Source organism: Georgenia sp. TF02-10 (assembly GCF_022759505.1).
GTDB lineage: Bacteria > Actinomycetota > Actinomycetes > Actinomycetales > Actinomycetaceae > TF02-10.
Genome location: NZ_CP094289.1, coordinates 1,200,424 through 1,257,083 on the forward strand (window position 1 = coordinate 1,200,424; position 56,660 = coordinate 1,257,083).

General features: G+C 74.8%; 51 protein-coding genes and 1 pseudogene (2 of these 52 only partly in view). 29 read left to right on the forward strand and 23 right to left on the reverse strand.

The features are described from left to right. Window positions 1–833, forward strand: partial view of a glycoside hydrolase family 36 protein gene (locus tag MF406_RS05435; protein WP_242896954.1) — the 3' portion only. Its footprint begins 463 nt before the window's first position; the window shows 833 of its 1,296 coding nt (coding positions 464–1,296); its start codon lies off the left edge, out of view; its stop codon occupies window positions 831–833. A gap of 157 nt (window positions 834–990) precedes the next feature. Then, a complete protein-coding gene (locus MF406_RS05440) occupies window positions 991–1,917 on the forward strand; it encodes a hypothetical protein (RefSeq protein WP_242896955.1) in 927 nt (308 codons plus the stop codon). A 64-nt stretch (window positions 1,918–1,981) separates the two neighbouring features. Here the strand turns inward: MF406_RS05440 and MF406_RS05445 are convergent, their stop codons facing one another. From MF406_RS05445 to MF406_RS05455, 3 genes are all read right to left on the reverse strand, one after another. Beyond that, window positions 1,982–2,698 carry a class I SAM-dependent methyltransferase gene (locus MF406_RS05445; protein WP_242896956.1) on the reverse strand — a complete coding sequence of 239 codons (717 nt, stop codon included), beginning with the start codon at window positions 2,696–2,698 and terminating at the stop codon, window positions 1,982–1,984. 245 nt (window positions 2,699–2,943) lie between these two features. Further along, entirely contained in the window at window positions 2,944–3,579 is a 636-nt protein-coding gene (locus tag MF406_RS05450) for a M23 family metallopeptidase (RefSeq protein ID WP_242896957.1), read from the reverse strand. A 135-nt stretch (window positions 3,580–3,714) separates the two neighbouring features. Further along, entirely contained in the window at window positions 3,715–4,272 is a 558-nt protein-coding gene (locus MF406_RS05455) for an ABATE domain-containing protein (RefSeq protein ID WP_242896958.1), read from the reverse strand. 138 nt (window positions 4,273–4,410) lie between these two features. Here MF406_RS05455 and MF406_RS05460 point away from each other — a divergent pair, with 138 nt between their 5' ends. The 3 genes from MF406_RS05460 to MF406_RS05470 all read left to right on the forward strand — a co-directional run bounded on the left by MF406_RS05460 (window position 4,411) and on the right by MF406_RS05470 (window position 7,312). Beyond that, on the forward strand, window positions 4,411–5,724 hold the full coding sequence (locus MF406_RS05460) for a multidrug effflux MFS transporter (protein ID WP_242896959.1): 1,314 nt from the start codon (window positions 4,411–4,413) through the stop codon (window positions 5,722–5,724). Window positions 5,725–5,976: 252 nt separating this feature from the next. After that, a complete protein-coding gene (locus MF406_RS05465) occupies window positions 5,977–6,585 on the forward strand; it encodes a CueP family metal-binding protein (RefSeq protein WP_242896960.1) in 609 nt (202 codons plus the stop codon). Between the two features lie 88 nt (window positions 6,586–6,673). After that, the gene (locus MF406_RS05470; protein ID WP_242896961.1) at window positions 6,674–7,312 is read left to right on the forward strand and encodes a DUF305 domain-containing protein; all 639 of its coding nucleotides are present in this window, start codon (window positions 6,674–6,676) and stop codon (window positions 7,310–7,312) included. Window positions 7,313–7,351: 39 nt separating this feature from the next. Here MF406_RS05470 and MF406_RS05475 read toward each other — a convergent pair whose 3' ends face one another. Both MF406_RS05475 and MF406_RS05480 read right to left on the reverse strand, forming a co-directional pair. Continuing rightward, a complete protein-coding gene (locus MF406_RS05475; protein ID WP_242896962.1) occupies window positions 7,352–7,840 on the reverse strand; it encodes an acyl-CoA carboxylase subunit epsilon in 489 nt (162 codons plus the stop codon). Next, window positions 7,837–9,447, reverse strand: coding sequence for an acyl-CoA carboxylase subunit beta (locus tag MF406_RS05480; protein ID WP_242896963.1), 1,611 nt, complete (start codon window positions 9,445–9,447; stop codon window positions 7,837–7,839). Before MF406_RS05480 ends, MF406_RS05475 begins: the two co-directional genes overlap by 4 nt. A 276-nt stretch (window positions 9,448–9,723) precedes the next feature. On the opposite strand from MF406_RS05480, the gene MF406_RS05485 reads away from it, so the two are divergent. The 8 genes from MF406_RS05485 (at window position 9,724) to MF406_RS05520 (ending at window position 17,611) form a co-directional block, all read left to right on the forward strand. Beyond that, on the forward strand, window positions 9,724–9,969 hold the full coding sequence (locus MF406_RS05485; protein ID WP_242896964.1) for a type II toxin-antitoxin system Phd/YefM family antitoxin: 246 nt from the start codon (window positions 9,724–9,726) through the stop codon (window positions 9,967–9,969). 99 nt (window positions 9,970–10,068) lie between these two features. Then, window positions 10,069–10,923, forward strand: coding sequence for a biotin--[acetyl-CoA-carboxylase] ligase (locus MF406_RS05490; protein ID WP_242896965.1), 855 nt, complete (start codon window positions 10,069–10,071; stop codon window positions 10,921–10,923). A gap of 84 nt (window positions 10,924–11,007) precedes the next feature. After that, on the forward strand, window positions 11,008–12,105 hold the full coding sequence (locus MF406_RS05495; RefSeq protein ID WP_242896966.1) for an adenylate/guanylate cyclase domain-containing protein: 1,098 nt from the start codon (window positions 11,008–11,010) through the stop codon (window positions 12,103–12,105). A 160-nt stretch (window positions 12,106–12,265) separates the two neighbouring features. Beyond that, the gene (locus tag MF406_RS05500; RefSeq protein WP_242896967.1) at window positions 12,266–12,952 is read left to right on the forward strand and encodes a response regulator transcription factor; all 687 of its coding nucleotides are present in this window, start codon (window positions 12,266–12,268) and stop codon (window positions 12,950–12,952) included. Window positions 12,953–12,958: 6 nt separating this feature from the next. Next, window positions 12,959–14,287, forward strand: a complete 1,329-nt coding sequence (locus MF406_RS05505; protein ID WP_242896968.1) for an ATP-binding protein — start codon at window positions 12,959–12,961, stop codon at window positions 14,285–14,287. Between the two features lie 177 nt (window positions 14,288–14,464). Next, window positions 14,465–15,727: a sensor histidine kinase gene (locus MF406_RS05510; RefSeq protein WP_242896969.1), complete on the forward strand. Its 1,263-nt coding sequence runs from the start codon at window positions 14,465–14,467 to the stop codon at window positions 15,725–15,727. Then, window positions 15,724–16,383: a response regulator transcription factor gene (locus MF406_RS05515; protein WP_242896970.1), complete on the forward strand. Its 660-nt coding sequence runs from the start codon at window positions 15,724–15,726 to the stop codon at window positions 16,381–16,383. Before MF406_RS05510 ends, MF406_RS05515 begins: the two co-directional genes overlap by 4 nt. 91 nt (window positions 16,384–16,474) lie before the next feature. Continuing rightward, window positions 16,475–17,611: a hypothetical protein gene (locus MF406_RS05520; RefSeq protein ID WP_242896971.1), complete on the forward strand. Its 1,137-nt coding sequence runs from the start codon at window positions 16,475–16,477 to the stop codon at window positions 17,609–17,611. Here MF406_RS05520 and MF406_RS19030 read toward each other — a convergent pair. After that, window positions 17,539–18,318 carry a GtrA family protein gene (locus MF406_RS19030; protein WP_371744609.1) on the reverse strand — a complete coding sequence of 260 codons (780 nt, stop codon included), beginning with the start codon at window positions 18,316–18,318 and terminating at the stop codon, window positions 17,539–17,541. The two genes, MF406_RS05520 and MF406_RS19030, sit on opposite strands and share 73 nt — an antisense overlap. A gap of 34 nt (window positions 18,319–18,352) precedes the next feature. Between MF406_RS19030 and MF406_RS05530 the strand changes: the two genes are divergently transcribed. Beyond that, window positions 18,353–19,570 carry a 5-(carboxyamino)imidazole ribonucleotide synthase gene (locus MF406_RS05530; protein WP_242896972.1) on the forward strand — a complete coding sequence of 406 codons (1,218 nt, stop codon included), beginning with the start codon at window positions 18,353–18,355 and terminating at the stop codon, window positions 19,568–19,570. 567 nt (window positions 19,571–20,137) lie between these two features. Here the strand turns inward: MF406_RS05530 and ltrA are convergent. Together ltrA and MF406_RS05540 are read right to left on the reverse strand one after the other, a co-directional pair. Further along, window positions 20,138–21,499, reverse strand: a complete 1,362-nt coding sequence (ltrA, locus tag MF406_RS05535) for a group II intron reverse transcriptase/maturase (protein ID WP_242896342.1) — start codon at window positions 21,497–21,499, stop codon at window positions 20,138–20,140. A 676-nt stretch (window positions 21,500–22,175) separates the two neighbouring features. Beyond that, the gene (locus tag MF406_RS05540) at window positions 22,176–23,639 is read right to left on the reverse strand and encodes a DUF222 domain-containing protein (protein ID WP_242896973.1); all 1,464 of its coding nucleotides are present in this window, start codon (window positions 23,637–23,639) and stop codon (window positions 22,176–22,178) included. A gap of 247 nt (window positions 23,640–23,886) precedes the next feature. On the opposite strand from MF406_RS05540, the gene MF406_RS05545 reads away from it, so the two are divergent. Beyond that, entirely contained in the window at window positions 23,887–25,098 is a 1,212-nt protein-coding gene (locus MF406_RS05545) for an IS110 family transposase (RefSeq protein ID WP_371744502.1), read from the forward strand. 439 nt (window positions 25,099–25,537) lie between these two features. Beyond that, entirely contained in the window at window positions 25,538–26,113 is a 576-nt protein-coding gene (purE, locus tag MF406_RS05550) for a 5-(carboxyamino)imidazole ribonucleotide mutase (protein ID WP_242896974.1), read from the forward strand. A gap of 120 nt (window positions 26,114–26,233) precedes the next feature. On the opposite strand, the gene MF406_RS05555 is transcribed toward purE, so the two are convergent. The 4 genes from MF406_RS05555 to MF406_RS05570 all read right to left on the reverse strand — a co-directional run bounded on the left by MF406_RS05555 (window position 26,234) and on the right by MF406_RS05570 (window position 28,161). Further along, entirely contained in the window at window positions 26,234–26,695 is a 462-nt protein-coding gene (locus tag MF406_RS05555; RefSeq protein WP_242896975.1) for a PTS glucose transporter subunit IIA, read from the reverse strand. Continuing rightward, window positions 26,692–26,988: a glucose PTS transporter subunit EIIB gene (locus tag MF406_RS05560; RefSeq protein WP_256463954.1), complete on the reverse strand. Its 297-nt coding sequence runs from the start codon at window positions 26,986–26,988 to the stop codon at window positions 26,692–26,694. Before MF406_RS05560 ends, MF406_RS05555 begins: the two co-directional genes overlap by 4 nt. A 154-nt stretch (window positions 26,989–27,142) precedes the next feature. Further along, window positions 27,143–27,391 (reverse strand): PTS transporter subunit EIIB, encoded by a 249-nt coding sequence (locus MF406_RS05565; protein WP_242896977.1) that lies wholly within the window; start codon window positions 27,389–27,391, stop codon window positions 27,143–27,145. Next, window positions 27,388–28,161 carry a GntR family transcriptional regulator gene (locus MF406_RS05570; RefSeq protein ID WP_305852989.1) on the reverse strand — a complete coding sequence of 258 codons (774 nt, stop codon included), beginning with the start codon at window positions 28,159–28,161 and terminating at the stop codon, window positions 27,388–27,390. The genes MF406_RS05565 and MF406_RS05570 overlap by 4 nt, the downstream gene beginning before the upstream one ends. Window positions 28,162–28,461: 300 nt before the next feature. Here MF406_RS05570 and MF406_RS05580 point away from each other — a divergent pair, with 300 nt between their 5' ends. Beyond that, window positions 28,462–29,928, forward strand: a complete 1,467-nt coding sequence (locus MF406_RS05580; protein WP_242896978.1) for a PTS transporter subunit EIIC — start codon at window positions 28,462–28,464, stop codon at window positions 29,926–29,928. 164 nt (window positions 29,929–30,092) lie between these two features. After that, complete coding sequence (gene galE / locus MF406_RS05585; RefSeq protein WP_242896979.1) at window positions 30,093–31,076, forward strand: UDP-glucose 4-epimerase GalE; 984 nt, start codon at window positions 30,093–30,095, stop codon at window positions 31,074–31,076. Between the two features lie 7 nt (window positions 31,077–31,083). Here galE and MF406_RS05590 read toward each other — a convergent pair whose 3' ends face one another. The 4 genes from MF406_RS05590 to MF406_RS05605 form a co-directional block, all read right to left on the reverse strand. Continuing rightward, window positions 31,084–32,022 (reverse strand): NAD(P)-dependent oxidoreductase, encoded by a 939-nt coding sequence (locus MF406_RS05590; RefSeq protein WP_242896980.1) that lies wholly within the window; start codon window positions 32,020–32,022, stop codon window positions 31,084–31,086. Window positions 32,023–32,102: 80 nt separating this feature from the next. Then, window positions 32,103–32,504: an NUDIX domain-containing protein gene (locus MF406_RS05595; RefSeq protein ID WP_242896981.1), complete on the reverse strand. Its 402-nt coding sequence runs from the start codon at window positions 32,502–32,504 to the stop codon at window positions 32,103–32,105. Window positions 32,505–32,518: 14 nt separating this feature from the next. After that, entirely contained in the window at window positions 32,519–34,504 is a 1,986-nt protein-coding gene (locus MF406_RS05600; protein ID WP_242896982.1) for a glycoside hydrolase family 2 protein, read from the reverse strand. Between the two features lie 43 nt (window positions 34,505–34,547). Next, window positions 34,548–35,573, reverse strand: a complete 1,026-nt coding sequence (locus MF406_RS05605; RefSeq protein WP_242896983.1) for a LacI family DNA-binding transcriptional regulator — start codon at window positions 35,571–35,573, stop codon at window positions 34,548–34,550. Between the two features lie 188 nt (window positions 35,574–35,761). On the opposite strand from MF406_RS05605, the gene MF406_RS05610 reads away from it, so the two are divergent. The 6 genes from MF406_RS05610 (at window position 35,762) to MF406_RS05640 (ending at window position 43,797) form a co-directional block, all read left to right on the forward strand. Then, the gene (locus tag MF406_RS05610; RefSeq protein ID WP_242896984.1) at window positions 35,762–37,132 is read left to right on the forward strand and encodes an ABC transporter substrate-binding protein; all 1,371 of its coding nucleotides are present in this window, start codon (window positions 35,762–35,764) and stop codon (window positions 37,130–37,132) included. A gap of 14 nt (window positions 37,133–37,146) precedes the next feature. Then, window positions 37,147–38,091, forward strand: a complete 945-nt coding sequence (locus tag MF406_RS05615) for a carbohydrate ABC transporter permease (RefSeq protein ID WP_242896985.1) — start codon at window positions 37,147–37,149, stop codon at window positions 38,089–38,091. Next, entirely contained in the window at window positions 38,088–38,984 is an 897-nt protein-coding gene (locus MF406_RS05620; protein ID WP_242896986.1) for a carbohydrate ABC transporter permease, read from the forward strand. Before MF406_RS05615 ends, MF406_RS05620 begins: the two co-directional genes overlap by 4 nt. 27 nt (window positions 38,985–39,011) lie before the next feature. After that, window positions 39,012–40,016: a glycoside hydrolase family 43 protein gene (locus MF406_RS05625; protein WP_242896987.1), complete on the forward strand. Its 1,005-nt coding sequence runs from the start codon at window positions 39,012–39,014 to the stop codon at window positions 40,014–40,016. Between the two features lie 48 nt (window positions 40,017–40,064). Continuing rightward, window positions 40,065–42,437, forward strand: a complete 2,373-nt coding sequence (locus MF406_RS18700) for a family 43 glycosylhydrolase (protein WP_256463939.1) — start codon at window positions 40,065–40,067, stop codon at window positions 42,435–42,437. Between the two features lie 187 nt (window positions 42,438–42,624). Continuing rightward, window positions 42,625–43,797 (forward strand): acyltransferase, encoded by a 1,173-nt coding sequence (locus MF406_RS05640; RefSeq protein WP_242896988.1) that lies wholly within the window; start codon window positions 42,625–42,627, stop codon window positions 43,795–43,797. Between the two features lie 364 nt (window positions 43,798–44,161). On the opposite strand, the gene MF406_RS05645 is transcribed toward MF406_RS05640, so the two are convergent. The 6 genes from MF406_RS05645 to MF406_RS05670 all read right to left on the reverse strand — a co-directional run bounded on the left by MF406_RS05645 (window position 44,162) and on the right by MF406_RS05670 (window position 49,203). Then, window positions 44,162–44,428: a type II toxin-antitoxin system Phd/YefM family antitoxin gene (locus tag MF406_RS05645; protein WP_242896989.1), complete on the reverse strand. Its 267-nt coding sequence runs from the start codon at window positions 44,426–44,428 to the stop codon at window positions 44,162–44,164. A 70-nt stretch (window positions 44,429–44,498) separates the two neighbouring features. Beyond that, window positions 44,499–44,918: a CoA-binding protein gene (locus tag MF406_RS05650; RefSeq protein WP_242896990.1), complete on the reverse strand. Its 420-nt coding sequence runs from the start codon at window positions 44,916–44,918 to the stop codon at window positions 44,499–44,501. 91 nt (window positions 44,919–45,009) lie between these two features. Continuing rightward, window positions 45,010–46,365: an LCP family protein gene (locus tag MF406_RS05655; RefSeq protein ID WP_242896991.1), complete on the reverse strand. Its 1,356-nt coding sequence runs from the start codon at window positions 46,363–46,365 to the stop codon at window positions 45,010–45,012. A 90-nt stretch (window positions 46,366–46,455) separates the two neighbouring features. After that, entirely contained in the window at window positions 46,456–47,736 is a 1,281-nt protein-coding gene (locus MF406_RS18860; protein WP_305852990.1) for an LCP family protein, read from the reverse strand. 194 nt (window positions 47,737–47,930) lie between these two features. Then, window positions 47,931–48,518, reverse strand: coding sequence for a DUF2304 domain-containing protein (locus tag MF406_RS05665; RefSeq protein WP_242896992.1), 588 nt, complete (start codon window positions 48,516–48,518; stop codon window positions 47,931–47,933). 1 nt (window position 48,519) lies between these two features. Continuing rightward, window positions 48,520–49,203 (reverse strand): glycosyltransferase family 2 protein, encoded by a 684-nt coding sequence (locus MF406_RS05670; protein ID WP_242896993.1) that lies wholly within the window; start codon window positions 49,201–49,203, stop codon window positions 48,520–48,522. Window positions 49,204–49,359: 156 nt separating this feature from the next. On the opposite strand from MF406_RS05670, the gene MF406_RS05675 reads away from it, so the two are divergent. The 3 genes from MF406_RS05675 (at window position 49,360) to MF406_RS05685 (ending at window position 52,139) form a co-directional block, all read left to right on the forward strand. Next, window positions 49,360–49,956, forward strand: coding sequence for an acyltransferase (locus MF406_RS05675; RefSeq protein WP_242896994.1), 597 nt, complete (start codon window positions 49,360–49,362; stop codon window positions 49,954–49,956). Further along, window positions 49,956–51,065, forward strand: a complete 1,110-nt coding sequence (locus MF406_RS05680) for a DegT/DnrJ/EryC1/StrS aminotransferase family protein (RefSeq protein WP_242897699.1) — start codon at window positions 49,956–49,958, stop codon at window positions 51,063–51,065. Before MF406_RS05675 ends, MF406_RS05680 begins: the two co-directional genes overlap by 1 nt. 123 nt (window positions 51,066–51,188) lie before the next feature. Continuing rightward, the gene (locus MF406_RS05685; RefSeq protein WP_242897700.1) at window positions 51,189–52,139 is read left to right on the forward strand and encodes a Gfo/Idh/MocA family protein; all 951 of its coding nucleotides are present in this window, start codon (window positions 51,189–51,191) and stop codon (window positions 52,137–52,139) included. A gap of 183 nt (window positions 52,140–52,322) precedes the next feature. On the opposite strand, the gene MF406_RS05690 is transcribed toward MF406_RS05685, so the two are convergent. Continuing rightward, window positions 52,323–53,513: an acyltransferase gene (locus tag MF406_RS05690; protein WP_242896995.1), complete on the reverse strand. Its 1,191-nt coding sequence runs from the start codon at window positions 53,511–53,513 to the stop codon at window positions 52,323–52,325. Window positions 53,514–53,693: 180 nt separating this feature from the next. On the opposite strand from MF406_RS05690, the pseudogene MF406_RS19035 reads away from it, so the two are divergent. Together MF406_RS19035 and MF406_RS05700 are read left to right on the forward strand one after the other, a co-directional pair. Further along, window positions 53,694–54,818, forward strand: a pseudogene (locus tag MF406_RS19035) (glycosyltransferase family 4 protein); the annotation flags it as partial. 280 nt (window positions 54,819–55,098) lie between these two features. After that, window positions 55,099–56,660, forward strand: the 5' portion of a protein-coding gene (locus MF406_RS05700) for a glycosyltransferase (RefSeq protein ID WP_242896996.1). It continues 46 nt past the right edge of the window; only the first 1,562 of its 1,608 coding nucleotides appear in the window; the start codon lies at window positions 55,099–55,101; the stop codon falls past the right edge of the window.

Genomic DNA, 56,660 nt, shown 5'->3' on the forward strand with positions numbered 1-56,660 from the left:
TCACCGAGGCGGACATCATGGAGAACGTCCGCGCCGTCGTCGAGCAGGAGCTGCCGGTCGACGTGATCCAGGTCGACGACGGCTGGCAGGCCGGGATCGGGGACTGGACCACCCTGTCCGGGCGGTTCGCCTCCCTCGACGGGCTGGCGGCCCGGATCCGTGACGCCGGCCTGCGTGCCGGGATCTGGCTCGCGCCCTTCACCGTCGGGTCCGCCAGCCGCCTCGCCCGGGACCATCCGGACTGGCTGGTCGGCGACGGCGGGACCAACTGGGGGCAGCAGCTGGCCGGGCTGGACCTGACCCACCCGGGCGCCCGCGCCTACCTGACGGAGGTGTTCACCACCCTCCGGGAGGCCGGCTTCAGCTACTACAAGCTCGACTTCCTCTACGCCGGCGCCGTGCCCGGCGACCGCCACGCCCCGGTCAGCCCGGTGGAGGCTTACCGCTCCGGCCTGGAGCTCGTCCGGGGCGCCGTCGGCCCGGACGCCTACCTCGTCGGCTGCGGCGCACCGATCCTGCCCAGCGTGGGTCTGGTCGACGCCATGCGCGTCTCGCCGGACACCTTCCACCCCGAGGGCCAGGACGGCTCGCGCGGCCTGCGCGGCGCGCCGGGCGCACGGGCCCGCGCCTGGCAGCACGGCCGGCTGTGGGTCAACGACCCCGACTGCCTGGTGGCCCGTCCGTCCTTCGCGCCGCGGGCGGAGTGGGCGGCGGTGGTCGAGCGCTACGGCGGCCTGCGCTCGTGCTCGGACCGGATCGCCGAGCTCGACGACTGGGGGCTGTCCGCCACCCGGCGGCTGCTCGCCTCCGCCCCGCCGCCGCGTCCGTTCTGACTGTCCGGGTCCTGACTGCCCGGTTCCGACGGGCGGACGGCCGGATCCTGATTTACCCCGGCCCGTCCCACGTCGCCCCGATGCGCACGCCGGCCGTTCTGGTAGCCCGGGGGGCGGTTGACCGTTGTCGAGAGGCCCTGGCAGGCTCCCGCGCACGATGACAGAACCGGTCGGCTGGCGACGCGTGATCGGGCACGACGGCGTGTTCCGGGCCGTCCTGGACCTGTGGCCGCCGGAGCGTGCCGGCAAGACGCGGCCGCTGCAGGCCGGCTACCACGCCGGATGGTGCCTGGACCGGGACGCAGGCACGCCGGAGATCGAGAGCGGCCCGATCGACCTCGTCGGCACCCGCAGCGTCCTGCCGGGTCAGCGCGCGGAGATCCTCATCCACCCGATGGCGCCGGAGGCCTGGGCGAGCGTCTCTGCCGGCACGACGGTCGTGCTGATGGCCAGGGCACGGCAGCGTCGCGCGCTCGGTGAGGCAGTCATCACCGAGCGGGTCGGCGTACCCGCGCACGCCCCGCTGCGGCTAGAACCGCTGGATCTCTCCCGACAGCGGCCCGGGTCGGCGGCGCTCCTGGTGTCCGACACAGGTGCGCCACCCGCCGAACCACCAACCGTCTCCGCCGGCGGGCAGCAGCTCCCACTGCTCGGGTCGGTCTGGAGCACCGCGCAGGGCGAGCAGGTGGTCGATGCGCCGGCCACCGCCGCGGCCGAGCAGCGCTTGGCCGAGCGGCTCCCGGTGCTGCGCCTGCCCCGAGACAAGCCCATAGCCATGAGGATCAGCGGCGCTACCGTCCCCACCGCGACGATCATCGCCTACCACTCCGACGTCGACGAGCAGGGCATCCCGGTCGGCACCCCCACGGAGACCAAGTGGGGCGTCTCGGAGTTTCTGGAGAGCTCCCGAAGCGGCAAGGGTGGTTGGACCGTGTCGCTGCCCGCGCCAGGGAGGGCCGTCGTCGTGGTGGTGATGCTCTTCTACCCGGCGCCGGTCGCGCGGGGTGAGCCGCTGACTTCCAGCACCGCGTCGTGGGGATTCCGGATCGCCGCCCCGGAGGGCAGGAAGCGAGTTCGTCATTGAACTGACACATGCTGCTCGGGGGTGCCCCGGCAGCAAGGGTCGGCACGGTGGTCGCTGCGCCGAGCTATTCGGTCGGTCCGATCGTCGACGGCGGCACCTCGACGACGAAGAACAAGAAGGTTGGCCGGGTCGAGAGGTCATCGAAGCCGTCGGGGAACAGGTTGCGTGCGGCCGGGTCGGGCTGTGGCTCGCTGATGACCGAGAGGCGGAAACCGGCGGCGGTGAATTCAGCGAGCATCGCGTGCAATGACCTGCGCCAGAACTTCATCGGGACGGTCTGCCCATCGAGCTCCCAGTCGAAGCTGTAGCCGGTGGTCGCGAAGTAGTCTGGCCGAGGGCCCTGGATCGTGTAGGCCACGAAGGGGTGGTCCACCGACGCGATCAGTCGACCGCCAGGCCGGAGCACCCGCCGCAGCTCGGCCAGGGGTGGCCCCCAGTCCTCCAGGTAGTGCAGGACGAGCGACGCGGTCACGTCATCGAACGCACCGTCGTCGAACGGCAGCGGGTCGCGCAGGTCGACGACGTGCAGGTCCACGTCCTCGCCGAGCCGCCGCCTGGCCAGGGCCAGCATCCCGGTGCTCCTGTCGATCCCGGTGACGACGGCGCCGCGGTCGCGTAGCGCCGCCATCAGCGGCCCAGAGCCGCAGCCGGCGTCCAGGATGCGGTGGCCGGTGACGTCGCCGGCCAGGGCCAGCACCGGAGGCCGTTCGTAGTGCGCATTCACGAGGCTGTTCTCGCTCTCCGCCGAATACGCTTCGGCTAACTTGTCGTAGTCGTTCACCTCGCTACGGTCTGCCGAGTCCCGAGACTCTTCTCTGGCTGACATACGGCCACGCTACCGAATGAACTGAGCAGGGCACGAGAATCTGGCCGCAGGGCCCAGCGCTAGGCATGAACCGGCCGCCTCAAACCCGAGCGCGCGGTCGCCGCCGTTGCGGCGACCGGAGCCCGCAGCGCGTCCCTGACCCGCTACTATGCAGTGGCAGGGACCCGTAGGGGAGCAGAGGTGCCCCCATCTGCGCGGGTTCAGCCCACTTCGCCTCGCCGGTCAGTCACGGTGACAACCTCGCCGTTGCGCGGCAGTGATCCGCAGAACGTGACGGGTACGGCCCTGGCGTGGTCGACGCTGCTGTCGTCGATTGCCTGGACGTGGAGGTGGGGTTCGGTGCTGTTGCCGGAGTTTCCGCAGCGGCCGAGCGCGTCGCCGGCCTGCACGTATTGCCCGGCCCGGACCTCGACGCTGGCGTGCTGGAGGTGGCAGAGGGCGACCACGACACCGGCGTGCTCGATGAGCACATGATTACCGGCGAGAGCGACCCACCCGGCGGCGGCTCGCCGGTGCTGGGTCACGGCATAGCTGATCGAGGGCAACCCGCGATACGCCGGATGGTCGGCCTCGGCGTCGTGCACAGCAACGACGATTCCCGCGACGGGTGTCAGGATCGGGCGGCCGAAGCCGGTGAACTTCTCGGGTGGTTCCGGGGGTACGAGCGAGCCGAATGTGATCGGCGCCGCGCGGCCGGTGTCGCCGACGGGCACGAAGTCGATCGCGTAGGACGTGGCGAACAGGGTCGTGCCGTGGCTGGGCACCCGGTCGGCAGGGCTGTTCTGGACGAGCCAGCGGCCACCGAACGGGTACGCCAGGTCGACGGGAGTCGCCATTCGGTTCCTCCAACCCAATGCAAGCCCGTGAACGGGAACGAGTGCGTGTTCCCGCGCTCTCATTCTTCCATCACCCTCGATCGGCCCTCGACGATAACGGACGACGAATGCCTGTGGCCTACCTTGCCGTCGGGGCTACCCGGCAGCGCGACGCCGTCGGGCGGCCGCCACGCGCTGCATCTTGACGTAGTTGCCGCACCCGGCCATCGAGCACCAGCGGCGCGCCTGGTTCCGGGACCCGTCGTAGAAGGCCCAGCGGCAGGTGTCTCGCGCGCACACCTTGAGGCGGGGCCAGCTGCCGTCCTCGGCGGCCGCCAGCACGGCGTCGGCGACCGCCGCCACGGCCAGGTCGAGCACCCGGGGCCGTGTCGGACGGAGCCGGGCGGAGCCGTCCGCCAGGGAGAGCCGGAGCGGGACGGCGGCCAGCCGGCGGTCGAGATCGGCGAGCGCCTGGGGGTCGGCGTCGTGCCCGGCGTGCACGAGCAGCGCCTGGCGCAGCCCCTCCCGCACCGCGAGCGCGTCCGCGAGGTCCCGATCGTCGACGGGCGCGTCGGGGTCGGCCAGGCCGCGTGCCGCGAACCAGTCGCGCAGCGCCTCGGGCGTCGTCAGCTCCTCGCCACCGGTCTGCGGCTCGCGGGTGTTCACGAAGTCGCGCACGAGCAGCGCGCCGGGCGGCACCGCGGGCTCGGTCATCGCCGATCACCTTCCCTCGCCACGGAGAGGTCGCCGTCGTCCTCACACCAGCGTAACACCTTGACTGGTGTGCGGACGGGTGCCACGGTGGGCGAAGTAACACCACCAAAGGTGTTTTGCCGGTGTGAGGAGTCGACGATGATCCCCCGAGTCCCCGCCGCCGGACCGTCCGCCCGGCAGCTCCTGGTCCTGGGACTGCTGACGGCGCTCGGCCCGGTGTCAATCGACCTGTACGTGCCCGCCCTGCCCGCGCTGCAGCGCGACCTCGGGGTGGGCGCCGGGGCGGCGCAGGGCACGCTCGCGGGCATGACGCTCGGGCTGGCGCTCGGCGAGCTGTGCCTCGGGGCGTGGAGCGACCGGGTCGGGCGTCGGCTCCCCCTGCTGCTGGCGTGCGCGCTGCACGTCGCGGCCACGCTCGGGTGCGCGTTCGCGCCGTCGGTCGCTGCCCTGACGGCGCTGCGGGTCGCGCAGGGGGTGGGGGCCGCCGGCGGGTCCGTCCTGGTGCTCGCGATCGTCCGCGACGTCTCCGACGGCGACCGCCTGACCCAGCTCGTCGCCCGCGTCACCGTGGTGACCACGGTGGCCCCGTTGCTCGCGCCGGTGGCCGGTGCCGAGCTCCTCCCGCGGGTGGGCTGGCGCGGCATCTTCACGGTGCTGGCGGCGGCGTCGGTCCTGCTGCTGGTGGCGACCTGGCGCTCGGTGCCCGAGACGAACGGCCGTCGGCCCCGCGAGCACCGGTCCCGTGACGGCCTCCGGGCGCGGCTGCGCGGGGTCCTGGGCGAGCCGGAGTTCCGGCGGGCCGCGGTGGCCGGCGCTGCCGTCTCCGCCGGGGTGTACGCCTACGTCGCGGCCTCTCCCATCCTGCTGCAGGGCGTGCACGGGCTGTCCCCGCGGGAGTACGGGCTCGTGTTCCTCACCAACTCGCTCGGGCTGGTCGTGGGCGTCCAGCTCAGCGGCTGGCTGACCCGGCGGCGCCGCGTGCCCGTGGTGCTCGCCGGCTTCGCCGCCGCCGCGCTGCTGGCCGCGCTCGCGCTGCGCCCGCTCGAGGCGGTGGCCGGGCTGCCCGGCCTGCTCGTCGGGCTCTGGCTGTTCGTGGCCGCGTGCGGCGGCTGCTTCCCGTGCGCCGGCGCGATGGCGGTGGGCGAGCACGGCGACCGCTCGGGCACCGCCTCGTCCCTGTACGGGTTCGCGGTCTTCACCGCCTCGGGACTGGTCTCGCCGGTCGCCGGGACGATCGGGATCCACGACGCCACCACCGTGGCCGGCATGCTGACGACGACGGCCGCGGTGACCGTGGCCGCAGCGCTGGCCACTCTCCGCGGCGCCCGTCGAGGTGGCGCCCGCGGCATCCACCGCGGCCCGGGCTCCCACGACGTGCCGCCGTCAGCCACTCCACCGATGAGCGGCGCAACGAGCGGAGGGAGCCCGACCTCGGGCACCAGTGAGCCGTGATCTAGGTGGCCTTGGCCGCGGACATCCGCTACCCACGTGCCCTGCTCCCGGCACAGGCTCAGCGTCATGACCGGCGCGGGCGTCCCTGCCGTCGGCCGCGCTGGGTCGAAGGGCCCAGCGCGCGGCGGCACCGCCGCGTCAGGGTTGTGGTGCCGAGACGGGAACCCGGAGGGAACAACCCGAGGGAGCCCGGCGGCGGACGTCCCTCCGCGGGGCGGGTGGCTAGGACGGACCCAACGACCGGAGACGAACGTGAGACGACTGCCTACCGCCGCTGCCGCTGCAGCCCTGACGATGATCCTGGCCGGCTGCTCGTCGGCGGAGCCGGGCGCGGGTCAGGCGCCGGCCGGGCCCGGCGCGGAACCTCCTGCTGCCGAGGCGGACGCGGAGCTCCTCGCCGAGCACGACCTCGCCGGCATGGAAGCCCCGGAGATCATCGAGCGGCTGGACCGGCTCGCCGTCGACGAGCGGCCGAGCGACCTCATGGCCTCGGTCCGCCCGGACGAGCTGCTGCTCTCCGACGGCGAGCAGGACCTGGCGCTGGAGATCCCCGGCGACCGTCACTACCTCTCGATCGCGCCCTACGTGAACCAGACGCACGAGTGCTTCTACCACAGCCTGACCACCTGCACTGGTGAGCTCTCCGGCGAGGAGGTCCAGGTGCGGATTGTCGACGATGCGACCGGGGAGGTGCTCGTCGAGGAACAGGCGACGACCTTCGACAACGGCTTCGTCGGCCTCTGGCTGCCTCGCGAGGTCGAAGGCACCATCGAGGTCAGCCACGACGGGCTCACCGGGGTGACGGACTTCTCGACGACCGACGAGGGCGCGACCTGCGTCACCACCCTCCAGCTCGCCTGACCATCGGAGGTCGTCCCAGACTTGATCGCTCGAGGTCTCCCGGAGGAGATCACTCGAGGTCGCCCCAGACCCCACCAAGGAGGACTGCATGAAGATCGCCGCCCGCCTCACCGCCCTGGCCGGTGCCGGCCTCCTCGTCATCACCCTGGCCGCCTGCGGCAGCGGCTCCGACGAGACCACCCCCGAGCCGGAGACGACCACCACCGCAGAGACGGCCACGCCCACCCCCGGCTCGTCGGCTGCTGAGGTCGACGAGGCGCACAACGACGACGACACGATGTTCGCGCAGATGATGATCGTCCATCACCAGGGCGCCATCGAGATGGCCGACCTGGCCGTGGAGCGGGCAACCGCCGAGGAGGTGCGCACCCTCGCCTCCGACATCTCCGCCGCGCAAGGCCCCGAGATCGAGGAGATGACGTCCTGGCTCGAGGTGTGGGGCGAGGACACGTCGGCGGACCCCACCGGGCACATGGACCACGGCGGGATGGACATGGACGGCATGAGCCAGGCCGAGGCGATGGAGGAGCTGGAATCGCTGTCTGGCACCGATTTCGACCGGCGGTTCCTCGAGCTGATGACCGCTCACCACGAGGGGGCGGTCAGCATGGCCGAGACGGAGCTCGACCAGGGCGAGAACCCCCAGGCACTCGAGCTCGCCCAGCAGATCATCGACGACCAGACCGCCGAGATCGCCGAGATGGAAGAGATCCGCCAGGGCCTCTAGGACGCCGGCCCCGTCGGCGTCACGGCCTCGCAGCTCGCCTCAGCGCCGCGCGCTCCACAGCCATGCGGCGGGCCCGGGCGCCGGGATGGCTCCGAGCTGACGGGCGCGGTCGCCCCACGCGCTGGTCGGCTGGCGACCGGCGTCGGCGGATCGCCCGTTAGCGGCCCGGTGGGCCACGATCCCGGCCACCAGGGCGGCGAGCTCGACCTCGTCGGGGGCGCCGCGGACCACCTGCACGGCCGGCACGCCGTCGGCCGTGGAGCCGCCGACGGCGGTCAGCAGCGCACGGACCACCGCGTCGTCGCCGTCGGCCGGGTCCGCGCCGTCGTCCGAGCCGGCCGGGCCCACGCCGCCGTCCCCTGGAGCGTCCACGCCCTCGTCCCCGGGGGTCGTGTCCAGGTCGTCGTCCCCGCCGGCCAGGTCCACGACGCCGTCGCCACCACCGGCCGGACCGACGGTGCGGCGCCCCCGGCCCGCCGGTTCCCCACCGGCCGACCGGCTCGTCTCGTCGATCGGGGCGGCGCTCACAGCGGGATGTTCCCGTGCTTCTTGGCCGGCCCGGCCGCCCGCTTGGTCCGCAGCGCGCGCAGCGCCCGCACGATCTGGGAGCGGGTCTGCGCCGGCTCGATGACGGCGTCGACGAACCCCCGCTCGGCCGCCTCCCACGGGTTGACGAGGGCCTCCTCGTACTCGGCCACCAGCCGGGCCCGCTCGGCCTCGACGTCCCCGCCGTCGTCGGCCACCTGCTGCAGCCGGCGCCGCTGGAGGATGTTGACGGCCCCGGCGGCGCCCATCACCGCCACCTGCGCGGTGGGCCAGGCCAGGTTGACGTCGGCGCCGAGCTGCTTGGAGCCCATCACGATGTAGGCGCCGCCGTAGGCCTTGCGGGTGATCAGCGTGACGAGCGGGACGGTGGCCTCGGCGTAGGCGTAGATGAGCTTGGCACCGCGGCGGATGATGCCGTTCCACTCCTGGTCGGTGCCCGGCAGGAATCCCGGGACGTCGACGAAGGTGAGGACCGGGACGTTGAACGCGTCGCAGGTGCGCACGAACCGGGCCGCCTTCTCGGCGGCGTTGATGTCGAGGGTGCCGGCCATCTGCCGCGGCTGGTTGGCCACCACCCCCACCGGCCGGCCCTCCACGTGCCCGAAGGCGGTGATGATGTTGGGGGCGTAGCCGGCCTGGACCTCCAGCATCTCGCCGTCGTCCAGGACGTGCTCGACGACGGCGGCCATGTCGTAGGGCTGGTTGTCCGAGTCCGGGACCAGCGTGTCGAGCTCCCGGTCGGCGTCGGTCACGGCCAGGGCCGCGGTCTCGTCCTGCCCCACCGGCCAGGCCGGCGGCTCGGAGAGGTTGTTCGAGGGCAGGTAGGACAGCAGGGCGCGGACGTAGTCCAGCGCGTCGTCCTCGTCGGCGGCCTGGTAGTGCGCGACGCCCGAGCGCTGGTTGTGCGTGGCGGCGCCGCCGAGCTCCTCGAAGCCGACGTCCTCCCCGGTGACGGCCTTGATGACGTCCGGGCCGGTGATGAACATGTTCGAGGTGCCCTCGACCATGACGACGAAGTCGGTCAGCGCGGGGGAGTAGACCGCCCCGCCGGCGGACGGGCCGAGGATGAGGGAGATCTGCGGGATCACCCCGGACGCGGCGACGTTGCGGCGGAAGATCTCGGCGAACTGGGTCAGGGCGGCCACGCCCTCCTGGATCCGGGCGCCGCCGCCGTCGGAGATGCCCACCAGCGGCACCCCGGTGCGCAGCGCCAGGTCCATCACCTTGGTGATCTTCTGGCCGTGCATCTCGCCCAGCGAGCCGCCGAAGACGGTGAAGTCCTGGGCGTAGACGCACACCTGCCGCCCGTCGATCGTGCCGTACCCGGTGACGACGCCGTCGCCGGCGAGGCGCTTCTTGTCCAGCCCGAAGGCGGTGGAGTGGTGGGTGGCGAGCGCGTCCAGCTCGGTGAAGGACCCCGGGTCGAGGAGGGCGTCGATGCGCTCGCGGGCGGACTTCTTGCCCCGCTTGTGCTGCTTCTCGGCGGCCGCGGCGGCCGGCGCGGCGATGCCGGCCTCGTGGCGGGCGGCGAGGTCGGCCAGCTTGTCGGCCGTGGTGGCGGTGGACGCCGCGAGGGTCGAGTCGGTCACGGGTGCCACCGTAGTTGTCGCTTCCCCACCGTTCGCTGCGAAAGGCGCGCGTGTCCGCCGGGCGGGTGTTGTGGGAGGCCCACAACGCGGCGGAGTCGGACGACGGCGGTCGCGGCCACGGGTGGGTCTGCGGGCCTCGGGGGGTGCCGGCCCGACGGCGCCTGGTCTCCTGACGGCGCGCGGTCGCCCGTGACAGCGCCCGGCCGCCAGACGTCGCGGGGAACCACTTCTCGTACGCTGGTAGGGGAGAGGGCGAGAGGTGAGAGGAGACGCGCCATGGCGATCACCGCGAGCGAGGCCCGCAAGAATCTCTTCTCGCTGATCGAGCGGGTCAACGAGGACTCGGCCGCCGTCGAGATCACGTCCCGGCGCGGGGACGCCGTGCTCATCTCCCGCGCGGAGTACGAAACGCTGGCCGAGACCGCCCACCTCCTCCGGGTCCCGGCGAACGCGCGACGGCTCCTCGAGAGCCTGGAGCAGGCGCGGTCGGGCGAGCGCGAGCAGCATGACCTGCTGCGGTGAGGCTGGTCCTCACCCTGCAGGCCCGCCTGCCCGACGGGTAGCCGGACCGTCCGCGCCCGTCGCCGGCCGCCGTCGCGGTCCTCGTGGTTGGCTGCCGTCATGCCCGCCCCGTTCTCCCGGCTGGTCCGGGTGGCCCGCACCGGCTCGACCAACGCGGACCTCCTCGCCGCCGCGGCCGCCGACCCCGGCAGCTGGCCGCACCTCTCGGCCCTGGTGGCCGACTCGCAGGAGGCCGGCCGAGGCCGGACCGGCCGGCCGTGGGTCACCCCGCCCGGCCGCGCGCTGACCGTCTCGGTCCTGCTCCGCCCCCGGGTGCCGGCGGCGCACCTGCCCTGGGTCACCCTGCTCACCGGCCTGGCGGTGCGTCGCGCCACGAGCGACCTGCTCGGCCGGCCCACGGTGGTGAAGTGGCCCAACGACGTCCTCGTCGTCGACGGTGGTGAGCCTGACCTGCCCGGCTGGGGCCGGGACCGGAAGGTGGCCGGGATCCTCGCCGAGGCCGTGCCGGCGGTCCCGCCCGGGGCGGACGACGGTGGGGCGCCGTCGGAGCACCGGGCGGACGACGCCGCCCGGCCGGCCGTCGTCGTCGGCATCGGGGTCAACGTGGCGCAGTCGCCCGGAGAGCTGCCGGTGCCCTGGGCGACCTCCCTGCGCGCCGCCGGGGCGAGCGTCTCGGTGGACGCCGTGCTCACCGCCGTCGGCCAGCACCTCGCCGTCGTCCTGGACCGGTGGGAGGCCGCCGCGGGGGACGCCGGCGCGGCCGGGCTCACCGCCGAGGTCCGGACGGCGTGCCGCACCATCGGCCAGGTCGTCCGGGTGGACCTGCCCGGCGGAGGTGCGCTGGCCGGGACCGCCGTCGACCTCGACGACGCCGGCCGGCTCCTGGTCCGCCGACCGGACGGGGTCCTCGGCGCCGTCGCCGCCGGGGACGTGCAGCACGTCCGGCCCGCCTGACGCCGTCGTCCGGACGGTCCGTCGGCGCAGCGCCAGGGCCGGACGTCGTGGCCCACGTCACGCCGCCCGGGATAATCTCGCCCGGTGAGTGCATCTGCAGGCCGCGGCGCGTGGGCGGGCCCTGTCCCGGGCCTGCCCGCCGAGGACGACATCGGCGAGGCGCGGTCCACCGCGCAGAGCTCCTCGACCGTGCAGGAGCACATCGACGCGCTGCTCGGCGGGCCGGCGAAGTACACCATCGTCGAGCTCGCCGCGCGGGCGGGGGTGACGGTGGACTTCGCCCGCACCTTCTGGCGGGCGATGGCCTTCCCGAACGTCCAGGACCACGTCGTCCTCTTCGGCGACGCCGACGTGGCGGCGCTGCGCGTCATGGGCGAGCTCGTCGCCGACGGCCAGCTCGACGAGTCGACGGTCATCTCCCTGGTCCGCGCGCAGTCCCACATGACCGACCGGCTGGTGCTGTGGCAGAACGAGGCCCTGACCGACCACGCGGCCCGCCGGCTCGGGCTGGACGACGCCTCCGCGCGCCTGGTGGTGCTCGACCGGGTCCCGGCGCTCGTCGACGTGCTCCAGGCCCAGCTGGTCTACTCCTGGCGGCGCCAGCTCGCCGCGCTGCTGGTCCGCACCGAGGCCGAGGTCGCCGAGATGGGCCAGCCGGACACCGACCCGCTGCACCTGCCCCTGCAGCGCGCGCTCGGCTTCGTGGACATGGTGGCCTACACCCGCCGGTCCGCCGAGCTCGGCCCGCGGGCGCTCGCCGAGCTCGTCCAGACCTTCGAGTACACCTCCCGGGACGTCATCACCACCCGCGGCGCGCGGGTCGTCAAGACGATCGGTGACGCCGTCCTCTACGTCGCCGACGACCTGCCCACCGCCGCCGCCGTCGCCGTGGACCTGGTGGAGGCCCTCGGCGCCAAGCCGAACATGCTCCCGGTCCGCGCCTCCGTGGTGTGGGGCCGGGTGCTGTCCCGCAACGGGGACGTCTTCGGCCCCACCGTCAACCTCGCCTCGCGGCTGGTCGACGTCGCCCCGCCCGGCGCGATCCTGCTGGACAAGGACACCGCCGACGCGCTGACCGCCAGCCCCGCCGGCCGGGAGTACACGATGGTGCCCCGCCAGGTCGCCGAGCTGCAGGGAGTGGGCGAGGTGGCGCCGATCGAGCTGCGCCGCCTGCCCCGCTGAGCCGCAGCCGGCAGAGCGGACCGAGGCCGCCGGCCGCCGTCGCCGCCGCCGTCGTCGTGGGCACACTGCCGGGCGCCGTCGACCCACACCGTGACCTGGGCCACGTCCCCGGGTGAGCAATGCTTGACCGGATTTTGACTCTCTGTCCTACCATGACCAGGTGACCAACGTGCTGCTCGTCGAGGACGACCCCGCCATCGCCGAACCGCTCACCCGCGCGCTCGGCCGGGAGGGGTACGAGGTCCGGCCGCACGGCACCGGGCAGTCGGCCATCGACGACCTCGGCAACGGCGCGGACCTCGTCGTCCTCGACCTGGGCCTGCCGGACATGGACGGCCTGGACGTCGCCCGGCACATCCGCAACCAGGGGCTGACCCTGCCGATCCTCGTCCTGACCGCACGGGCCGACGAGGTCGACCTCGTCGTCGGCCTGGACGCCGGGGCGGACGACTACGTCACCAAGCCGTTCCGGCTCGCCGAGCTCCTCGCCCGGGTGCGGGCGCTGCTGCGCCGCGCCGGCGGGGACGTCACCGACGAGGACGAGCTCATCGCCCAGGACGTGCGCGTCGACGTCGCCGCCCACCGCGCCTTCCGCGGCAGCCGCGAGCTGCACCTGACCGCCAAGGAGTTCGAGCTGCTCCGGGTGCTGGTCCGCGACGCCGGCTCCGTGGTGGGCCGCGAGACCCTGATGCGCGAGATCTGGGGCACCGACCCGGTCGGGTCGACCAAGACCCTGGACATGCACATCTCCTGGCTGCGCCGCAAGCTCGGCGACGACGCCAACGACCCCCGCTACATCACGACCGTGCGGGGGATGGGCTTCCGCTTCGAGACCTCCCGGGGCTAGCCGGCCGTGCGCGCCCGCGCCATCCACATGATCGTCGTGGCCGTGACGGTCGCGGTGCTCATCCTCGGGGTGCCGATGGCCGTCTTCGGTGCGCTGTTCGTCTGGAACAGCGAGCGCGCCACCCTGGACCTGCGCGCCTCGGCCCTGTCCCGCTCGGTCGAGCGCCGGCTGGTCAACGGCGAGCCGCTCGAGGACGTCATGCTCGAGCCGTGGGTGGCCGGCGGGTCCTACCTGCCGGCCTCGATCCTGGTCCGCGGCCCTGGCCCGCAGGGCGGGGAGTACAGCGCCGGCCCGGACCTCACCGACCGGGTGGTCCGCTCGCTGCAGATCACCCCCTCGGGGGCCACCGTGCGGATGGAGGTCGACGCCGGGGCGGTGCGCTGGCGGGCCGCCCGGGTGGTCCTGTTCGTCACCGCCGGCGCCGCCGTCGCGCTCGCGGTGGGCGTCGTGGTGGCCCGTCGGCAGGCCCGCAAGCTCTCCGCCCCGCTGATCTACCTCGCCGCCTCCGCCGAGCAGGTCGGCTCGGGCACGGTCCGGCCCCAGCTGCGGCCGTCCGGGGTGGAGGAGATCGACCTGGTCGCGGCCGAGCTGGTCCGCACCGCCGACCGGCTCGCCGGGCGCCTGGCCGCCGAGCGGCAGTTCGCCGCGGACGCCTCGCACCAGCTGCGCACCCCGCTCACGGCGCTGTCCATGCGGCTGGAGGAGATCGAGGCCCTCAGCGAGCAGGAGGAGGTGCGCGAGGAGGCGCGGATCTCCCTCGAGCAGGTCGAGCGCCTCACCGGGGTCGTCGACGACCTGCTCAAGACCTCCCGCTCCACCGCCGGCGGCACCACCGAGGCGGTGCACCTCGACGACGTCTTCGCCCAGCAGCGGGAGGAGTGGGCCAAGGCGTACCGCAAGGCCCGCCGGCAGCTGGTCTTCGACGACGCCGCCGGGCTGGCCGTGCTGGCCAGCCCCGGCTCGCTCGCCCAGGTGCTGGCCACCCTCCTCGAGAACGCCCTGAAGTACGGCGACGGCACCACGAAGGTCGTCTCTCGCCGTGCACCCACCGGCAACGGGGTCTTCATCGACGTCTCCGACGAGGGCCCCGGCGTCGACGACGAGATCGCCCCGGACATCTTCACCAAGCACGTCTCCGGCGGCACCGGCACCGGGCTCGGCCTGGCGCTGGCCCGCGACCTGGTCGAGGCCGACGGCGGCCGGCTCGAGCTCGCGCAGCGCCGCCCGCCGATCTTCCGGATCTTTCTCAACGCGGTGCCGGCCGCGCTCGACCCCGACGTCGTGCTGCCCCAGGGGGCGCTGGTGTCGGCGGGCCGACGGCGACGGCGGCGGTGAGCCGGTCGGGGCGGGTCCGGCGGCGCTGACGTCGGGGCGAGGCGGGTGCTGCTGAGGCCCGCCCGGATACGGCCGCGTGCGCCCGGCCGGGGGGCCGTCGTAGGCGCCGGTGCTGGGCGGACCGGTTCCCCCGCCCGGGTGAGGCGCCGCCGCCGCGGCCGCTGCGAGACTGGCCGCATGCGGCTGGTGCGGGCGGTGCTCGGCGGCGCGGCTCTGCGCGGCGGGGTCTTCCTGCTCGGTGGCGGCATCGTCTGCGGCGCCTACCTCCTGCTCGGCGTGGGGTTCGCCCAGATGTACGCCGACCCGACCGTGCCGGTCGGGGCCGTGACCGTGCTGCTCCTCGTCACCGCCGCCATCGCCCTGGCCCCGCCGTTCCTGCACCCGGTCTCGGCGCTCGAGGTCGCCGCGGCACGGGCGCTGCTGGACGCGGACCTGCCCGAGGAGTCCCCGCCGCCCGGTCGTGCCCGCGGCGCCGCCTGGTACCTGGTGCACCTCCTGGCCGGCACCGCGGCGACCCTCGCGCTGCTCACCGCCGTGCCGGTCGCCGTCGCGCTCGTACTCCACGCGGCCGGGCCGGGCGCCGGGCTCGAGGCGACCCTCGGCCCGCTGACCGGGCTGCCGGCGACCCCAGCCGTCGCCCTCGCCGCCGTGCTGCTCCTCGTGCCGCCGGTCGTCATCGCCCTGCTCGGCGAGGGGCTGCGCCGGCTGGCGCCCCGGCTGCTCGGACCCTCCGCCGCCGCGGTCGCGGCCGCCACGATCGCCCGGCTGGAGTCGGACAAGCGCGCGCTCGCCGCCCGCAACCACCTCGCCCGCGAGCTGCACGACACGGTCGGCCACGCGCTGACCGTCACGACCCTCCAGGCGACCGCCGCCGCCCGCGCGTTCGACCGGGACCCCGGGTTCGCCCGCTCGGCGCTCGGCGCCATCGAGGAGACCGGCCGGGCCGCCGTCGCCGACCTCGACCGGGTCCTGGGGCTGCTCCGCGCGGGCGAGGACGCCGGCGGGCAGCGCGGCACCCGGCCCCTCGCCGACGTCCCCGCGCTCGTCGCCGCCGCCCGGGCCACCGGGGCCCGTATCGACCTCGACCTCTCGATCGGTGACGCCGAGCTCGCTGCCGTGACCTCCCGCGAGGCCTTCGCCGTCGTGCAGGAGGGGCTGACCAACGCCCTGCGGCACGGCGACGGCACGGTCGGCGTCGCCGTCGTCGCGGCCAGGGGAGGGCTCGAGGTGACCGTGCGTAACGGGCTGGGCCGCGCTGCCCGCGGCCCGCGGGACGGTGGCCCGCCGGGCGGTGGTCCGCGCGGCGGTGGCCGCGGGCTCGCTGGCCTGCGCGACCGGGTCGCGCTCGTCGGCGGGACGCTGACGGCCGGTCCGGAGGACGGCCGGTGGGTGCTGCGGGCCTGGCTGCCCGGGTGGCCGGGGGAGGAGGTGGCCGGGTGATCCGGGTGCTCATCGCGGACGACGAGGCGCTGGTGCGATCGGGGCTGCGGGTGGTCGTCGACGGCGAGGACGACCTGTCGGTCGTCGGCGAGGTGGCCGACGGCGCCGACGTACCGGACGCCGTCGCCCGGCTGGCGCCCGAGGTCGTCCTCATGGACGTGCGCATGCCGAGGCTGGACGGCATCGCCGCCACCCGCGCGCTCGTCGAGCGGCGCGAGCGCACCGGCGCCGGCGCGCCGAAGGTCGTGGTGGTCACCACCTTCGAGAACGACGACTACGTCCTCGACGCGCTCCGCGCCGGGGCGAGCGGGTTCGTGCTCAAGCGGGCCCGGCCGGAGGAGGTCCTGGAGGCCATCCGGGTCGTCGCCCGCGGCGACTCGCTCCTCTTCCCCGCCGCGGTGCGGCGGCTGGCGGTGGCGCACGCCCGACCGGGCGGGGACCGGCTGGCCGGCGCCGGGCTGACCGAGCGGGAGCAGGAGGTGCTCCGGCGCGTGGCGGCCGGGCGGTCCAACGCCGAGATCGCGGCGGAGCTGTTCCTCGGCGTGGAGACGGTCAAGACGCACGTGGCGCACGTGCTCGCCAAGCTCGGCGCCCGGGACCGGACCCAGGCGGTCGTCGCCGCCTACGAGTCCGGCTTCGTCCGGCCCGACCCCTGAGGCACCGGTCCCTCGGACGAGGGACGGGCCACCGCGGCGTTCACCCCGGCGGGGGGTCCGGGGGGCCATGCGCCTCGCGCAGGCTGCTCGAATGGAAACCGAACCAGCAAGCACCGAGCCTGCGCGCCGGACCGAGCCTGCACGCCGGACCGGCCCCCGTACCGACCGATCCGCGCGCCGCACCCTCCGGGTGGCCCGGGCGGCGCCCGTCTACTGGGCGCTCGTCGCCGTCCTCGCCGGCACCCTCCTCGCGACCGGGACCAGCCTCGCCGTCGGCTCCGCCCAGCCCGGCACCGACGCGTCGGTGCTCGGCGGCGTCCCGCCCGCGGTCGTCACCGCGGCGGTCGGCGCCCTCGGGCTGCTCCTCGCGGTGGCCGGGGCGGCCATGCTCGGCGCGACCGCACAGCCGGCCCGGCCCGGACGTGCCCTCCGCGCCGCGGTCCTCGCCGCCGGGTGGACGGTCCCGGCCGCGGCCGTCGTCGCGTTCGTCGACGCCCAGCTGCTGTCCCTGGCCGGCTACCTGCCGGTCCTGCTCCTGCTCGCGCCGTTCCTGGAGGGCGTGCGCGACGCCCTCGGTCAGGTCCTCGAACCGGCCACGCTGCTGCAGGTGGTCGTGGTCGTCGGCGTCGTCCTGTGGGCGCACACCGTGCTGCTCTACCAGCGGGCGACGGCGTCCGGCGGCCCGCCCGGGTGGGCCCGGCCCGCCGCGGCCGCGCGGTGGGGCAGTACGGCGGCGTACGTCGCGGCCGCCATCCCCACGCTCTACGCCCTGACCCGGTTCACCTGGCTGGTCTACCCGCTGGGGTTCGACCGCCAGGCGTGGGAGGCCGGCCGGGCCGACGGGTCCCTCCTCCCGGGCATCTGGCTCGGCGTGTTCGCGCTCCTCGGCGCGCTGCTCACCGTCGGGCTGACCCGGCCGTGGGGCGACGTCTTCCCGCGCTGGATGCCCGTCGTGGGCGGGCGGACGGTGCCAGTGGGGGCGGCCGTCGTCCCGGCCTCCGTGGTGGCGGTGCTGATCGTGCCGGCCGGCGTCTCGATGACCCTGCAGCTCCTCGCCGCCCCCGCGGGCCCCGTCACGGAGAACTGGGGCGCCATCGGTCCGACGTTGCTGTGGCCGCTGTGGGGCCTCGCCCTCGGCGCCGCCGCGCTCGGGTACTACCTGCGTCGGCGCGGCGAGGAGAGCGCCACCGCGGGGCCCGGGTCCGCCGTGAAGACCACGTACCGGTAGCACAGGTACCGGAACGCGGTCCCGAGCACGAGGCCCACGCCGTTGGCGGCGATGTTGTCCGCCAGCGGCGAGGTCAGCCCGAGCAGGTAGTGGCTCACGGCCAGGCAGCCGACGGCGATCGCCATGCCGCCGAGGTTGACCAGGGCGAAAATGGTCAGCTCGCGGCCGCGGGAGGGCTGGCGGGTGGCGGAGAAGGTCCAGTACCGGTTGCCCAGCCAGGCCACCAGCACGGAGACGGCCACGGAGACCATCTTGGCCGTCAGCGGCTTGGGCCCGAGGAGCTCGCCCGGCCCGAACCGCAGCAGGTTGAACAGGCCGACGTCGACGACGAAGGCCAGCCCGCCCACCATGGCGAAGCGGCCGAGCTCGACCAGCCAGGTCCGCAGGCTCTGGCCGCGGAGGAACCGGTGCACCAGCGCGGCGGGGCGGGCCCGGCGGTGGCCGGCCGCGGCTGCCGCGGCGGGGCCGGTGGCGGTGGGCGCACGGTGGGCGCCACCCGCGGCCGTGGCCGTACGGTCCGGACCGGGCGCAGCCGTGCCTGCGCCGTCGGAGCCGCTCGCAGCCGCGCCCGCGCCGTCGGGACCGCCCGCCGCGGTGGCCGCGCCGTCCGCACCGGTGCCGCCGACGATCCCGTCGGTGCCCCGGCGGCCGGTGGCCACCGCCGTCGTCGCGGCGGCGCCGGGACCCTCGGTGCGGGACGTCGTCACCCTGGCAGGGTAACGACGATTAGGCTGCCCCACCGTGGGAGCTCCGGTGGTCGCGGTCGTGGGTGGGGGCCAGCTGGCCCGGATGATGCAGCCGCCGGCGGTGGCCCTGGGCGTGCACCTGCGCGTGCTCGTGGAGTCGGCGACGGCGGCCACCGCCCAGGTCGCGCCGGACGCGCCGGTCGGCGCCGCGGCCGACGAGCGGGCGCTGCGCGAGCTCGTCGCCGGCGCCGACGTGCTCACCTTCGAGCACGAGCACGTCCCCGGCGACGTGCTCCGTCGGCTGCAGGCCACCGGCGTCCCGGTCCGCCCCGGCCCCGACGCCCTGGTGCACGCCCAGGACAAGATCGTCATGCGCCGTCGGTTGACCGAGCTCGGCGTGCCCTGCCCGGCGTGGGCGGCGGTCACCGACGCCGACGAGCTCACCGCCTTCGGCGAGGAGACCGGGTGGCCGGTCGTCGTCAAGACCGCCCGGGGCGGATACGACGGGAAGGGCGTGCGGGTGGTGACGTCGGCGGACCAGGCCGCCGACTGGCTCGCTGCGCTGGAGCCCGGGCAGGCCCTGCTCGCCGAGGAGCACGTGCCCTTCACCCGCGAGCTCGCCGTCCTCGTCGCCCGCCGACCGTCCGGCGGTCCGGGCGGCGGCGGGGAGGTCCGGGCCTGGCCGGTGGTGCAGACCATCCAGGCCGACGGTGTGTGCGCCGAGGTCCTCGCGCCGGCACCGGGTCTGCCGCCCGAGACCGCCGACCGGGCGCAGGCGATCGGCGAGCGCATCGCCACGGGCCTGGGTGTCACCGGCGTCCTCGCCGTGGAGCTCTTCGAGGTGGCCGGACCCGGGGGAGACAGCCGGCTGGTGGTCAACGAGCTGGCCATGCGCCCGCACAACTCCGGGCACTGGACCATCGACGGTGCGGTGACCAGCCAGTTCGAGCAGCACCTGCGCGCCGTGCTCGACCTTCCGCTGGGGGAGACGACGCCCACGGCGCCGCACGCCGTCATGGTCAACCTCCTCGGCTCCGCCCGCCCCGAGCCCCGCGCGGCGTACCCCGAGCTCATGGAGCAGTTCCCGAGCGCGAAGGTGCACCTGTACGGCAAGGAGGTGCGACCGGGCCGCAAGCTCGGCCACGTCACCGTCACCGGCCCCGACTCCGCCGCCGCCCGAAAAACGGCTCGGGCCGCCGTCGCCCTGCTGCGCGGCGACGGCCCCGGTGCCGCGCAGGTTGGCGACGACGACCGGGACCGGGTGGACCGCTGACCGATCCGTGGCGTCCGCGAGCGTCCGCGGCAAGAAGTGGCTCCCGCCGCTGACATGCTCGGGCCGCCAGATCCCGACTGCGGGCGAACGATCGGCCGCTCTCCACTACTGAGCAGAGGTACGTGATCAGTAGGGCGGGTCTTCGGGTATGTGGCCGTTTGCGTCGGGGTACATCTCGCGGGGGTAAGGCGGGCTGCCGCGGCTGCTGCCGGGACTGTGCTTGCCGTCGCCGGAGCCGCCGCCGGGGCTGTCGGGGGGTGGGGGGAGGCCGGGGGGTCGGTGGGCCGGGCGGGTGTAGCGGTGGCCGGTGGGGGCGATCTAGGTGGTGGCGCCGGTGGCGGGGTCGCGGATGACGTCCCAGAGCTTGGTGGTCTTCAGCCCGTGGTGGGTGCGGCAGCCGGGCCCGAGCTTCTCCGGGGAGGTCTGCACCAGGTCGGTGCGGGTGTGGTCGAACTGTTGAGTCGGCCTGGGGCGCGGTGCCCGGATTGCGCCGGGTCCGTTTCCCCAGGCCGCTCGCCGAACCGGACGTGCGGCTCTCACCGCATCCGGCTCTCCACGGTGTCCTGCTCAGGCGGTCGGTCCAGCAAGGGCCCAGGGAGTGGGGATCGCACCCCGGTAGCGGTACCGGGTGACCGGTACCGCGGCGGGGTCGAACATCTCGATCCCGTCCGCGTGGATGGGTCGCCACCGCCCGGTGGGGGTGGTGAGCCATCGGCGGACGTCCGCCCACTTCCAGCGGTGGAGTTGCCGCTGCCAGCGCACGAGCCGTGACCACAGGTACTGGCTGAGGCGGTGGAAGGTGAGTTTGGCTGCGGCGTGCTGGAAGTAGTTGGTCCAGCCACGCAGGATCTGGTTGAGCCGGATCAGCGTGGCTCCGAGGCCTTGCTGTGATGTCCTGTTGGTAAGGGTACGGACCTTCGTCTTGACCGACCGCAGGGGTCGGTCTGCGATGAAGGTGTAGACGTACCACTTGTTGGTGCCTCGCTTCCGGCGCCGCTGGATGCGGAACCCGAGGAAGTCGAAGCCGTCGTGGATGTTCACCACCTGGGTCTTGGCCTCGGAGAGCACCAGGCCCATGGGCGCGATCACCTCCGCGACGTGCTCGCGCAGGGCGAGGGCGTCCTCGCGGGTGCCGTTGACCATGACCACGAAGTCGTCCGCGTAGCGGATGATCCGGTGGTTGGCCTGGCCCCGCTTGATCCGCCCCTGGCGTTTGCCACGGGTGTCCATCCGTCCGCCGGGCTGCCAGTCTGCGTGCAGGGCCTCGTCGAGGACCGACAGCGCGATGTTGGCGAGCAACGGCGAGAGGATGCCCCCTTGCGGGGTCCCCGTCGCGGTGTCCTCGTACTGGCCGAGTTCGGTGAGGAGCCCGGCCTTGAGGAACGCCCGGACGAGTGCGACGACGCGTTTGTCCTTGACCCGGCCACGGACCCGCCCGAGCAGGGCGGTGTGGTCGATCCGGTCAAAGCACGCCTCGATGTCCGCGTCCAGCACCCACCAGTACCGCTTGGTGCCGAACAGGTGGATCTCGGCGATCGCGTCCTGCGCCCGCCTACGGGGCCGGAACCCGTAGGAGACCGGCTGGAAGTCGGCCTCGAAGATGGGTTCCAGCACCAGCTTCAACGCGGCCTGGACGACCCGGTCCGCCACGGTGGGGATCCCCAGCCGGCGGACCTTGCCGCCGGTCTTGGGGATCCGCCGTTCGCGGACCGGCTCCGGGCGGAACGTGCCCGTCCGGACCTGCTGGCGCAGGTCCTCCAGGAACACCGGCACACCGATCCCGGTCTCGATCCGGGCGACCGTCAGGCCGTCCGAACCAGCCGTTCGCGCCCCGGTGTTGCCCGCGACCCGGTCCCACGCCACTTCCAGCGTGGCCGGGTCGTGCACGAGGTTGAACAGGTCATCGAACCGGCGGCCGGGGTCGGCCACCGCCCAAGAGTGCAGCCTGGTCTGAATCTGCGATACCCACCGGTGCGGATCGCTCCGCGACGGTGGTGCGCCGGTGTTCACCGGTGCGTCTTTCACTGTGACAACTCCTTGCTGCTCGATACCGCTGCCGCCCTTCGCCATGTGACCGGCTTTCCCGGACTCGGACTACTACGGCGGCTCCGTCCCGTCCCGGACCGATCGGCCGACGGTGGGCCCAGCCCGCTGTCCGCGCTGGCTGCGCGACCAGGGGGCGGGACCGGGACGGTTCCCGTGTTCACTTGTTGATCGCTCGACGGAGGAGGCACCCGACTATGACCCTGCGACATCGCCACGGCTACGCCGCAGACCTTCACCATGGCCTTCCTTTTCGCTCGAAGACACGTCCGGGAAGTTCCCCACCCCGTGAGGTGTGGGTGCGCGTCGCATCCGGCCCAGATCCGCCAGGTTCGGGCCGGTTGACCATCGAGGGCCGTAAAGACGCCGGTTTCTTGCGTATACCTTTCCGTCACGCTCGCCCCACCCGCGCCGTCTGGCAGTACCGGCCCGTCAGGGCTTTGTCAGGGCCGCTTGCCACCCGATCCCGGCACCTCCCGGGTCAGGCTGCCCTCAGCTTCACCGTCCTGCTGCGACAGGCCGGCGGCGCAGGTCTCTCACCTCCGCTCGATCAACAGGCGCCTCACGGCGCACCGTCGATGTGGTCCAGGTCGCACAGCCAGGCCGGCTGCCGGCAGCCGTGGAAGGTGCATTCGGGGTTCTGGGCGATGACGGTGCGGCCGATGACCGCGCCGGGCTTGTAGGCCCGGGTGCCGACCGCGGTGACGTGCCCGCCGGGGTCGGTGTACACCGCCCGCCAGGTCGCGTCCTTCGCGATGGTCCGGGCGAGGTCGGCGGAGATCGGGCCGTACCCGGCCAGGTGCGCGGGGGCCTCGTCCAGGCCGTGCAGGGTGGTGGCGGCGACGGTGACCATCAGGTGCGGGTGGTACGGGCCCCGCTTGGGCAGCGGGAGCCCGCCTGGGGTGGTGCCCTGGTCCAGGAGGGTGGTGAAGACGTCGGCGAAGGCGTCGGCGCGGCGCTGGTCCAGGGTGCGGGGGTCTCCGGGGGTGCGGGCCGCGGCCGCGAGGGCGTCGACGGCGACCCGGGTGGCCTCGGCGGCGTCGGCGCGCAGGTACGCCGAGACCCACGCCATCTGGTCATCCGCCGGCGTGACCTCGACCCGCCGGTCGGCGTAGGCCCGCTTGCGGCGCTTGGCGCCGATGTCCGGGTCGGTGCCGAGGGCGGCCTGGCGGACCTGCTGGCGGAGCTGGGAGGCGGAGAGGTCTTTCGCCTGCTCGATCAATCCTGGGAGGAGGCGGCGTCGGTCGTCGTCGGGCAGGCAGGGCTCGGCGAAGAGCAGGACGTCGGCTTTCTTCGGGTCCACCGCCCCGGTCTGAAGGGCGTCGGCGACCACGGGGTGGGTGTCCAGGCCGGCGGCGAGGGCGACCTTGGCCTCGGCGGCGTACTGGGTGGTGGCCAGGCGGGCCTGGAGCTCATACGTCGCCGAGCTCAGCTTGCCCACCATCCCCAGCGTCCGGCGGTCGTGCAGGCGGCGGTTGACCAGCTCGGAGACCGCCCTGGCCTGGCGGTGGGTGGCCCAGGCGATGATCCGTTCCCACCCGGCGACCGCCTCGACCAGCACGCCGGGGTCGACGTCGGCCAGCGGCAGGTCGAGCAGATCCGCCGCCAGGGCCAGGCCCGGCACCCGGGCCTCCAGCTCGGCGGCCGGGGTGCCGGCCGGGGCGAAGTACGCCTCCCCCGGCACCTCGTAGACCACCCGCTGCCCCGCCACCGCCGGGGCCGGGTAGTACTCGACCCGGTCGAGGACCTGGACCAGCTGACCCAGACCATCCCGCCGCCAGCACCCCCACCAAGACGCCCCACCGCTGGCCGGGCCGGCCGGGCCGGTCTCGCGCGGGAGGCCTGCGCCGGCCCGGCGGGCGTCCTCGGCGACCTCACCGGGGGCGGTGGTCACCGGTGCCACCGAAGCTAGCTGCAGGGACCGGGCCAGGGCCCGCTCCACCCCGCTGCCGCCACGCACCGGCCCGGCGGCGAGGCCGGCCGCGACCGCCCCTGCCCGGGCTCTGCGGAGAACGCCTGCGTCCATACCCCGAACGTAGCGGCGGCCACTGACGTTGAAGGATGTAAGGGCCTCGTCGGGGGTGTGACCCGGGCACTGACTGACGTCCCTGCGGGGACTGTCCTGAACATGATCCGTCCACCCTCGGCGGGGCACCAAGCACGCCGGCCAGAGGGGCATGACCTCATATGAGCCCGACCAACGGTCCCGTCAACGTCCTGTCTGCCCGCCTGGCCGGTGTGCCCGTCCGTCACGGAAAGAGGCATCACCACTCATGGCCAGCGCTCCTGCTGCTGTCATCGCCGGCGTGGACACCCACGCCGACACCCATCACGTCGCCGTGGTCGCCGCGGCGACCGGCACCCGGCTCGGGGACGCGAAGTTCCCCACCACCGAGGCCGGCTACGGCGACCTGCTGAGGTTCATCACCAGCCACGGGCAGGTCACCACCGTCGGGATCGAGGGCACGAACTCCTACGGCGCGGGGCTCTCCCGCCACCTGCGCAGCGCCGGGGTGAAGGTCGCCGAGGTCCTGCGCCCGGCCCGCCAGGTCCGCCGCCGCCACGGCAAGTCCGACCCGATCGACGCCTACGCCGCCGCCTCCGCCGTGCTGGCCGGGGACCGCCTGCCAGCCCCCAAGGCCGCCGACGGGGACGTAGAGGCCATCCGCGCCCTGCACCTGGCCCGCCGCTCGGCGGTCAAGGCCCGCGCCAACACCCAGCGGCAGATCAAGAGCCTGCTCGTCACCGCCCCCGAGAAGATCCGCGCCCAGGTCCGCAACCTCACCGACACCGAGCTCCTCACCCGCCTCGCCGCCACCCGGCCGGCCCCGGCCACCGCCGGCGTCGAGGCCGCGACCCTGACGGCGCTGCGCCACCTCGCCCGCCGCCACCGCTACCTCACCGAGGAGATCACCGAGCTCGAGGCCGACCTCGACACCCTCCTGCGCCGGGCCGCCCCGGCCCTGCTCGCCACCAAGGGCATCGGCACGGTCACCGCCGCCCAGCTCCTCGTCACCGCCGGGGACAACCCCGACCGGCTCACCAGCGAAGGCTCCTTCGCGGCCCTGTGCGGCGCCGCGCCCATCCCGGCCTCCTCCGGCAAGACCGTGCGCTACCGGCTCAACCGCGGCGGAGACCGCCACGCCAACGCCGCCCTGTACCGCATCGTCCTGGTCCGCATGTCCTGCGACCCCCGCACCAAGGCCTACGTCGCCAAGCGCACCACCGAGGGCAAGGACACCAAAGAGATCATCCGCTGCCTCAAGCGCACCATCGCCCGGGAGGTCTACCACCTCCTGACCCACCCCGCCCCGGTCCCCCGCACCGAGGACCTGCGCCCCCTACGCAACGCCAAGCACATCACCCTGCAAGCCGCCGCCGACCACTTCGGCACCTGGCCCACCGTCATCTCCCGCCTCGAACGAGGACTCAGCCGCAACGACACCCTCGCCGACGCCTACCGCCACTGGCTCCACGCCGCTTGACAGCAATAGGAGCATCACCGCCGCCGCGGCTACCCACACCCTTGGCACGACGCCGACCGGCGGAGGCGCGGCCGGTGACGCTGAGCGCCGGGCTCGGTGCCTCGATCGGGGCGCGGCGGGGAACGTCTTCGGCCATGCCCCGAACGTAACCGCCGCCACCGACATCCCCGCCGCCGCTACCCACACCTCCGAGACCGCGCCCGGTCTCGCGGCCGGGAGCGGCACCAGGCGGCAGGCTGGGCGCCTCGATCGGAGCAGGGCGGGGAACGTCGTCGTCCATGTCCCGAACGTAACCGCCGCCACCGACATCGCCGGCCCGCAGAAGGCAGCAGCCACCACGCGGGTGGCAGGTGTGGCGGCCTCCTGGTGGGTGGCCGCTCGAGCACCCGGGCAGCCGGCGCCGGGCACCGAGGGGGCGGCCGTTCTCGGCGGTGCCAGGATGGGCCGGGAGTGCCGGGACGGGCCCGGCCGGGAGCGGGAGGCAGTGGTGGGCGCCGTCGTCGGGATCGTGATGGGCTCGGACTCGGACTGGCCGGTGATGCGGGACGCCGCCGAGGCCCTCGCCGACCTCGACGTCGAGACGGAGGTCGACGTCGTCTCCGCCCACCGCATGCCGGCCGAGATGCTCGACTACGGCGCCGCCGCCGCCGACCGGGGGCTGCGGGTGCTCATCGCCGGCGCCGGCGGGGCGGCGCACCTGCCCGGGATGCTCGCCGCCGTCACCCCGCTGCCGGTCATCGGGGTGCCGGTGCCGCTGCAGCACCTGGACGGGCTGGACTCCCTGCTCTCCATCGTGCAGATGCCGGCCGGGGTCCCGGTGGCCACGGTCTCCATCGGCGGGGCCCGCAACGCCGGGCTGCTCGCCGCCCGGATCCTCGGCGCCGGGGAGGGCGCGGACGCCGCCCGCCTGCGGGCGGCGATGGTCACCTACCAGGACGGCCTGCGCCAGACCGCGCAGGACAAGGGGGCCCGGCTCCGCGCCCAGCGCGGCACCCGGCTCGGCTTCGGCACCTGACCGACGGGCAGCGACCCTTCGCCAGCGAGCGGGCCACGGCCTGGGGGCCGGCAGGACCCCCGACCGGGGCGTCGCCCTCGTTCTCTCGCGACCGGCCCTCGCCGGGCAGCCGCCAGCGGCTCAGGCCCAGGTGAACAGCGGGTCCCCGGCGCGGAGCGTGCCACCCGGCTGGGCGACCATCGTCAGGGCGTCGGCGCCGGCCTCCATCGCCACGACCGGGACGACGGGGGAGCGGCCGCCCCGCTCGATCTCGGCCGGGTTCCAGCTCACCAGGACCTGACCGGCGCTGACCGTCTCGCCCTCCGCCACGTGCAGGGTGAACCCCTCGCCCTTGAGCTGGACGGTGTCCAGCCCGAGGTGGACGAGCACCGCCCGTCCCCCCGGCTCCTGGACCACGTAGGCGTGCGGGTGGAGCTTGAGGAGCTTCCCCGAGATCGGCGCGACGGCGTCGACCACCCCGTCCCGCACGGGGTCCACGGCCAGGCCCGGGCCGACGATGGCGCCGGCGAAGACCGGGTCGGGCACGTCCGACATCGCCAGCGCGGTACCCGGCAGGGGGCAGAGCACGTCCAGCGCGCTCACCGCAGGTCCTCGATGTCCTCGGCGATGGTGTCCGCCTGGGGCCCGACGATCACCTGGACCGCGTCGCCCTGGACCAGCACGCCGTGGGCGCCGGCGCCGCGCAGCGCGGCCTCGTCCACCCGGCCCGGGTCCTGGACCTCCACCCGCAGCCTGGTGATGCAGGCCTCCAGGTCGAGGATGTTGTCGCTGCCGCCGAGGCCAGCGAGGATCGCCTCCGCCGTGTCCATGTGCTCCCCTTCGGGTGGGTCCGCCGCCCGGGTGGGGGAGGCAGGTCCGGGCCCGCGGTGGTCCAGACGTCTAGATCACAGCGCGCGTGCCGTGCACGTGTCAAGCGGGACCGGGGTCGCCGTCCAGCGACGGGGCCGACGGCGGCTCGCCCGTCCGTGCGCCCGACGGCGGCTCGCCGTCCGTGCGCCCGACGGCGGCCAGCGCGCCAACGCCGGTCCGTCACTCCTCGGGCTCCCGGCCCCACAGCTCCTCCAGGTCGCTGGCCAGGGTGTCCGCCTCCGGCCCGACGACCACCTGGACCACCCGGCCGCGGAGGAGGAACCCGTGGCAGCCGGCGGCCCGCAGGGCTGCCGGGTCCACCCGGACCGGGTCCACGACCTCGGCGCGCAGCCGGGTGACGCACGGCTCGATCTCGCGGATGTTGTCGGCCCCGCCGAGGGCGGTGACGATCAGCTCGACGTCCTTCATGACAGACCTCCCTTGGCGTGCACGGGCAGCGGCCGGCCCGACCCGGCGCCCGACCGCCACGGCGGCGCCACCGCCGGGCTGGGCGGGCTGACCGGCGCCCACAGGGCGTACCGGTCCCCGCGGTAGATCGACCTGGCGTAGGACACCGCGACGTTGGCGCTGAAGGTGCGCCGGGTGATGAGCAGCCCCGCCGCGCCGTCGGGCACGCCGAGCAGGGCGGCCGAGCGGTCCCGGACCGTCACGGCCTCGATCACGTCCTCGCCCCACGACGGCGGGTAGCCGTGCTGGGCCAGGGCGGCGAACGTGCCGTCGGCGTGCTCGGCGTCGAGCAGGCCGGGCACCAGGTCCGCCGGGACCCAGTTCTCCTCCAGCGCCATCGGCACCCCGTCGGCGACCCGGACCCGGTGCAGGTAGTACACCCCGGCCCCGGCGGGGCGCTCGAGCGCCGCGGCGACCTCGGCCGGCGCGGCCACCTGCGCGGCGGTGAGCACCCGGGAGCTCGGCTCCATGTGCCGCCGGCGCATCTCCTCGTCGAAGGAGGTCAGCCGCAGCTGCATGTCCACCTTGGGCTGCGCCACGAAGGTCCCGCGGCCCTGGACCCGCTCGAGCAGCCCGTCCACGACCAGCGCGTCCACGGCCTGGCGCACCGTCATCCGGGAGACGCCGAAGCGCTCGCACAGCTCCCGCTCCGACGGGATCTTGCTGCCCGGCGGCGCCAGCCCGTCCTCGACCAGGCCGAGGAGGTACTCCCGCACCGTCGTGTACTTCATCCCGCGCTCCTTCCCCGCCCGCCGTCGACGCACCAACCACCCCGCCCGCCGTCGGACGCACCAGCCCCGTCCACCGCCACCAGCCGGCCCGGCGACGGCGCCCGGCCCGGCCGGACCGACCCGCCCCAGCCTGCCGACCCCCGGTGCTTGACACCGTGCGCCGGACGCGGTCTAGTGGCCCTGCGAGTGGTCCAGACCACTACCGTACGCGGTCCGGACGCCGACGTAACCCGGTCGGGACGCTGACGTATCCACTGCCGGGCAGGGCGGCGACGGCGCGCCGGAGAACAAGGAGACATGATGACAACGGCAACGTCGGCTGCGGGCACCCGCGGCAAGCGGCAGATCCCCGGGTTCGCGCAGCTGCAGCGCGTGGGCCGCTCCCTCATGCTGCCGATCGCCACCCTGCCCGCCGCCGGGCTCCTGCTGCGCTTCGGCCAGCCGGACCTCCTGGGCGCGGAGGGGGTGTCGAGCTGGAACGGCTTCGGCTGGGTGCAGCCGGTGGCGGACGTCCTCGCCGCCGCCGGCGGGGCCATCCTGGACAACCTGGCGATCATCTTCGCCCTCGGTGTCGCCATCGGGTTCGCCCGGAAGTCGGACGGGTCGACGGCGCTCGCCGCCCTGATCGGCTACCTCACCTTCAACGCGGTGCTCGGTGCGCTGGCGCCGTACTTCGGCGCCGGCGCCGAGGGCGAGGAGACGATCAACTACGGGGTCCTCGGCGGCATCACCATCGGCATCATCGCCGCCCTGCTGTGGCAGCGGTTCTACCGCACCAAGCTCCCGCCCTACCTGGCGTTCTTCGGCGGCCGGCGGCTGGTGCCGATCATCACCGCGTTCGCGGCGGTCGTCGTCGCCGTGCTCTTCGCGCTGATCTACCCGGCGTTCAACTTCGTCATCGGCGGCTTCGGCGACTGGGTCACGCACCCGGGCAACTCGGTCATCGGCGGCTTCGTCTTCGGCACCGTCAACCGGCTGCTGATCCCGTTCGGGCTGCACCACCTGCTGAACAACCTGCCCTGGTTCCAGTTCGGCGAGTTCACCAACCCCGCCACCGGCGAGGTGGCCCAGGGCGACATCTACCGCTTCCTGGCCGGCGACCCGAGCGCCGGCACCTTCATGACCGGGTTCTTCCCCATCATGATGTTCGCCCTGCCCGCCGCGGCGCTGGCCATCTGGCGCACGGCCCGGCCGGAGCGGCGCAAGGTCACCGGCGGCATCATGGTCTCCGTCGCCCTGACCGCGTTCCTCACCGGCATCACCGAGCCGCTGGAGTACGCCTTCGCCTACGTGGCCTTCCCGCTCTACGCCGTCCACGCCCTGCTGACCGGCACCTCCCTGGCGCTGGTCAACGCCCTGGACCTGCACCACGGGTTCACCTTCTCCGCCGGCGCGATCGACTACCTGCTCAACTTCGGCATCGCCACCCGGCCGCTGCTCCTCGTCCCAATCGGCCTGGCCTACGCCGTCATCTACTACTTCCTGTTCAGCTGGGCGATCCGCCGGTTCAACCTCATGACGCCGGGCCGGGAGGTCGAGGGGGCCGGCGGCACGGCGGCACCCTCGGTCTTCGACGAGGCGCAGGAGGCGGCGGCGGTGTCTACCGGCAAGCGCGCCGCCGAGGCCGACGTGCGGGCCGAGCGGACCGACCCGCGCCGCGCCGCCGCCGACGCCGCCACCGAGCCGGGCAAGACGCCCGGCGAGGAGGCCCGGGACGTGCGCGACACGGGCACGGAGTTCCCGGAGAACCGGGACCGGGGCCGCTGAGGAAAGGCCGGGGCCGGCCGGCACCGGTCCCGCCAGGTCCGCGGGCGCCGTCGTGCGGACGACGGCGCCCGCTGCCGTGTGAGGACGACGGCGCCCCGCCGAGCCTCGCTGGCGTGGACCCTCGGCCCGCCGGACCGGACCTACCGAGCGATACCCTGCCGGTCGTGAGCATCCTCGTCATCGGCGGCGCCGGGTACATCGGCGCCCACGTGGTCCGCCTCCTCCAGCAGCGCGGCGAGGACGTCGTCGTCGTCGACGACCTGTCCACCGGGACGGCCGACCGGACCGGTGACGCCGTCCTGGTCGAGCTCGACGTCGCCGCCCCGCACGCGCAGGAGCGGCTCGAGCAGGTCATGCGCGAGCACGCCACCACCGCCGTCATCCACTTCGCCGCCCGCAAGCAGGTGGGGGAGTCGGTGGCGAGGCCGGCCTGGTACTACCAGCAGAACGTCGGCGGGATGGCGAACCTGCTCGCGGCCATGGAGGCCGCCGGGGTGCGGCAGATGATCTTCTCCTCCTCCGCCGCCGTCTACGGCATGCCCGCGGTGGAGACCGTCACCGAGGACACCGAATGCCACCCCATCAACCCCTACGGGGAGACCAAGCTCGTCGGGGAGTGGCTGCTCGCGGACTGCGCCCGGGCCTGGGGCCTGCGCTGGGCCGGGCTGCGGTACTTCAACGTCGCCGGCGCCGGGTGGCCGGACCTTGGTGACCCCGCGGTGCTCAACCTCGTGCCGATGGTGCTGGACCGGCTCGCCCGCGGGGAGCGGCCGAAGATCTTCGGGGACGACTACCCCACCCCGGACGGGACCTGCATCCGGGACTACATCCACGTCCTCGACCTGGCCCAGGCGCACCTGGCGGCGATGGACCACCTCGCCGCCGACGGCGAGCTGACCGAGCACGTCTTCAACGTCGGTACCGGCACCGGGGCCTCCGTCCGGCAGGTCGTCGAGGAGATCGGCGCCGCCTCCGGGCTGGACGTCACCGCCGACGTCGAGCCGCGCCGGCCCGGCGACCCGCCCCGGCTGGTCGCCTCCGCGGACCGGATCGGGCAGGTGCTGGGCTGGAAGGCCGAGCACGGCCTGACCGACATCATCCGCAGCGCCTGGGAGGCCTGGCAGGCGGGGCCGCGCCGGATCGGCTGAGGCCAGGTCAACGGGCCGCACGAAGCTCGGCGGCGAAGCCGCCGCGCCAGTCGGGGTGGGCTGGCCGCCAGCCCAGCTCGGCCTTGGCTCTGGTGTTGTCGGACCCGCGGGCTGTCGTCATCATGTGCACCAGCCCCGTGCCGCCGACCGCTCGGGCCAGCCACACCGGCAGACGTCGCGGTTCCGGCGCACCCAGCATGCGCGCCACCTCCGGCAGCCATTCCCCCACCCGCACCGGGTCGTCGTCGACGACGTTGTAGACGCCGTGGCCCCGAGCCAGGGCGGCCACCGCAGCATCCGCGGCGTCCTCGACGTGCAGGAACGACCACACCGCTCCGGCGTCCCCGACGAGCGGGAAGCGGCGACGGCGGATCGCCTCGACCTGGGCGCCGCGAGCACCGAGCGAGGTCCCGGGGCCGTAGAGCGCGCCGTACCGCAGGACCACCCCGTTCGGGTAGCTCGTGACCAGCCGCTCGAGCTCGACGATCGCGGCGAAGGTACGCCGGAACGCCGGTGCGGGATCCGGGTCCAGGCGGTCCTGCTCGGTCTTGACCGACCCGCCCTCCGGGGCCCAGGGCCAGCCGCAGAAGCTCTGCGCCACCAGCTGCGGCGGTCGCGGGAGCGCGTGCGCGGCGGTGATCAGGGTGCGGGTGCCGGCGGTGCGCAACCGGTTGGTGACCGCGAACGCCCGGTCGAAGCGGCGCACGTTGTTGCCGAGCCCGGACAGGGCCGTCGCCTGGTGGATGATGGCGTCCGGCTGGTGGTCCGCGACGAGCGCGGCCGTGGCGGCGGCGTCGAGCAGGTCCAGCCGCCGGAGCTGCACGCCCTCGGGCACCGCGCGCGGCACGTGGCGGGCCGTGGCCACGACCTCGTGGCCGGCCTCGGCCAGCCTGGCGAGCAGGGGCCGACCCACCACCCCGGTGGCGCCCACGACGAGTACCTTCATCGCTTCCTCCTGGTGACCGAGATCCGAGCCAGACACTTGGGCCGGCGCTCCGGGGATCGGTGTTTGACACCTCCCGCGGCTCACCCCCCGCCGGGCAGCACCTCCGCAGCCAACGACGACAGCCGGGGGTCGGCCAGCGGCAGCCGCGCGATCTCGTCCAGCGTGAACCACCCGATGGCCTGGTGCTCATCCAAGGCGGTGTTGCGGGCCTCACCGCGCCATCGCTCCACCCGGAGCACGGTCAGGTCCGCCCGGTCGATCACCACCCGCCAGCGCTGGCCGACCGCCGAGACGTCGATGCCCAGCTCCTCCCGGCACTCCCGGCGCAGGGCCTCGACCGCGCTCTCCCCGCTTCGGACGTGCCCTCCGACCAGGTCCCAGACGCCCGGGTACCACGGCGCGTCGTCGCGACGATGGCACAGCAGCAGCCGACCGTGCCGCACCAGCACGCAGGCCACGACTTCTGGGCGGGACACGCTCATGCCGACCACCCGGCTCAGCCCGGGCCGCCGTCGCCCAGCACGAGCGCCCGCAGCTGCTCGACCGGCAGCTTCGGCCGACGGTCCTCGTCGAGCAGGCCGTTGGTCTCCTGGCCGGTGTCGGTGAGCTGGGTGTAGCAGAAGCCGGCCAGCGGCGGGCACGCGCGCACCGCGTCGAAGAGGTCGCGCAGCCGGGCGGCGAAGTCCTCGGCGTCGGCGGCCGTGGAGTACCCCCAGGCCTCCTCCCGGTCGGCGGCGTAGCTGACCCCGCCGAACTCGGTCAGCATCAGCGGCTGGCCCCGGTCGCCGTCGCAGGTCAGCCGGACCCGCCGGCCGGCGTGGCCGATGCCGCCGGCGAGCAGCTCGCGCACGGCGTCCGCCGTGCCGTACCGCTGGCGGAGCTGCTCCCCGGAGGGGGCGTAGTCGTGCACCGACCAGATGTCGGAGTCGGTGTGCTCCCAGCCGTCGTTGGACACCACCGGGCGGGTCGGGTCTACCGCCCGGGTCAGGTTGGCCAGCCCGGTGGCGTAGTGCCGCTGGGCCGGCACGTGCGCGGCGTGCTGGACGCCCCAGCTCTCGTTCAGCGGCACCCAGGTCACGACGCACGGGTGGGAGCGGTCCCGGCGGACCAGCGCGACCCACTCCCCGGTCACCTGCTGGACCGCCCGGGCCGAGAAGGCGTAGGCGCTCGCCATCTCACCCCAGACGGCGAGGCCCAGCCGGTCCGCCCAGTACAGGAAGCGCGGGTCCTCGGCCTTCTGGTGCACCCGGACCGCGTTGAAGCCGAGCGCCTTGATGGCCTCGACCTCGGCGCGCAGCGCGGCGGCGCTCGGGGCGGCCAGGTGGGACTGGGGCCAGTAGCCCTGGCCCAGCACCGAGCGGAGGTAGTAGGGGCGGTCGTTGAGGAGGAAGCGGCCGTCGGCGACGGCGGCCGAGCGCAGCCCGAGGTAGGAGGTGACCTCGTCCGGCCGGGACCGGGCCGCCGGGCCGGGTGTGCGCTCCGCCGTCGCCGGCCCCGCCAGGGTCAGCGTGGCGTCGACCAGGGTCGGGCGCTCCGGTGACCAGAGGAGCTCCTGGGCGGCCTGCCCGTTGTGCTGGCGGGGGAGGTCCAGCAGTACCCGCACGTCCTGGTCCAGGACCCGGGTCGACTGCTCGGCGAGCAGCTCGCCGTCGTGCTCGAGGCGGACCCGCAGCGTCTCCTGCCCGGTCGGCCGGCGGCTCAGCCGGACCTCCGCCGTCACCGACGCGGCCGGCAGGTCGGCGGTCCAGGCGAGCTCGGCGATGTGCAGCGCGGGGACGGCCTCGAGCCAGACCGGCTGCCAGATGCCGGTGGTGCGGTGGTACCAGACCGCGTGCGGCTCGGCCCGCCAGTCCTGCTTCCCGCGCGGCTTGGCGACGTCGGCCGGGTCGTCCTGGGCCCGGACGACCAGCTCCAGCGGTCGGGGCACCACCGGCGCCCCTGGCTCCGCCGACCGGGCCGCCCGGGTGACGACGTCGGTGATGTCGACGGCGAAGGGCGTCTGCCCGCCCTCGTGGCTGCCGAGGTGCTGCCCGTCGAGCCACACCGTCGCGCGGTAGTCCACGGCGCCGAAGTGCAGCAGCACCCGGTCACCCTGCGCGCCGCCGTCCGGGCCGTCCGCCGGTCCGCCGTCCGGGCCGTCCGCGGGTCCGCCGTCCGGGCTGCCCGCCGCGCCGTCCGTGGCGAACCAGGCCCGGCGCAGGTCCGCGGCGTCGATGGTGCGCCGGTACCAGACCTCGGGCAGGAAGCCGGTCTCGCCGACGCCGGACGCCGGCGACTCCGGCGGGAAGGGCACCTCGATCCGCCGGTCGAAGCGGACCTCCCCCGGGGTGGTCCCGCCGGGCGGGGCGACGGCGAAGTCCCAGGTGCCGCACAGGTCGGCCCACCGGGACCGGACGGCCTGCGGCCGGGGGTAGGTGCCGTCCTGCCGGCTGGCGGGGGCGTCCTGCCGGCTGCCGGCGCCGGGCGGCGGGGGTGCGCTCATCGTTCCTCCTCGGGCACGGCGGCCGGGCCGGGTCGTCCGGGCCTCACCCGCGGCCGCCCGTGCCCGCGGCCGCGGTGCTCTGCCGGGGGAGCAGCCGGTGCTCCACCGTGACCGTCCGCGGCTCCGTGCCGGCCGGCGCCAGCAGCAGCTCCAGCGCGGTGGCCGCGACGGCCCGCTTGTCCGGGGAGATGGTGGTCAGCGCCGGGTTGGCGAACCGGCCCTCCTCCACGTCGTCGATCCCCACCACGGCGACGTCACCCGGGACGTCCAGGCCGCGGCTGGCGAGGGTGTGCATGGCCCCCAGGGCGAGGGCGTCGTTGAAGCAGAACACCGCGTCCGGTGGCTCGGGCAGGGCGAGCAGGCGGTCCATCGCGGCGGCGCCGTCGGGCCGGTGGAAGTGCTCGACGACGGCGACCAGCTCGGCCCGGCGGGGCACCCCGGCCCGGTCCAGGGCGTCGTGGTAGCCGGCCAGACGCAGCAGCGCCGTCTCGTTGGGGCCGTCCAGCTGGGCGCCGATCGCGGCCACCCGCCGCCGGCCGCGGTCGAGCAGGTGGCCGGTGGCCTCGGCCGCGGCCCGCCGGTTGTCGATCGTGACCAGGTTGAAGCCGCTGGGCCCGATGTGCTCGCCGAGCAGCACGAGCGGGGTCTGGACCGGGTAGGTGCGCAGGGTCGCCGCGGTCAGCGCCAGCGGGCTGAGGACCAGGCCGTCGAGCACCGGCAGGTCCACCCCGCTGAGGAGGGCCCGTTCGGCCTCCTCGGTGCCGTCGGTCTGGCTCAGCAGCACGATGCGCCCGTGGGCCTTGGCGGCGCGCACGAGCTCGCTGGCCAGCTCGGCGAAGTAGGGCTGGGTCAGCTCGGGCAGGGCGACGGCGACCAGCCCGGTGGTCCCGCGGCGCAGGTGCCGGGCGGCGAGGTTGGGCCGGTAGGGCAGCTCGCGCAGCGCGCTCTCGACCTTCTGCTGGGTGGCGGCGGTGACCGAGCCGGTGCCGTTGACCACGTTGGAGACGGTCTTGATGGACACCCCCGCCCGGGAGGCGACGTCCTGCAGCCGGATCCGCCCGGTCCCCACGGCAGCACCTCCTCGGTCGCGGCGCCCGACGGCGCCCACCCGGCGCGGCCGCCGCGCCCGGCATCACCGTGACCCTACTGAGATGCCGGTGGGGTTGTACAACGTTTACCGGTGAGGTAGGAAATGCAGTGCGTGGCACTCACCCAGCGCAGCACCGTGCCCTGCGCATCCTGACGAGGAGCTCGACGATGAGAAATGCACCACGTCCCCACCCCCGCACCCCCCGCCGGGCCGCCCGTACCCCCCGCCGGGCCGCGGCGCTGGCCGTGACCACCGCCGGGGCGCTGGCCCTGGCCGCCTGCGGCGGGGGGATGACCCCCGAGGAGGCCGCCGGCGGCGGCGAGGCCGCCGCCCCGGAGGCCGAGTTCACCGGCGAGTACACCGGACCGGAGGTCGAGCTGGCCTACTGGAACGGGTTCACCGGCGGTGACGGCCCGTTCATGCAGGAGATGGTCGACCAGTTCAACTCCGAGCACGACAACATCACCGTCGTCCCCAACACCATGGAGTGGGGCGACTTCTACCAGCGGGTCCCCGCCGCGGTGAACGCCGGGGAGGGCCCCGACGTCGGCGTCATGCACCTGGACCAGCTCGCCACCCAGGCCGCCCGCGGCGTCATCCTGCCGCTGGACGACCTCGCCGAGACCCTGGAGCTGACCGCCGACGACTTCACCGAGGAGGTCTGGAACGCCGGCGAGTACCAGGACCGGCGCTACGGCATCCCGCTCGACGTGCACTCCCTGGCGATGTACTACAACACCGAGCACTTCGAGGCGGCCGGCATCACCGAGCCGCCCACCGACGAGGCCTCGTTCATGGACGCGCTCGACAAGCTCCAGGCGGCCGGCCACGAGCAGCCCTTCTGGATGCCCCAGCTCTGGCCGAGCCACCTGATGTGGCTGTCCCTGGCCTGGCAGAACGGCGCCGAGGTCTACGCCGAGGACGGCTCCGAGGCGCACTACGACGCGCCCGAGGCGGTCGCCGCGCTGGAGTGGCAGCGGTCCATCATCGAGCAGGGGTACAGCCCCTCCGACGTCGCCCAGGACTCCCAGTACGTCGCGTTCAAGAACGGCGAGACCTCCGTCACCTGGGACGGGATCTGGCAGATCAACGACCTCGAGGCGGCCGGGCTGCCCTACGGCATCGCCCCGGTGCCGACGATCGGCGAGGAGGAGGCGGTCTGGGCCAACTCGCACCACTTCTTCATCGCCAAGCAGGCCGGGGAGGACGAGAACAAGTACCTCGCCGCGCAGGCCTTCATCTCCTGGATGAGCGAGCACTCGGGCGACTGGGCGGGGGCCGGGATGATCCCCGCGCGGCAGTCGGTCCGCGACAGCGGCGTCCTGGACGACATGCCGCAGGGCGTCATCGCCGAGCAGATCGACAAGATGCGCTTCCTCCCGCCGGTCCCCGGCCTCGGTGGCGTGCAGACCGAGGCGCTGGAGCCCGCCCTCGCCGATGCCGTCCTCGGCAACGTCGAGCCGGCCGACGCCATGGGCCGCGCCTCCGCGCAGGCCACCGACCTGATGCAGGAGAACCTCGAGAGCTTCGGGGGCTGACCATGTCGGCGCCGGTGATCACGCCGCCCCGGAGCTCGGCGGAGCTCCGGGCGGCCCCGGGCCGTCACCTGCCCACCCACGGCAGGGCGACCCCGTGGCTCTTCCTCGCCCCCTACCTGGTGCTGTTCCTCGCGTTCGTGCTCGCCCCGATCGTGCTGGGCGCCTGGATCAGCCTGCACCGGTGGGACTACACGCTGCCCGGCAAGCCGTTCGTCGGGCTGGAGAACTACGCCACCCTCTTCGACTTCGACTCCATCACCGCCAGCCAGTTCTGGGACTCCATGCAGGCCACCGCGATCTTCACGGTGCTCTCCGTCCCGCTGCTGCTGGTGGTGCCGCTCGGCGTCGCCCTGCTGATGAACCTGAAGGTGCGGGGCAAGAACCTCTTCCGGGCGGTCTACTTCGCGCCCTACGTGCTCGGGGTGGCCGTCGTCGCCGTGCTGTGGCGCTACCTGCTGGACAACAACATCGGCCTCGTCAACTACTACCTCGACCGGCTCGGCCTGCCGGGGGACACCCCGTGGACCACCTCGGTGCCCGAGGCGTGGGTGGCGCTGGTCGCCGTCACGGTGTGGTGGACGCTGGGGTTCAACGCGGTGATCTACCTCGCCGCGCTTCAGGACATCCCGGGCGAGCTCTACGAGGCCGCCCGCGTCGACGGCGCCAACACCTGGCAGCGGTTCGTCAACGTCACCCTGCCCGGCCTGCGCCCCGTGCTGGCCTTCATCACGATGATCACGATCATCGCCTCGGCGAACATGTTCGGCCAGGCCTACCTCATCACCAACGGCGGGCCGGGCCGGGAGACCCGGACCGCGATCTACCAGATCGCCGAGACCGGGCTGCGGAACTACCAGATGGGCACCGCCGCAGCCATGAGCTACATCCTCACCATCATCCTCATGGTCCTGAGCATCGTGGTGTTCTGGGCGTTCCGGGAGCGGAAGGACCGGGCATGAGTACCTCAGTCGAGACCCGGGCCCCGGCCGGCGGCCCGGCCGCCGAGCCGCGGCCGGCCGGCCCCCGCCGGCCGGTCGGCCGCACGGTGCTGCGCTACGCGGTGCTGATCGCGCTGGCGCTGATCTTCGTCAGCCCGATCATCTTCATGGTCCTGACCTCCTTCAAGGAGCGCGGCCAGGCCGCCGGGTACCCGCCGACCTGGATCCCCGACCCGTTCACCACCCAGGCCTACGAGACCATCTTCGCGACCCGCGGCACCCCGGTGCTGCGGTGGTTCACCAACAGCCTCGTCGCGGCGGTGGCCAACGCCGCGCTCGTCGTCATCACCTCGGCGCTGGCCGCCTACGCCCTGGCCCGCATGCACTTCCGCGGGCAGCGGCTGGTCTTCGCCGCGGTGGTGCTGACGCTGTTCGTGCCGCCGGTCATCCTGATCATCCCCAACTACCTCATCGTCGGGGAGCTGGGCTGGCTCAACACCCTGCTCGCGGTGATCGTCCCGACGGCGGCCTCGGCCTTCGGGGTGTTCTTCCTGCGGCAGTTCTTCCTCGGCATCCCGGTGGAGCTGGAGGAGGCGGCCCGGATCGACGGCGCGCACCAGTGGCAGATCTTCTCCCGGATCGTGCTGCCCCTGGCCCGGCCCGCGCTCGCCACCCTCGCGCTGCTGTCCCTGCTGACCAACTGGAACGACTTCCTCTGGCCGGTCTACGTGCTCTTCAGCGCCGACATGCAGACCCTGCCGGCGGGCCTGTCGACCCTGCAGACGGCCAACTCGGTCCGGTACGACCTGCTGATGGCCGGCGCAGTCATCGCCAGCGTGCCCGTGCTCCTGCTCTACGTCTTCCTCCAGCGGTTCATCATCGAGGGCGTCTCCCGCTCGGGCGTCAAGGGCTGAGGATGGGCAGCGCCCGGTCCGACCGCCGTGGCCGCGGTGGTCCTGGCCGGCTGCGGCGGCGGGGGCGGCGGGACCGGCTACGGCGCCCCGGACGAGGCCGGCACCGGCGGCTCGCCGTCGGCCACCGCCACGCCCACCGGCCCGGCCGAGCCCGGCTCGCCCGCGGCCAACCCGGTCATCGACGACGACTTCCCGGACCCGGACCTGCTGGAGGTCGACGGCACCTACTACGCCTACGCGACCAACGGGAACAACCGCAACGTCCGGGTGGCCCGCTCGACCGACCTGCTCGCCTGGGAGCCGCTGCCGGACGCCCTGCCCGAGCTGCCCAGCTGGGTGATCCCCGGCAAGACCTGGGCGCCGGAGGTGACCGAGCTCGGCCCGGGCCGGTATGTGCTGTACTTCACCGCCACCAACTTCTCCCCGGCCCTGCAGTGCGTCGGGGTGGCCACCGGCACCGACCCGGCCGGCCCGTTCACCGTGGCGGGGGAGGAGATGCTGGTCTGCCCCGAGGCGGAGGGCGGCGCCATCGACGCCTCGACCTTCCGGGACGCCGACGGCACCTGGTACCTGCTGTGGAAGAACGACGGCAACTGCTGCGGGCTGGACACCTGGCTGCAGATCGCCCCGCTGTCCGCCGACGGCCTGAGCCTGGCCGCCGCCCCCACCCGGCTGGTCAAGCAGGACCAGCCCTGGGAGGGGGACCTGGTCGAGGCGCCCACCCTGGTCGAGCGGGACGGCACCTACACCCTGCTCTACTCCGCCAACGACTACGGCGGCCCCGCGTACACCATCGGCTACGCCACCGCCCCGGACGTGCTCGGCCCGTACACCAAGGCGCCGGAACCCCTGCTGACCACCGCCGGCACCGACGAGCAGTACGTCGGCCCCGGCGGGCAGGACGTGCTCGTCGGCCCGGACGGGCAGGACCTGCTCGCCTTCCACTCCTGGTACGGCGAGGAGACCTACCGGGCGATGAACCTCCTGCCGCTGCGGTGGACCGGCGGCACCCCCGCCGTCGAGCTGCCGTAGCCGGCTGTCACGATGGCGGCCCACCCCCCACCCACGACGGAGGCAATGATGACGTTCTCTCCTCGACGGCGGCCAGCAGCCCTGGTCGCCGCGCTCGCCGCGCTCGTGCTGGCGCTCCTCGGCGCCGGCCCGGCGGCGGCGCACCAGCCGGCCGCACCGGCCGCGGCGCACCCGCCGGCTGCCCCGGCCGCCCAGCACCAGCCCGCCGCCGCGGCCGCCCAGCACCAGCCCGCCGGCTGGCCGGGCCTGGGCACCAGGGACCGGTACACCAACCCGATCACCGAGGACTTCGCCGACACCTACGCCGACCCGGCGGTCATCCGCGGCAAGGACGGCTTCTGGTACCTCTACGCCACCAGCGACCCGCTCGTCGAGGGCGGACCCTTCGGGATCATGCACGTGGCCCGGTCCACCGACCTGGTCAGCTGGGAGTACCTGGGCACCATCTTCGACGAGACCACCCGCCCGGCCTGGGCCACCCCGACGTCCTTCTTCTGGGCGCCGGACATCCGCTACGTCGACGGCCGGTACGTCCTGTACTACACGGTCACCGACACCGCCGCCGAGCCGGGCGACTCCTCCGCCATCGGCGCGGCGACCGCGCCCACCCCGGCCGGGCCGTGGACGGACACCGGCGGCCCCGTCGTCGCCCCAAGGCCCGACGGCGGCGGCGGGTACTACTGGACCTTCGACCCGGCGATGTTCCTGGACGACGACGGCCGGCGCTACCTCTACTTCGGCAGCTACCACGGCGGGGTCTGGGTCACCGAGCTCGACGAGACCGGCCTGCGCGCCGTCGGCGAGCCCACCCAGGTCACTACCGCCGAGCGGTACGAGGGCACCTTCGTCGTCAAGCGCGGCGGGCACTACTACCTGATGGCCTCCTCGGGGAACTGCTGCGCCGGCCCGGTCACCGGGTACAGCGTCTACGCCGGGCGGGCGGAGGACCCGCGGGGCCCGTTCGTGGACCACGAGGGCGTCCCGCTGCTCGACCCCCGACCCGGCGGCACCCAGGTGCTGGTCCAGAACGGCAACCGGTGGATCGGCCCCGGGCACCACACCGTCGTCGCCGACCTGTCCGGCCAGGACCAGATCCTCTACCACGCCCTGGACCGGAACCGGCCGTGGCTGGCCGAGCCCGGCGGCATCAACCGCCGCCCCACCCTGCTCGACCGGCTCGACTGGATCGACGGCTGGCCGCTGGCCCGGGCCGGCGCCGGCCCCAGCGACTCCCCCCAGCCCGCCCCCGTCGCCGGCACCCTGCTGGGCATCGACGCCGACGCCCCCGCCGCCGGCACCGCCCTGCGGGTGGTGGACGGCACGCTGTCCGCCGGCACCGACGAGGCCGGCGACGCCGGGCAGACCGCCGTGCTCGACGGCACCGCCCGCACCCGCCACCGGGCGCCGCGCGAGGTCCGCGTGGAGGCGGACGTGCGCACCGGCGGCCCGGCCCTGACCGTCGGCCTGGGCGGCAGCCGCGGGGTCACCGTCACGCTCGACCCGGCCAGCCGCGAGCTCCGCGCCGCCACCACCGGCCGCCGGGCCCAGACGGTCACCGCCGAGATCCCGGCCGGGCACGACCTGGGCACCTGGACGGCGCTGTCGGTGCACGTCGCCGACGGCGTGGCCCACGCCGTCCTCTCCGAGTCCCGCCTCGGCGACGTGGTCGCCGAGGTCACCCTCGACCTGCCCCACCGCTCCCTCGAGGCCCAGGCGCTCACGCTCGCCACCGACGGGCCGGTGGACCTCGACAACCTCTCGGTGAACCGGGCCGCGGAGCCGGTGACCCGGGCGGTCCCGGACCCGCGGGCCGGCCGGGTGGTGCTGGCCGAGGAGTTCGACGACGGCGACCTGTCCGGCTGGACCTGGGTGCGCCCGGACCCGGCGGCCCGGGTCGACGCCGGCGCGCTGCGCTGGCCGGTCGGCGCGGGGGACTTGGTCGGCCCGGCCAACACCGGCAGCCTGCTGCTGCGCGAGCCGCCCGCGGGGAGCTGGATCATGGAGACCCGGCTGGACCTGGACCTCGGCCGGGACGAGATCCGCAACTACCAGCAGGCCGGGCTGATCGTGCGGGCCGACGACGACCACTTCGTCCGGCTCGGCCACGTCGCCATCTGGGGCACCCGGCAGGCGGAATTCGGCAAGGAGATGCCGGAGGGCGAGGCGCTGCGCTGGGGTGCGCACCTGGGCGGGCCGGTCGCGCCGAGCATGTGGCTGCGGATCTACCACAGCACCGACCCCCGGACCGGCGAGCTGCGCTACCGCTCGGCCACATCCCGGGACGGGGAGCACTGGCGGTGGGGGGCCACCTGGACCCTGCCGGCCGGCAGCGAGCCGCAGGTGGGGCTGTACACCGGCGGCGGCGCCGAGCCGCCCACGGAGGCCGCGTTCGACTACGTGCGGTTCTACCGGGCACGCTGACGACGGCGAGGCGGCCGGCACCCAGACGTGGCGCCGGCCGCCGTCGGCCGGGCTCGCGCCGACCAAGCCGGCGCCGGTACCGAAGCGGCCGGCACCTGCCCTGGCGCCGGCCGCCGTCGGCCACGTATCGTTACCAAACCGTGATACTCGACTGCGCCGCGACCGCCCACGACCTACGGTCGAGTCGATGACCGAGACGCTGCGCCTGCCCGCGCGCGCCGCGCCGGGCCGTCCCCCCGTGACCGGCCCGGCGCGGCCGCGACTGTACGCCCTGGACGGGCTGCGCCTGCTCGCCGCCGTCGGCGTCGTGCTCTACCACTTCACCGCGCGCTGGTCCCAGGTGTGGGGCGAGGAGCCGGGGGAGGTCTTCCCCGAGACCGGTCCGGCGGTGATCTACGGGGTGCTCGGGCCGGAGCAGTTCTTCGTCATCTCCGGCTTCGTCATCCTGATGACCGCCTGGGGGCGGGACGTCCGGCACGTCATCGCCTCGCGGGTGGCGCGGCTGTACCCGGCCTACTGGCTCGCGCTCCTCGCCACCTCCGTCCTGCTGCTCTTCGTCTGGCCCGCGGGCAAGGACATCTCGGTGGTGGAGGCGCTGGTCAACACCACCATGCTGCAGGAGCTCGTCGACGTCCGGCACGTCGACGGCGTGTACTGGACGCTGTGGACCGAGCTGCGGTTCTACGTGCTCATGGCCCTGCTGGTGGCGTGGGGGCTGACCCGGCGCCGGGTGCTCTGGTTCTGCGCGTTGTGGCCGCTCGCGGCGCAGGTCGCTCATGAGCTGCGGTGGGCGGACGCGGGGGAGGTGCTGATCGCGCAGTACGCCCCGTTCTTCGCCGGCGGGATGCTCCTGTACCTGCTGCACCGCGACGGCCCGGCCCGCGCCCCGTGGCTGCTGCTCGGCCTGAACGTGGCGCTGGCGGTGCGGAACACGGTCCCGTGGCAGATGCACTCGGTCACCACCAACACCATCTTCACGCCCAGCCCGGTGCTGCTCGGGGTGCTCACCGCCGGCTGCTTCGCCACCGTCGCGGTCATCGCCCTCACCCGCGTGCAGCGGCTGGGCTGGCGGTGGCTGGGGACGCTCGGGGCGCTGACGTACCCGCTCTACCTCGTCCACGAGTACTGGGGCTGGTGGACCATCAGTCTGCTGTCCCCGCACGCCGGCCGGTGGGTCACCCTGGCGGCCGCGTGCGCGGTCGCCGTCGCGCTCGCCACCGCGATCTACCAGGTAGAGAAGCGGGTGGGCCCGCGGCTGCGGCGCTGGCTGGAGCGGGTGCTCCGGGCCGGGCCGCGGCCGGTGCCGACCCGGTCGGCAGAGCGCCCGGCGGCGCTGGAGGCCGCGACGGCGGGGCGGTAGGGCGGTGCCGACGGCCGCTCCGGGTGTCCGTCCACACAGTTATCCCCAGGGGCCGGCCGAGGCGCTTGCATCGCACGCACCCTAGGACTGACCATGGACATGGACGCACCGTGTCGGGGTGTCGCTGGTCCCCCACCCCGGCACGGTGCCCCTCGTATGGTGGCAGGAGCCGCCGATATCCGCAGTCGGATCGAGGGGAATCCTGCGGCAGACCGTGTGACGCCGGTCTCGGTCTGCCGTGGTCGAGGAGCACCGATCAGCAACGAGGCTGCGGAGCGATCGTGTCCCGGGGGCCCCCGTCAGGGGGTGCGGACGGCCCGGGGGCGGGCGGCGCGAGGACCAGCCCAGGTGGGTTCCGGTCAGATCACGGCCGCAGCCGCCGGACGGCGTCGGTGCCGCGGACGACGTCGCCGCGGGCGTAAGCGGCATCTGCCGCACGGATGTCTGCCAGCGCCTGCGGATCGCTGAGGACGTCGAGGGTCTCCTCCAGCTGCTCCAGGTCGTCCGGGCTCATGATGACCGCGACGGCGCGGCCGTCACGAGTCACGGTGACACGCTCGTGCTCACGCTCGACGCGGTCGACGACGTCGCTGAGGTGGTCGTGCACCTCGCGCAGCGACTCGCTCTCCATGGCCACAATCGTGGCGCGTGCCGTCCCCGGGTGCTACCACCATCGATCGGCGGATCTAGCGGAACCCTGGTCAGCCGATCCCGAGGCGGGGTCCGTCCATCGCCGGGCAGGTGTCCATGACGACGTCGAGCCCGGCCGCCGCTGCCCGCTCCGTGGCCGCCTCGTCCACGACGCCGAGCTGCAGCCAGACCGCTCCCGCGCCGACCGCGATGGCCTGGTCCACCACGGCTCCGGCGAGCTCGGAGCGGACGAAGACGTCGACGACGTCGATCCTGCCGGGTACCTCCGCCAGGGTGGCGTAGCCCGGGGCACCGTGCACGGGCTCGGCCTTGGGGTGCACCGGGACGATCTCCATGCCCAGGTCGCGCTGGATGTACCGCGACTCGTTGTAGGCGGTGCGGGCCGGGTTCTCGGACAGCCCCACCACGGCCCACCGGCCGGGGGTGGTGAGCAGGCGGCGGATCACGGCGTCGTCGTTGGTGTGCGTCATGCCGCCAGACAACCACGGGCGCCGGGGCTCGGGGCAAGCCGGCGCGGGGGACCGGCACGCCAGCGTCGGTGATCGGCAGGCCCGCGGCCGCCTACGCCGGGGCGTCGAGGTCGGCCTGCCGCAGCTCGCCGTCGCGCATCTTAGCGAAGAACTCCGGGGCGTCGTCGGCGAGCAGCACCGTGGAGCCGAGACCGCCGGGGTGGTAGTCGAAGCTGGCGACCGGCGGGGTGCCGATGAGCCCGTCCGGCCCGGTGGCATTGCGGAACGCCAGCGCCATCCGGCCCAGGTCGATGATGCCGGTCCCGGTGCCGGTCAGCAGCGCGCCGGTGCCGGCGTCGAGGAGCCGCACCTGCTGCACCGGGTTGACCACGGTGGCCGGCGTCGCGACCTTCTTCACGACGGCGCCCACCACCTGCCGCTGCCGCTCGCCGCGGCCGATGTCCCCGGTCGGGTCGGAGTAGCGCATCCGGGCGAAGGCGAGGGCGGTGGCGCCGTCGGCCGGGTGGCAGCCGGCGGTCCACTGCAGGCCGGAGAGCTCGTCGTCGACGTCGTAGTCCAGGCACAGGTCCACCCCGCCGGCGGCGTCGACGACGTCCCGGACCCCGCCCATGCCGATCTCCACGTAGTGGTCCATGGTCAGGCCGGTAAGCTCCTCGACGGTCTGCGTCAGCAGCGGCGCGCCGCCCAGGGAGAAGGCGGCGTTGAGCTTGTTCTGGCCGTGCCCGGGGACGTCCACGAGGGTGTCCCGGGGCAGGGAGATCAGCGCCGTCGGCCCGTCGGCCGGGACGTGCATGACCATCACGGTGTCCGACCGCTGGCCCGCCGTGGGGTCGGCGACGGCGCCGTCGCCGCGGGAGTCCGAGCCGGCCAGCAGGTAGGTGGTCCCCGGGGTGTCCGCCGACCCGGTCAGCGCCTCGGTGTGCCGGATCTTCCCGTTGGCCCACACGAGCAGCCCCGCGGGCCACGCCACCAGGAGGACGAGCACGACGGCGAGCGCCCAGGCGAGCGGGCGGCGCCGGCGGCGGGCCGGGCGCGCGGGGGAGGCAGGTGCCGGCCGGCCTGGCTGCGCCGGCGCGGGCCGGTTCTGTTGAGCCGGAGCTACCCGGGTGGCCGCGGCGCCGCGGGCGGCACCGGGCCGGGGCTGTCCCCCAGGCGGGTACGACGGCGCCGCGCCGGGGGCGGCGCGCTGCTCGCCGCCGGGGCGGTAGCTGGGCGGCTGGTCCCGGGCGCTGCGGGGCGGCTGGTCCGGAGCGCTGCGGGCCGGCTGGTCCGGAGCGCTCCGGAAGGAGCGGCGGCGCACGGGTGGTGCGTCGGGCCCGGAGCGGTCGTCGCGGGCGGCCCCGTCCCGGGGCCGCGGCGGAGCAGCCGGCCGGCTGCGCGGGGCCGGCCGGCGGGCGCCGGCGGGCGGGAAGCTCGGCGGCGGAGGCTCACGGTCGTCCTGGCTCACGCCCGTCCCTCCCGTGCTCGGTCACCACGCGGACACTGCCCCGGCCCGGCCGGCGTCGGCCGCCCGGTGCGGCGGCCACGGTCGCACACCCTACTTCGTGCAGATGGGCGTGGTCGGTGTCGGCTCCGGCGCGGCGGGAGCCGGGGCCGGGCTGGTGGTCGGGGCGGCCGACGGGTCCTCCGGCGTGGCCGGGTCGGCTGGCGAGGTCTCCTCGGCCGGTGCCTCGCCGGTGCCGGTCAGGGTGGCGTCGATGGGCTGGTCGGCCTCCAGCGCCGCCCACAGCTCGGCGGCCTGGGCCGTGGGCCGGACCCGGGGGCCGGCCCACTCGAAGGGCATGGTGGTGAACCGGATGTCCTCGGCGTCCAGCCCGCGCATGGCGTTGGCCAGCCCGGCCATGGTGGGCAGCCCGCCCACGTACGGGCCGGTGGTCAGGGTCGAGGTGGCGGCGTCGAGGAACCGATACAGGGAGGGCAGGTCGGTGAGGAGGTTCTTGCTGAGGGCCTCCCGGGCGATGGCCGCGACGAGCTCCTGCTGGCGGCCGATGCGGGAGATGTCCGAGCCGTCGAAGGCGGCGGCCTTGCGGGCCCGGGCGTAGCCGAGCGCCGCCTCGCCGCCGAGGACGTTGCAGCCCTGGCTCAGCACGAGCCCGGTGGCGGGGTCGTCGATGTCCTCCTCGATGTACATCGGTACCCCGCCGAGCGCGTCGACGACGTTGATGAAGCCGGCGAAGTCCACCACGACGAAGTCGTCGATGCCCACCCCGGTGAGCTGCTCGACGGTCCGGATGGTGCACGCCGCCGCAGCGCCGACGTCGCCGTCCTGCCCCCCGATCTGGAAGGCGGAGTTGAACATCTCGTCCTGCTGGGGCTCGGTCTGCTGCCCGTCGGCGAGCGTGCAGGACGGGATGTCCACCAGGGTGTCGCGGGGGATGGAGACGAGCTCGACCCGCGACCGGTCGGCGGCGACGTGCGCGATCATCGTGGTGTCCGAGCGCATCCCGGTCACCGCGCCCGCTGCGCCGGCGCCGTCGACGTCGCTCTCGCCCTCCCGGACGTCCGAGCCGAGGACGAGGATGTTGATCGGCTGACCGGCCCGGGCGTCCACCGGCTCCGGCGTGGCGTCGCCGCCCGGCCGGTCCTCCCCGAGCAGGCCGCTGATGTCGTGCCGCTTCACGTTGCCCTGGATCTCGGAGTAGGCGAACGCCGCGCCGCTGCCGACGAAGAGGACCAGCGCGAGGGCAGCGGTCCCGGCCCGGCGCAGGGTGTCCCGGGCCCGCCGGGTCCGGGCATGCCGAGGCGCCTCCGCGGGGGGTGGGCCCGGGCGGGGCGGGGCCGGTGGCGGGCCGGCCGGCGCCGAGGCATGTCTTGCCATCCGGCCGATCATACGGATCGCCGACCCGCGCCACAGCAGCCGCCGGCGTTCCCGGCCGTGGTCAACGGCACAGGGGCCGCCCGCCGCGCGTCAACGCTACGCCCGGCAGGGTCAGGGCTGCTCCCGGCAGCTCGCCCCTGCCCCCAGGGCAGGGGCGGCGGTGTGCGTCGGCGGCGCCGCGGGCCGGGAGGACGTCAGCGACCGGCCGGCGGGTGGCCACGCTCGACCTGGTGCTGGCGCTCCTGCCGGCCATCGCTCAGCGGGTTGGAGCGGTTCCCTGGCGGGTCGCCGGGGTCGACCGGGCCGGGGCGCTCCGGCCGGCCGTCACCCAGCGCGTCGGCAGTGCTCGGCGGTGGGCCGCCAGGGTCGGCCTGCTCGCGGCGTTCCTGCCGCCCGTCGCCCACGGCGTCGGGGCGGCTCGGCGGCGGGTCGGCCGGGTCGGCCTGCTCGAGGCGCTCCTGCCGGGCGTCGCTCAGGGCCTGCCGCCGGGCCAGGACGGTGAGCTTGCGCTCGAGCGTGCTCATCCGGCGGTAGGTGGTGGCGAGCGAGCTCAAGAACGCGAGCACCAGCAGGTAGAGCACCAGGTCGGTGCCACGGTCGACGCCGAGCAGCCGTGCCGCCGTCGTGACCAGGCTCGGGAAGAGGACCGAGACGGCAGCCAGCACGCCGAACGCCACGAGCAGGAGCCGGCGGATGGCCTGGTGGCTCGCCCCCGCGGCGGAGCGGGTCAGGGGTACCACCGCGGCGGCGATCCCGGCGATCAGCAGGACCTGGATCCACATCTCAGTTCACCAGCAGGTCGACGAGGATGTTCACGGAGTTCAGCAGCGACTGCCCCTTGGCCCGGGAGTACACGGTGTACCGGATGTGGACCGGGTGCTCCACCCACGGCAGCCCGGTGCGGCCCAGCTGGGTGACGATCTCGCTGGCGTGGGCCATCCGGTTCTGCCGCAGGTTGATCCGCTCCGCGGCGTCCCGGCGGATCACCCGCAGGCCGTTGTGCGCGTCGGTCAGGGCCAGCCCGGTGGACTGGTTGGTCACCCACACCGCCGTCTTGAGCACCGCCCGCCGGGCCCACCCCGGTCGGGTGCGCTCGTCGAGGAACCGCGAGCCGAAGACGATGGCCACCCCCCGCTCCCGCGCCAGCCGCACCATCGCCTCGGCGTCCAGGACGTCGTGCTGGCCGTCGGCGTCGAAGGTGACCAGGTAGCGGGCGTCGGTCTGCCCGAGCACGTACTCGAACCCGGTTTGCAGCGCCGCCCCCTGGCCCAGGTTCACCGGGTGCCGCACGACGACGGCGCCCGCCAGCCGGGCCCGCTCGGCGGACCCGTCGGTCGAGCCGTCGTCCACGCACAGGACGTGGGCGAAGCGCTCGCGGGCCTCGGCGACCACCGCGCCGATGATCGAGGCTTCGTTGTAGGTGGGGATGACGAGCCACGCGTCCGAGAGGTCGCCCGGGTCCGTCATGCCCGCATTCTGTCAGCCCTCGGTCCCAGGGGAGGTTCCGGACGCTGGGATAGCCTCTGCTGCGTCCAGCACGGGAGGCCCCGCGGCAGGCGCGTCCGCGCCGCGGCCGGCCCGAGAGACGACTGCGCGCCCCCGCGCCGCACGAGGAGAAGACAGATGGAAGCACGGGTCGTGGACTCGGCAGACGTGGCGGCGGACGCGGAGATCGGTGCCGGCTCGGCGGTGTGGCACCTGGCCCAGGTCCGCGAGGGTGCGGTGCTCGGCCCCGGTTGCGTCATCGGCCGCGGGGCGTACGTCGGCCCGGGCGTGGTGCTGGGCAGGGCGTGCAAGGTGCAGAACTACGCGCTGGTGTACGAGCCCGCGGTGCTCGGCGACGGCGTGTTCGTCGGCCCAGGCGTCGTGCTGACCAACGACGCCTTCCCCCGCGCGGTGAACCCGGACGGGACGCTGAAGGCCGCCGACGACTGGGAGCCGGTCGGCGTGCAGATCGAGGAGGGCGCCTCGATCGGGGCGCGGGCGGTGTGCGTGGCCCCGGTGCGGGTGGGGGCCTGGGCGATGGTCGCCGCCGGCGCGGTGGTCACCCGCGACGTGCCGGCGCACGCCCTGGTGGCCGGGGTGCCGGCCCGCCGGATCGGCTGGGTCGGGACGGCCGGCGTGCCGCTGGTGCCCGACGGCGAGGGCCGGTGGCGGTGCCCGCGCACGGGTGAGGTGTACGAGGAGCTTGGCGAGTCGGTTCGGAAGGTGGGGGAGTGATGGTGGAGCTGATTCCTGCGGCGCGGCCGTTGATCGGGGCCGAGGAGCGGGCGGCGGTGGACCGTGTGCTGGCCTCGGGGATGGTGGCGCAGGGCCCGGAGGTGGCGGCGTTCGAGGCGGAGTTCGCCGAGGAGCTGGTGGCCGGGCGGGAGTGCGTGGCGGTGAACTCGGGGACCTCGGGGCTGCACCTGGGGCTGCTCGCGGCCGGGGTGGGGCCGGGCGATGAGGTGATCGTGCCGTCCTTCACCTTCGCGGCGACGGCGAACGCGGTGGCGCTGACCGGGGCGGTGCCGGTGTTCGCCGACATCGAGCCGGAGCACTTCTGCCTGGACCCGGCCGCGGTGGCGGCGGCGGTGACGCCGCGGACGAAGGCGGTGCTGCCGGTGCACCTGTACGGCCACCCGGCGGACATGACCGGCCTCGCCGCGGTCGCGGCCGAGCACGGGCTGGCGGTGTTCGAGGACGCCGCCCAGGCCCACGGCGCGTCGCTGGGCGGTCAGGCGGTGGGGACGTTCGGGGAGTTCGGGATGTTCTCGCTGTACCCGACGAAGAACATGACCTCCGGGGAGGGCGGGATGGTCTCCTGCGCCGGCCCGGCCCTGGCCCGGCGGGTGCGGCTGCTGCGCAACCAGGGGATGGAGCGGCAGTACGCCAACGAGGTGGTCGGGCTGAACAACCGGATGACCGACATCCACGCCGCGATCGGCCGGGTCCAGCTCACCAAGCTGGCCGGGTGGACCGCCAAGCGGCAGGCCAACGCCGCGTTCCTGGACGCCCACCTGGACGGGGTGACCGTGCCGCCGGTGGCGGCGGGGGCGGTGCACGTCTACCACCAGTACACCGTCCGGCTGCCCGGGGCGTCGGCGGGCGAGCGGGACCGGGTGGTCACCGCCCTGCGCGAGGAGCACCGGGTCGGCTCCGGGGTCTACTACCCGATCCCGTGCCACCGGCTGGAGTCCCTGTCCGGGTACGCGGGCGGGGCGGACCTGCCGCAGACGGAGCGGGCGGCGGCGGAGGTCATCTCCTTGCCGGTCCACCCATCCCTGACCCCGGCCGACCTGGACCGGATCACCACCGCCGTGAACACCACCGTCAACGCGGGAGCCTGAAGCATGACCACCGAGACCAGCACCTCCACCGCGAGCCAGCCGACGACCGCACCCAGCCCCGCCCCGGCCGGAGTGGCCGGGTCGGGGGGGAGCATCCGGGTGGGGGTGATCGGGCTGGGGTCGATGGGCCGGCACCACGCCCGGGTGGTGCGGGAGACCCCGGGGATGGAGCTGGTCGCCGTCGCCGACCCGGGCGGGGACCGGTTCGCCGTCGCCGGCGGCCTGCCCGTCCTGCCCGACGTGCAGGCCCTGATCGCTGCGGGGATCGACGCCGCGGTGGTGGCGGTGCCCACCGCCCACCACGAGGAGGTCGCCCTGGCCCTCGCCGCCGCGGGGGTGCACACCATGGTGGAGAAGCCCATCGCGCACACCGCCGAGGCCGGCGCACGGGTCGCGGCCGCGTTCGAGGACGCCGGCCTGGTCGGGGCGGTCGGCTATGTCGAGCGGTGCAACCCGGCCCTGCTGGCGATGCGTCAGCGGATCGCCGACGGCGCGCTCGGGGAGGTCTACCAGATCACCACCTCCCGCCAGGGCCCCTTCCCCGGGCGGATCTCCGACGTCGGGGTGGTCAAGGACCTGGCCACCCACGACGTGGACCTGACCGCCTGGCTGGCCCAGTCCCCCTACGCCACCGTCAGCGCCCAGGTCGCCCACCGCTCCGGCCGCCAGCACGAGGACATGGTCCTCGCCACCGGCCGCCTGGCCAACGGCATCATCGTCAGCCACACGGTCAACTGGCTCTCCCCCCGCAAGGAACGCCAGACCGTGGTCACCGGGGAGAAGGGCGCCCTGGTCGCCGACACCACCACCGGGGACCTGACCTTCTACGCCAACGGCACCACCACCACCCAGTGGGACACCGTCGCCGCCTTCCGCGGCGTCGCCGAGGGCGACGCCATCCGCTACGCCCTGACCAAGCGCGAACCCCTGCGGGTGGAGCAGGAGAACTTTCGCGACACCATCAACGGCCACCCCACCACCGCCGCCGTCACCATGACCGAAGGCGTCCACACCCTCACCGTCGTCGAAGCCATCCTCCGTGCCGCCGCGGAAGGAATCACCGTCGATCTCTGACGGGTCCGGACGCCTGCCACCTGATCCCCGCGCGCCTGACGACCGGGCGCACGGGTAGGCCCGCACGCGCCGCACCCGGCCGCACGGGCCGGTTCAGGACGAACGCTGGCCGCGTGCCCGGGAGGGCGTGGAGGTTCAGCTCTCCGGGAGGTTCAGCGGGCGGTGCCCCCACGCCGACGGCGGTCAGCGTCCGTCCGGCGTCGCCTCGCTGGTAGGGGCAACCGCGGGCGCAGGGCTCGGCGGCAGTGCCGGTACCGCATCCGCCGCCCCGTGGGCGTCGTGCCGGTCCCGCGCGCGGCGGATCCGTCGCTCGAGCGGCTTCTCCACCCAGCCGTGCAGCGCCGCGGCCACCACGAGGGAGACGGCGAGCATGACGGCGTACCAGCCGAGGTTCGCCCAGGACGCCTCGGCCCGCCCCACCACGGACGTGACCGCGTAGATCAGCGTGGCGTGCACGAGGTAGAAGGCGTAGGAGAGCTGCCCGAGCCGCACCAGCGGCGCCGAGGAGGACCAGCTGGTCGTCCCCCGCAGGTCCCGCAGCGCCGCGGCGAGGATGACGATCCCGCACACCGTGCCGATGACCACCGGTGTCAGCTCGCCGCCGTGCCCTGCGGCCCACACCGCCGGGGCGACCCGCGGGAGGCCGACGACGACCGCCGCCGCACCGGCCAGGACGAGCAGGGAGGCCCGCACGGGCAGCCGGGGCCGCCACCCGGTCTGCACCGCCCGGGCCAGGGCCATGCCCAGCAGGAACTCCCAGAGCCGGAGCACGGGCTGGGGGACCGCGGACAGCACCGCCAGGTGCGGGCGGGCAAGGAAGAACGCGGCCGCCAGCACCGGCAGGCCGACCACGGCCGCGACGGCGGCGCCCCGTCCCAGCCGGCGCAGGCACCGCTGCAGGCCGGGGTGCAGGGCATAGAAGAAGGCCTCGCAGCTGAGCGTCCAGGCCGCCGGGTTCCCCGAGAAGAGCACCGCCGGGGAGGTCGACCAGCCCTGGAGGAGCCCGACCGAGAGCAGCAGCACCGCGGAGAACGGCTTCACCCACGTCTGCGCCGGGTCGGGGGCGACGTCGTAGAAGACCGGGACGGCCAGGGCGAGCGCGACGACGTGCGCCGGCCAGATGCGCGCGAAGCGGCGCCACCAGAAGGTCGCCGGGGAGACCGCGGGGTCCGCCGACCAGGTGAGCACGAACCCGGACAGGACGAAGAAGAAGGTGACCCCCTGGGCGCCGAGGCTGAGCACCTCGGCGACCGGGAGCGGGGCGAGGTTCGTCATGTGGTGCGCGAAGACCCCGAAGGCGGCCCACCACCGCAGGCCCGTCAGCGCGTCGAGGCGCACCGGTCGCACGGTGCGACCGGCGGGCTGGGCGGGCATCCGGCGAGAGTAGCAACGGCGCACCGGGCTGCCGGGGGACCTGACCGAGGTCCCTGGCAAGGCCGGCGCACCGGCCCGGCTAGGCTCACGCCGGTGGGTCGGCGAGGCATGAGCAGCACCCGGGCGGCCGGGGGCCGGGCGCAGCAGGACCGGCCGGCGCAGCGGGACCGCTCGACGGTTATGGGAGAGCGGTCCGCGCCGTCCCCGCCACGGGTCACCGTGGCCACCCGGATCTTCTCGCCCGAGCCGGCGGCGGCCTCGTTCCGCCTCGCCGCCCTGTGCGACGCGCTCGACGCGGCCGGAGCGCGCGTCACCGTCCTTACCGCCCGGGACCGCGACGGCGGCCGGGCGACCACGCGGCCGGGGGTCGCCGTCCGCCGGTGGCCCGTCCTCCGCGACCGCACCGGCTACCTGCGCGGGTATCTGCCCTACCTCAGCTTCGACCTCCCGCTCGCCTTGCGCCTCCTCGCCCACCCCGCCGACGTCGTCGTGTGCGAGCCGCCGCCGACCACCGGCCTGGTCGTCCGGCTGACCAGCGCCCTGCGGCGGTTGCCCTACGTCTACTACGCGGCGGACATCTGGTCCGACGCCGCGGCGGCCGCGGGTCTGCCGCGTCCGGTGGCCCGGGTGCTGCGGGCAGTGGAGCGGTTCGCCATGCGCGGGGCCGCCAGCGTCATCGCCGTCTCCGACGCCGTCGCGGAGCGGCTCGCCGAGCTCGGGATCGCCCGGGTGGTGATTGTCCGCAACGGGGTGGACACCAGCGTCTTCCGCCCCGACGGGCCGGTCGCCCGCCCTGTGGCCGGCCCGACTGCGGCCGGGTCCGCACCGGCCCGGTCGGCGCCCGTCCGACCGGAGCCCGAACCGGCAGACGCGCCGTACCTCGTCTACGCCGGGACCACCTCCGAGTGGCAGGGCGCCGATGTCTTCCTCCGGGCGCTGCCGCAGGTGCTCGCGCAGGTCCCGGCCGCCCGGGTGGTGTTCCTCGGGCAGGGCAGCGCGTGGGACGAGATCGCCGCGGCGGCCGCCGAGCTGCCCCCCGGCACCGTGGAGATGCGCGGCGTCGTGCCCGCCGAGGAGGCCGCCCGCTGGCAGCGCGGCGCCCGGGCCGCCCTGGTGAGCATCCGACCCGGCCAGGGCTACGACCTCGCCTACCCCACCAAAGTCCTCGCCGCCCTCGGCTGCGGCACCCCGGTGGTCTACGCCGGCCCCGGGCCCGCCGCCGTCGACATCGCCCGCGACGGGCTGGGCTGGGCCGTCGACCACGACCCGGCCAGCGTCGCCGCGGCGATGGTGGCGGCCCTGGAGGGGCCGCCGGCCGACCCCCACCGGCTCGCGGCCTGGGTGTCCCGGAACGCGTCGGCTGCGGCCGCTGCCCGGCGCGCCGCCGACGTCGTGCTCGCGGCCGCCCGCCGGCGGCCGGCACCGGCGCGCAGGCGGAGCCGCCGGCCGCGGGCCGCCCGGCACCCGCGCGCCAGCCCGCATGGGCCCACCGTCGGCGCCACCGCCCTCGGTAAGGTGGCGCCGTGCCTGTCGCCGACCACCCTGCCAGCCGGCACCCTGCCTGCCGGCCGGGACGGACGAGCGCGTGAGCCTAATCGGGACCACCCTCGACGTCCTCGTCGGCTCCGGCGTCGGCCGGCGCGCGGTGCGGGCCGGGCTGCGCGCGAGCCTGCTCGGCGCCCCGCCGGAGGCCGCCGTCGCCCGCGGCTCCTGGGCCGGCCACCTGCTCTCCGGGCGCGGCTTCCCGGCCGACGCCGCCACCGCCCTGCGGCTCGCCGAGCGGCGGGCCGGCGCACCCGAGGCCCGGGAGGTGCTCGCGGCGCGGCGGGCGCTCGCCCAGCTCGCCGCCGGCCAGGTCCCCGCCGACCTGCCGGACCGGGTCACCGGCAGCCTCGCCGTCGCCGACGCGGCGCTGGACCGGGGCCACCTGGACGCCGCCGCAGACCGGCTCGTCGAGGCCCTCGCCCTGGCGTACCACCCCTCCCGGCACTTCGGCGCCCACCGCTCCCCGCTGCTGGCCGACCCGGACGCCTTCCTGGCCCCGTTCCGGGCGTCCCGCGCCGTCGAGCTGCTCACTGCCACCCCCCGCCCTCGGCCCCGCCGCCCGCGCCGGCGGACCGAGCGGCTGCTCGTCGTCGCCGCCGGCAACTTCACCTTCGTGCGGGACATCGTCGCCGACTACCGGCGCACCGACGGGCTGACCGTTCGCACCCTGGACCTCGACGCCGACCCGGCCCTCGGCGCCCAACTCGAGGTCCGCGCGCTGACCCGCGCCCGGCTCCGCCGCGGGGTGGCCGGTGAGCGGCTCCCGGTGCCGGCCCACCTCCGCGAGACCTTCACCTGGGCGGATACCGTCCTGGTGGAGTGGGGGCACCGCGCCCTGGCCTGGCTCTCGCTCCTGGACGAGGTCGGTGCCCGGGTCGTCGCCCGCGTGCACCGGTACGAGGCGCTGACCAGCCTCCCGCTCCTCACGGACTGGTCCGGCGTGGACGACGTCATCTTCGTCTCGCCCGACTTCCGCGACGTCGTCCGGCGCGCGGCCCCCGCCGTCGACCAGGCCCGGGTGAGCGTGGTGCCCAACCACGCGGACCTGACCGCCTGCCGGCAGGACAAGACCCCGGCGGCGGCGCGGACCTGCGCCCTGGTCGGCTGGGACCGGCTGGTCAAGGACCCCGCCTGGGCCCTCGACGTCCTGGACCGACTCCGCCGGGCGGACCCGCGCTGGCGGCTGCTGCTCATCGGCTCCGCCGACCCGGCCGAGCCGTGGCCGGAGGCGAGGGAGTACTACGCCCGGCTGCGCGCCCGGCTCGCCGCCCTGGGCCCGGCCGTGGAGGTCCGCGGGTTCACCGACGACGTGCCCGGCGCGCTGCGCGACGTCGGGGTGGTGCTCAGCACCAGCCGTCAGGAGTCCGCCCACCTCGCCCTCCTGCAGGGGGCCGCCAGCGGGGCCCTGCCGGTCGTGCGGGACTGGCCGGACCTGGCGGGCTGGGGCGGCCCGGCCGCGCAGTACCCGGCCGAGTGGGTGGTCGCCACGCCGGCCCAGGCGGCCGACCGGATCCGCGCCGCGGGGGAGCGCCCGCACGAGTCAGCTGCCGCCCGCGCGGCGCAGGAGTGGGTGCTGGCGCACCGCGACTGGTCCACCGTCCG

What these genes read in the sequence shown, in the direction of transcription:
- MF406_RS05540 (WP_242896973.1), bottom strand. Translation starts at nt 23,639, where the DNA reads ATGGACGCAGGCGTTCTCCGCAGAGCCCGGGCAGGGGCGGTCGCGGCC.
- MF406_RS18700 (WP_256463939.1), top strand. Translation starts at nt 40,065, where the DNA reads ATGACGTTCTCTCCTCGACGGCGGCCAGCAGCCCTGGTCGCCGCGCTC.
- MF406_RS05670 (WP_242896993.1), bottom strand. Translation starts at nt 49,203, where the DNA reads ATGACGGACCCGGGCGACCTCTCGGACGCGTGGCTCGTCATCCCCACC.
- MF406_RS05450 (WP_242896957.1), bottom strand. Translation starts at nt 3,579, where the DNA reads ATGGCGACTCCCGTCGACCTGGCGTACCCGTTCGGTGGCCGCTGGCTC.
- MF406_RS05545 (WP_371744502.1), top strand. Translation starts at nt 23,887, where the DNA reads ATGGCCAGCGCTCCTGCTGCTGTCATCGCCGGCGTGGACACCCACGCC.
- MF406_RS05595 (WP_242896981.1), bottom strand. Translation starts at nt 32,504, where the DNA reads ATGAGCGTGTCCCGCCCAGAAGTCGTGGCCTGCGTGCTGGTGCGGCAC.
- purE (WP_242896974.1), top strand. Translation starts at nt 25,538, where the DNA reads ATGGGCCGGGAGTGCCGGGACGGGCCCGGCCGGGAGCGGGAGGCAGTG.
- MF406_RS05455 (WP_242896958.1), bottom strand. Translation starts at nt 4,272, where the DNA reads ATGACCGAGCCCGCGGTGCCGCCCGGCGCGCTGCTCGTGCGCGACTTC.
- MF406_RS05570 (WP_305852989.1), bottom strand. Translation starts at nt 28,161, where the DNA reads ATGAAGTACACGACGGTGCGGGAGTACCTCCTCGGCCTGGTCGAGGAC.
- MF406_RS05645 (WP_242896989.1), bottom strand. Translation starts at nt 44,428, where the DNA reads ATGGAGAGCGAGTCGCTGCGCGAGGTGCACGACCACCTCAGCGACGTC.
- MF406_RS05685 (WP_242897700.1), top strand. Translation starts at nt 51,189, where the DNA reads ATGGGCCGGCACCACGCCCGGGTGGTGCGGGAGACCCCGGGGATGGAG.
- MF406_RS05485 (WP_242896964.1), top strand. Translation starts at nt 9,724, where the DNA reads ATGGCGATCACCGCGAGCGAGGCCCGCAAGAATCTCTTCTCGCTGATC.
- MF406_RS05675 (WP_242896994.1), top strand. Translation starts at nt 49,360, where the DNA reads ATGGAAGCACGGGTCGTGGACTCGGCAGACGTGGCGGCGGACGCGGAG.
- MF406_RS05520 (WP_242896971.1), top strand. Translation starts at nt 16,475, where the DNA reads ATGGAAACCGAACCAGCAAGCACCGAGCCTGCGCGCCGGACCGAGCCT.
- MF406_RS05680 (WP_242897699.1), top strand. Translation starts at nt 49,956, where the DNA reads ATGGTGGAGCTGATTCCTGCGGCGCGGCCGTTGATCGGGGCCGAGGAG.
- MF406_RS05620 (WP_242896986.1), top strand. Translation starts at nt 38,088, where the DNA reads ATGAGTACCTCAGTCGAGACCCGGGCCCCGGCCGGCGGCCCGGCCGCC.
- MF406_RS05690 (WP_242896995.1), bottom strand. Translation starts at nt 53,513, where the DNA reads ATGCCCGCCCAGCCCGCCGGTCGCACCGTGCGACCGGTGCGCCTCGAC.
- MF406_RS05600 (WP_242896982.1), bottom strand. Translation starts at nt 34,504, where the DNA reads ATGAGCGCACCCCCGCCGCCCGGCGCCGGCAGCCGGCAGGACGCCCCC.
- MF406_RS05460 (WP_242896959.1), top strand. Translation starts at nt 4,411, where the DNA reads ATGATCCCCCGAGTCCCCGCCGCCGGACCGTCCGCCCGGCAGCTCCTG.
- MF406_RS18860 (WP_305852990.1), bottom strand. Translation starts at nt 47,736, where the DNA reads ATGGCAAGACATGCCTCGGCGCCGGCCGGCCCGCCACCGGCCCCGCCC.
- MF406_RS05650 (WP_242896990.1), bottom strand. Translation starts at nt 44,918, where the DNA reads ATGACGCACACCAACGACGACGCCGTGATCCGCCGCCTGCTCACCACC.
- MF406_RS05640 (WP_242896988.1), top strand. Translation starts at nt 42,625, where the DNA reads ATGACCGAGACGCTGCGCCTGCCCGCGCGCGCCGCGCCGGGCCGTCCC.
- MF406_RS05470 (WP_242896961.1), top strand. Translation starts at nt 6,674, where the DNA reads ATGAAGATCGCCGCCCGCCTCACCGCCCTGGCCGGTGCCGGCCTCCTC.
- MF406_RS05490 (WP_242896965.1), top strand. Translation starts at nt 10,069, where the DNA reads ATGCCCGCCCCGTTCTCCCGGCTGGTCCGGGTGGCCCGCACCGGCTCG.
- MF406_RS05565 (WP_242896977.1), bottom strand. Translation starts at nt 27,391, where the DNA reads ATGAAGGACGTCGAGCTGATCGTCACCGCCCTCGGCGGGGCCGACAAC.
- MF406_RS05610 (WP_242896984.1), top strand. Translation starts at nt 35,762, where the DNA reads ATGAGAAATGCACCACGTCCCCACCCCCGCACCCCCCGCCGGGCCGCC.
- MF406_RS05580 (WP_242896978.1), top strand. Translation starts at nt 28,462, where the DNA reads ATGACAACGGCAACGTCGGCTGCGGGCACCCGCGGCAAGCGGCAGATC.
- MF406_RS05440 (WP_242896955.1), top strand. Translation starts at nt 991, where the DNA reads ATGACAGAACCGGTCGGCTGGCGACGCGTGATCGGGCACGACGGCGTG.
- MF406_RS05510 (WP_242896969.1), top strand. Translation starts at nt 14,465, where the DNA reads ATGCGGCTGGTGCGGGCGGTGCTCGGCGGCGCGGCTCTGCGCGGCGGG.
- MF406_RS05665 (WP_242896992.1), bottom strand. Translation starts at nt 48,518, where the DNA reads ATGTGGATCCAGGTCCTGCTGATCGCCGGGATCGCCGCCGCGGTGGTA.
- MF406_RS05590 (WP_242896980.1), bottom strand. Translation starts at nt 32,022, where the DNA reads ATGAAGGTACTCGTCGTGGGCGCCACCGGGGTGGTGGGTCGGCCCCTG.